Source organism: Erythrobacter sp. JB1-4, from assembly GCF_057365025.1.
Genome location: NZ_CP200292.1, coordinates 885001 through 942671 on the forward strand (window position 1 = coordinate 885001; position 57671 = coordinate 942671).

The window sequence follows — 57671 nt, forward strand, 5'->3', positions numbered from 1 at the left end:
TCGAACTTGATCAAGACCGCGCGCGCCGGTTTTTGCTGCCAGTTATGGTCGAGGGCGCGGGGCCCTTTGACTTTATGATCGACACCGGCAGCCAAGCCACGGTTGTCACACGCCAAATCAACGAAAGCTTGATGCTAACACCATCAGGCACCGCCACCGTTGTCGGCATGGCAAGCAGGCGTTCGGTTGATCTGGTCGAAGTGGAGAGCATGAGCTTTGGCGAGCAAACGGTTTACGACCTGATCTCCCCGGTGCTGGATGCGAACAATGTCGGTGCACAAGGCATTTTGGGGCTCGATACCTTGCAGGATTACCGGGTCCTCATCGACTTTCGCGAAGAGACGATTGCTGTGCAGGATGTCTCCGTCATCGACAACTACCGTGCCGGCTTTGAGATCGTGGTGCGGGCCAATCAGCAATATGGGCAATTGCTCATCACCGATGCATTGGTCGAAGGCGTGCGTGCGACGGTGATTATCGACACCGGGGCGCAGGCGAGCATTGGAAGCCTTGCCTTGCAGAACAAGATCCGACGCAAGCGCGCTGAAGAGGTCATCACGACCGATGTGAACGGCGTCCAGATGACCGGGGAACTGCAGATGGTGCGCTCGCTTCAGATTGAGGGTTTGGCGGTGCGCAATGTCGCTCTCACTTTTGCCGATACACCTGCTTTTGAAGCGCTTGGTCTTGGCGATAAACCGGTGCTGGCGCTGGGCATGCAGCATTTGCGCATCTTTGACCGGGTCGCGATCGATTTTAGCGAAAAGCGCGTGTTGTTTGATGTGCCGCGCGATGTCGCACGCGCTATGCGCAGAGCACGCGGGCGCGGTCCAGGCAGTTTGCTAAGACCATAAACGGGCTGGATAGGGTAAGGCCCGCCAGATACCGGCTCCGGTGGACGGGGCCTTGTAGATAAGCGGCGGGCTCTCCACATGGAGCCCGCAATGCCGCCAGATACCCCCGCCACAAAACAAGGTGATAAGCCCGCCGATGCAGAGAGCTGGGCAACGCTAAGGCGTTTTCTCCCTTACCTTTGGCCAAAGGATAATGCGTCACTGCGCTGGCGGATCGTCATTTCCATGGGGCTGGTGCTGCTGGCCAAGGCGGTGATCCTATCGCTGCCATTCGCCTATAAGGGCGCGGTCAATGCGATGGAGGGGACCGGCGCGCTTGCAGATATGTCAGGCGCAGCGCAGGTCGCGATGGCATTGGTCGCAGCCTATGTGCTGGGCCGCTTTACCTCCCTCCTGTTCGACAATTTGCGCAATGTCGTGTTTGAACGCGTTGGGCAGATGGCAACGCTTAGCCTTGCCGAGGACGTCTTCCACCGCCTCCACCGCCTGTCCTTACGCTTTCATCTCACGCGGCGCACGGGCGAGGTCACCAAGATTATCGAGCGCGGGACCAAGAGTATCGACATGATGCTCTATTTCCTCCTCTTTAATATTGCCCCGACCGCGATTGAGCTCATCGCCGTGGGCGTCATTTTCTATCTCAATTTCGGCTGGGAGTTGGTCGCCGCGACCGCTCTGTGTGTGATCGCGTATATCTTCACCACGCGCGCGATCACCGAATGGCGGACCAAGCTGCGGCGCGAGATGAATGATCTGGATGGGCAGGCCCTGCACCGCGCGGTGGATTCGCTGCTGAACTTTGAGACGGTGAAATACTTCGGAGCAGAGGCCCGCGAGGAAAAACGCTATTCGCAGGCCGCACGCGCCTATGCCGCCGCCGCAATGAAGTCGGAAAACTCGCTCGCGCTTTTGAACGTTGTCCAATCGGGGATCACCAATGCCCTCATGGCTGGCGCGATGATCTATTCCGTTTGGGGCTGGTCCAAGGGCGAACTTACCGTGGGTGATCTCGTCTTCGTCAACACCTACCTCATGCAGCTTTTCCGCCCGCTTGATCTGCTCGGCTGGGTTTACCGGACCATTCGCCAAGGCCTTGTCGATATGGCGCAGATGTTCACCCTGATCGACACCAGCGTAGAGGTGGAGGATAAACCCGGTGCACCTGCACTCAAAGTCACGCAACCCAGCGTCACCTTCGACAATGTCACCTTTGGCTATGAAGACGACCGTACGATCTTAAACGGCCTCAGCTTTGAGGTGCCTGCCGGATCGACCCTTGCCGTGGTGGGCCCATCGGGCGCAGGCAAAAGCACCATCGGGCGATTGCTGTTTCGTTTCTACGATCCGCAAGGTGGGCGTATTCTGATCGATGGACAGGACATTGCCGAAACGCAGCAAGACAGCGTGCGCGCAGCCATCGGCATCGTTCCGCAGGATAGCGTGCTCTTCAACGACACGCTTGCCTACAATATCGCTTATGGCGCGGAAGATACGGATGAAGCCACGGTGGAACAGGCCGCCAAGGACGCAAGCCTTATGCCCTTGATCGAACGATTGGGCGACAGGTTCGAGACCATGGTGGGCGAGCGCGGCCTCAAACTGTCGGGCGGCGAAAAGCAGCGGGTCGCAATTGCCCGCACCCTTGTGAAGAACCCGCCCATTCTCCTGCTTGATGAAGCAACCAGCGCGCTCGACACGCGGACCGAGCAGGAGATACTAGGCACGCTCAAACGACTTGCGAAAGGGCGCACCACCATTGCGATTGCCCACCGGCTTTCAACGATTGCCGATGCCGACCGGATTATTGTCCTCGACCACGGAACGCTTCGCGAAAGCGGGACGCATGCAGAGCTGCTTGCTCAAGACGGGCTTTATGCCGAAATGTGGTCCCAACAAGCCCAGGAAAATCGCGAGAGCGAACCGGTAGCCAATTAGAGCCCTACGGCGATACCTCTTTGCGCAATGTGGGACGCGAAAGGTCCAGCTCGTCCAACCGCACAACCTCGATACCCTCACGCACCTTGCGCAAATCATCGAGGAACAGGCCAGCGTCCCCAACAACCACCAAAGTGGCCCTCTCAGGATCGATCACAGCGCGTGCCGCTGCATTCGCAGCATCACCGTCAACTGCCGCCAAACGCTCAGCCATTTTGCTTGCATCTGACGCGGGCAGTCCATGCAGCAATAGCCCTGAAACAATCGCATTAAAGCCGGAGCTCGTCTCCATCACACGCCCATAGCTGCCCTCGAGAAAGGCGCGGCGGCGTTGGAGCAGCGCCTCATCCAAATCCTCACCATTGAGCTTTTCAATCTCGCCAAGCATGATCTTTGCGACCTCGGCTGCGGTCTCATTTGCGGTCTGTGCCCGCGCAGTCAAAAGCGAGCCGTCGCGCCGGCCTTCAATTCGCGAATATGCACCATATGAGAGCGAGCGCTTTGTGCGGATTTCCTCAAACAATCGCCCGCTTGACCCGCCCCCCAGGACAGCGTTGGCGACCTGGAGCGCATCGAAATTGCTCGCATCACGGGCCGGCGCGCGAATGGCGGTGAAGACAGAAGCTTGGCCAGCGCCCGGCATATCGATCACGATGGTCCGCGGGGTCAAAGGCTCGCCCGCTGCCTCATCGACAATATAGCCCACACCATTGGGGGTCTGCCAATCGCCAAACATCGCCTCAAGCGCTGCGATAGACTTGTCTGTCTCAAGCCCGCCAGAAATGATGATCTGCATCCGGCGCGGATGAAAGAAATGCTGGCGATGGTAAAGCAGGTCACTGCGGTTAATCTGGGCAAGGCTCTCAGGTGTCCCTTCGGGATGATTGCCATAAGGCGCAGTCCCATAAACCGCCGTTCGGGCCGCCCTTCGAGAGACACCGCTTGGATCGGTCATTGTGACACGCAAAGTTTCGGTCCGGCGGGCACGTTCACGAAGGAACTCCTCATCGGGGTAAAGCGCGCCCTTGATAATCCGAGCTGCCAAATCCCCAGCCTGGGAAAGATTGGCCACAGGCGCGGTGAGAGAGAATGTGGTCCCATCGCTGTCTGCGTTTCCTTCAAAACTGGCGCCAAGGCTTTCGAACTGTGCTGCGATGGTCTTTGCATCGGTCTGATAGAAACCCGAGGCCGCAAGGCTGGCGGCAAGCTGGGCAATTCCTTGGTGACCTTCGGGGTCTGTTTTGCTGCCGCCGGGAAAGACCATGGAAACCGTCGCAATCGGGACAGTGCCTGTTTGCGCCGCAATGACGCGAATGCCGTTGGATAGCTTTTCCTCAACCATCAGGGGCGCTGTGACCGATGGGCTTGGCAAAGGTCCCGGAGGCATTTCGCGCTCGCCTTCCGGTTTCACCGCGCGGATTGGCCCTGTGGCAGGCGGCAGGGTCCCAAAGTCGGGCATGGGCACAGGGTTGGCGTAAGAGGCGGCGTCTTCGGGCCCGTTGCGGTATAAAACAGTCACGCGCCGCTCTGGATCCAAGTAACGCTTAGCCACGCGCCGAACATCTTCTGGCGTCACCTGCGTGATCAGCGCAAGACCTGTATCCGCATAGTCGGGGTCCCCGCTCGCCATGAGCGCCTCGCCCAGCTCAAATGCACGGCCCCTGGCGGTCTCGCGGCGGCGCAGCGATGCGCCCACGATCTCTGCCTTCGCCTCTTCAAGTTCCTGCGGCGTCACCAGCTCTGCCCTAAGCTGAGCGATGACACCGTCCAGTGCCTGACCTGCCGCCTCCAGCTTGTCGGGGGCAGCAAGCGCATAGATATTGATATGCCCCGCCTCGCGGAACATAGGGGCAAAGCCAGAGGCCTGCACCGCCAATCCTTTGCGCACAAGAGCGCTTGCCAGCCGGTTGTTTTCACCAGCGCTGATGATGGTCATAAGGACCCTGATGGCAGGCGCATCCTCATGGGTGATGGACTGCCCTTTCCACACTCCGCCTATAACAGGCAAAGGCACGTTGGGCGCCGTCGCATTCACCGTGCGCGGTCCAGCGGGCTCCGGCTCATATTCAAGAATCGCAGTTGGCGTCGCTGTTTTGCGGCGCGGGATATCGGCGAAATACTGATCCACCAAAGCTCGCAACATCGCCGTGTCGAAATTGCCTGCAACGATCAAGGTTGCAGTATCAGGGCCATAGTAAGCCTCATAGAACGCGCGCGCATCTTCAAAGCTTGCGGCGTCCAGCTCTTCGATTGAGCCAATCCCGGCACGCCTGTGGGGGAGGACATCATAAGCGTTTTCAGGCAGGATAAAGCGCTGCAAGCGGCCATAGGGCGGGGCCAGCACGCGTTGGCGAAGTTCTTCTTTGACGACGCCGCGCTCTTTTTCGAACACCTCTTCGTCCACGACAAGGTTCGCCATGCGTTCGCGGTGGGTCCACAGCATGGTCTCAAGATAGGCGGCGGGCACCTGCTCGTAATAATTCGTCCGGTCGATCCAATTGGACGCATTGCGCGTGCCGCCAACATCAGCCGTCAGCCCATAAATCATGTTGTAGGGCATGTTCTCGGTTTTGCGGCTGCTGATGTGCTCAAACAAATGCGAAAAGCCAGAGCGCCCATCAGGGTCATTCTTGGAGCCCACTTCGTACCACAGTGATGTGGTGACGGTGCTTGTGGTGTCATCGGGCACAGCGATCACGCGCAGCCCATTTTCGAGCTGCCACATAGTGTATTCGATTTTGGGCGCGCTAAGTTTGGGCGAGTTGAGCCTAAGCGAGTTGGTCTCACCTGCGGGTGCAGCACCCTGGGAGAGTGCGGTTGAACTGGTGGCAAGTCCCAATGCAATAACACTGGTGAAACAGATTTTGCGGAGCATTGAGGGCCTTTGGTTGCGGTCGTCGTGCCAGACTAAAGCCTGAGTAAGCGGTGAGTGCAACCGTGGTGTTTATTGCGCTTGCGCGCTTAAGCGGCGAAGGATCTCCATCGCCTCCTCGCGCCGCTGCCATGGCACGAACAGATGATCGTGGTGGAAGGCGGCGATGACGTTGCACGCGATCCCAGCATCGGCAAGCGCGGTGGAGACGGCGGCGGTAAGGCCCACGCCGTCTAATGCTGAATGCACCTGGAGCGTAATGCGGGCATAATTCGATTGCCCCTTACCCATGGGCATGACCACCGTTGTGCCTTCGTCTTCGCGAATAGCGGCAAAGGCCAATTCAGAAGGCCGCTCACCCTCGCCAAGAACGGCGAAAGTGTAAGACTGATCATCAAGCTTTGGCGACATGCCCGAGAGCATGTCCCCCAATGCCGAGACAGGTCCCTCGCTCACAGGATGTACTTGGACAAATCGCTGTCACCGGCAAGCTCACCCAGCCGCTCGTGCACGTAAGCTGCATCGATGGTGACCGTCTCGCCTTCGTGCTCTTCTGCCTCAAAGCTGATTTCCTCGAGCAGCTTTTCCATGACCGTTTGCAAGCGCCGCGCACCGATGTTCTCGACGCTTTCGTTCACTTGCGCTGCGATGGTGGCGACCGCCTGAACAGCGTCTTCGGTTATGTCGAGCTCAACCTTTTCCGTGCCCAGAAGCGCAGAATATTGCTCCACAAGGTTGGCGCGGGTCTCTGAGAGAATGCGCACAAAATCCTCGGTGGTAAGCGCGCGCAGGTTCACGCGGATTGGCAGGCGGCCTTGCAGCTCTGGCAGCATGTCCGAAGGCTTGGCCACATGAAAAGCGCCAGATGCGATGAAGAGCACATGGTCGGTTTTCATCGGACCATATTTGGTCGCCACCGTCGTCCCTTCGATCAGCGGCAGCAGGTCGCGCTGCACGCCCTCGCGGCTAACCGAACCGCCGCGCACATCTGAGACAGCGATTTTGTCGATCTCGTCCAGGAACACGATGCCGTTGGTCTCCGCGTTTTGCAGCGCGGTGCGGCTTACGTCTTCATCATCGAGGCGCTTATCGGCTTCCTCATCGACGAGCTTGTCCCAGGCTTCCGGCACGCGCATTTTCTGTTTTTTGGTTTTGCCCTTGCCGAACGCTTTGCCCATCATGTCCGACAGGTCGATCATCTGCATATTGCCGCCCATATTGCCCATGTCGAAGGGCATGCCATTGCCGGTCTCTGCAATGTCGATCTCGACCTCAACATCGTTCATGGCGTTTTGAACGACACGCTGGCGGAAACTTTCGCGGGTCGCCTCGGATGCATTGTCGCCGACCAGAGCGGTGAGCAAGCGCTCCATCGCGGCCTCGCTTGCCGCCTCGCGCACGCTTTCGCGGCGGCGCTCTTTTTCAAGGCGGATCGCTTCTTCAACGAGGTCGCGCGCGATTTGCTCCACGTCGCGTCCGACATAGCCGACTTCGGTGAACTTGGTCGCCTCGACCTTCACAAAGGGAGCCTCAGCCAGCTTCGCCAAACGCCGACTGATCTCGGTCTTGCCGCAGCCGGTTGGGCCGATCATCAGGATGTTCTTGGGCGTTACCTCATTCTTGAGCTCAGGCCCCAGCCGTTGACGCCGCCAGCGATTGCGCAGCGCCACGGCAACCGCACGCTTGGCGTCTTTCTGGCCGATGATGTGTTCGTCCAATGCGGCGACAATCGCCTTTGGGGTGAGATTATCCATGTGAGAAATTCCTAGACCGCCGCGTTACACAGTTTCGAGGGTCAAATTGCCATTGGTGAAGACGCAAATATCGGCGGCAACAGCCATAGCCTTGCGCGCGATTTGTTCTGCGTCTTCTTCGTAGTCGGAAAGCGCACGGGCAGCAGCAAGAGCGTAATTCCCACCAGAGCCAATCGCAGCGATCCCGCCTTCAGGCTCCAACACATCGCCATTTCCGGTAAGCACCAGCAGGCTCTCTTCGTCAGCAACAATCATCAGAGCTTCAAGATTGCGAAGGTATTTATCCGTGCGCCAATCCTTCGCCAACTCCACCGCTGCGCGCAGCAATTGCCCTGAATATTGCTCAAGCTTTTTCTCAAGCCGCTCAAAAAGGGTGAAGGCATCTGCCGTCGCGCCGGCAAAGCCAGCGACGACCTTACCGCCCTCGCCTATGCGACGCACTTTGCGCGCGTTGGGTTTCATCACCGTGTTGCCCATGGAAACCTGACCATCGCCCGCAACAACGATTTTGTCGCCGCGTTTGACGCCAATGATGGTGGTGCCGTGCCACTGTACAAGGCCGTGGCTTGCCGATTTATCGTCCATGCAAGTGGATATGGGGGCGCTCACTAAAGCGTCAAGCTAGAGATGGCCTATCGACCGCGTCACGGTCCCCCGGGACCACCAACGCCAGCGCCGCCGACCTGTCCGATATTGCCGAACAAATCTTCAAGAAAACCGCGCTCACGGCCAAGGGTCGGCGTTCTGTCACCATCAGGTTGGAGGAAGACAACTTCTTCCATCCCTTGCGTATCAACCGAGGCGACATTGCCAGCTTCATCAAATCTCACCGCCAGCACGACATGTTCACGAATACGCGGGCGCACAAATGGACGGCGGCCGGTGACACTGGAGATATAGTACCAGGTCTTTTCGCCATATTGGCTCTCATATGTCGGGCGACCAAGCGTGCCTTCGACCGAGCGGCGATTGTCGATGCCCGGCTGAACCGTTCGCACCAACAGCGGATCGTTCACAAACCCGCGCGATTCGCGGATCGAAGAGCAACCCGCCAAAGCGAGCACCGCCATGCTGATCGCTGCGACTTTGAGCATTCTGGTCTTTGGCAGAGCATGTGCACGCATGAGTTTTCGTCTATTCCCGTCTTCGCATTGTCTTGTCGCACTTAGTTCACCGGGCCACTTGCCGCTTTGAGCAGGCGGCCTATATCGCCTCATAAATGCACTCAGGCCACACGCTTTAAGCACTGTGGCAGGCGCTGGCAATGTGCGTTCATGCAAATGTGCTGGAGTTTGCGGGGTGAATTGCGGCTGAATGTCGATTGTTCGCGTAGCTGGAACCGCCCACCGCTCCCGTTTGTTTAAAAGGGGCGGCTCATCTTTCCCTTGCACCGGGTGTGTTTGTGCAATTGGATAGATTGCGTGATGGGCTTATAGGATAATGTAATTATGTCGTTTCTCTCCCGCCTCCTTGGCACCGGCCCTGATCCACGCGAAGCCGTGCGCCCTTTATGGCACCGCGTCGTCGAACTTGCGCGCGAACCTGAATTCTACAGCGAATATAAGGTTGCCGATACAGTAGCAGGCCGGTTTGATATGATCACCGCTGTCTTATGCGCGGTTATGGTGCGCGTTGAAGCGAGCGAGATGCGGGCCGAAAGCGCTCTTCTTGCTGAACTTTTCGTTGAGGATATGGATGGGCAACTGCGCCAGTTTGGCGTCAATGATGTGGTCATCGGCAAACGCGTTGGGCGGCTGATGAGCGTCCTTGGCGGACGTCTTGGCGCATATCGCCAGGCATTCACAAACAAGGATGAGGCGAAACTGACCGAGGCAATCGCGCGCAACACCACCTTTAGCGAAGGCGCAGATGAGGCGGCCTGCAGCGCCGGGATCGCGCGCGAGCTTTTGGCATTGTCACAGCGGCTAAGTGGGTACAATGACAAGCAGATTTTAAACGCAGCCGGGATCAGATGACCAACAATCCCGCACCCCACCACACCAGCGAGCTTGAGCGCCTCATCAAGGTCAAAGGCCTGCCGGGTGAACCTGTGGTGATTAAGGCCGACGCGGGCGAGCGCGCGGCATTGGCAACTCGCTTTGGTCTTCCAGGAATAGACACTTTGCGCGCGCAAGTGGACGTAGAACAGCGCGGATCAGCCATCCGCGCGGTCGGCACATTGAAAGCTGCGATCCGGCAGTCGTGCGCAATTTCTGGCGAGGATTTTCCCGCCCAAATCGAGGAAGAGCTGGACCTGCGTTTTGTTGAAGCAGGCACGCTCGATCCTGCTCTGCACGAAGATGGCGAGATTGAGGTCGAACTGGACGCAGAAGACTGCGACGAGATCGAATATTCCGGCGATGCGTTTGACCTTGGCGAGGCTGTTGCACAAACTCTTGGCCTTGCAATTGACCCTTACGCCGAGGGTCCAGGAGCGGATGAAGCGCGCAAAAAAGCAGGCATCGCGCGCGAGGGTGAGCAAGAAGGCCCGCTTGCCGATATGCTTAGAGGCCTTTCCAAGGGCTAGAGCCGAAGGGCTAGAGCCGAAGGGCTAGAGCCGAAGGACTAAGCCGTCTCTTCGCGCCATGGGTTGAAGAACAACTCCTCCACCGGCACATCGAAATGGGCTGCCAGCTGATAGGCGATCGGCAATGAGGGATCGTATTTGTCCGCCTCAATCCCGATGATCGTCTGGCGCGAGACACCGATGGCATCAGCCAAATCCGCTTGATTGAGCCCACTGGCTTTCCTGAGGTCGCGAAGGCGGTTCTTCACTCACCGCGCCCCAAGAGACTGCCCCGCCATTTCCATACACCATAAAGCGCGCTGCCAAGCGCAAGCTGGGCAACGAACATATGGATCGCGCCCGCGCCATATGAGGTGTGATGGCTGCTGCTTGCGATAAGCCAGATGAGAAAGGCAAAGCCTCCAAACAAGCTGCCCCAATACCAACTGCTCAACTGACCTTGCTTGTGGACATCATCAAGGCCGCGCCACCACAATATGGTGAGCGACCACACGGCCATCCCAAGACCAATAAACACGCCAAAACTTAGCCAAGTGTTGCCGCCGAAAAGATCGGTGCGCGATGCGTAACCCATGAAAAGCCCAAATGGGATAACAGCTATCAAAGCTGCCAGCATAAACCCCCAATGGCGTTTGTTGTATTTGGAAATGCGCATGGATACCTCTCACAAAATGTAAAAAGGTATATACATTTCGCGATGGAGAAATGTCAAAACATTTTTACTTTTCGGTGGATTTAGCAGGGACCGGCTTTCTTGCTGAGCCACGCTTCACGGCGCGATCCACCTTCTCCCTACTGCGCATTGTCCTGCGAGTGGGCAGCATCCTCTGGAGCTTCGGGCAGCCTGAACATCACCCTTTCAATGCACCCCTTTAGACCTGTATCAAGCGGCTTGAATTTCGCACTGCTCACGACCCTTCTGGCAGCTGCGCCGAATTCGGCCGAAGGTTGTGCATCCAGCACCTCGACCTCTCCAATCTCGCCCCATGGTGCCACGTCATAGCGCAGGATTGCCCACCCCTCGACAGCGCGCCTGCGGAAATTTTCAGGATAGCGAAGACGCGGCTCTTTCTCCCACCTGTCGGGGGTCTCGCACAGCTCAGGCTTGGTGCCAAATTGCTCCTCTTGCGGCGCTGGCGGGGCTTCGACAACATCGCTCGCGGTCCAGAAAAAATGCACGCACCCGGTCCGCGCGCCGCCGGTCCAGCGGGAGGCTACTAAAGCTGCTTTGCCCGCCTCATTCAGGTCAGAATTACCGGTGCTTTCGAGGATGGTTATCTCGTTTGGTCGCCCATCATCACCCGTCGAGTAATTGTAGACGACCCAGCCGGGTGCGCCGGGGGTTTTCGCAATCTCGCGAAAGTCGGGATAGTTCACAGTGAGCGGGCGGCGCGTCGGTTTCTCGCGGCAATTGCCCGGAAAATCCCTGTCCCATGCCGCCTGGGGAATGCGCGGATTGCGGGTGAAACTGCGGTAGAAGCTTAAGTCTGCAAGGGACGCCTGTGTCATCAGCGTTTGGCTTTGCGTAAACGTCACACTGCACTGGGTGGGTTGCGGCATTGCGGGGAAGATGCTCGCCGCGATGGCAGGTCCTAAGTCGTCCATCCGTCCGGGAGGCCGCGTTGTATCCAGGGCTGAGGTAATGGACAGCGCCCGCTGCTGCGAACCCAAGGTAAAGGTATATGTGACGCTCTGCGGCTGATTGCCATATGTGCGCCGCCTGGGGGATCGATCACGCCTAACGGGGCGCAGCGTTGATGCGGGTGGACTCTCCCCATTGTCACACGCGATGTCGCTCGGCTGCCAGATGAGGAGATATTGTGCCCGTTGCGGATTTTCGGCGCTGACTGCCGGGAGAGGGCCGGTTGAAATAGGCCCGTCAACCTGTCCGGAAAGCGCAGCCGAAGCGAGCAACAGCGTTGCCACAAGATCAGTCATAATTTTCCCCGCAATAATCGTTGCTTTGCGCCCAGCGAGGGTAGTCTATCGCGACCTAGAAGGGAATGTCATCGTCCAGATCATCATAGCCGCCGCCACCTGAGCCGCCACCCGAACCGCCGCCAGAGCCACCCCCAGAAGAGCCGCCGCTTCCGCCGCCACCCCGGTTCCAGCCGCCGCCTTGGCTACCGCCTCCACCACCGGAGCCACCGCCATAACCGCCGCCACCTTGGCCGCCGCCGCCATAGCCACCGCCACCGCCGCCGCCGCCGCCGCCGCCGCCTTGCGCGCCGTCGAGCATGGTAAGAGTGCCGCCAAGGCCTTGGATCACAACCTCAGTTGAGTAGCGGTCCTGACCGTTCTGGTCCTGCCATTTGCGGGTTTGCAGCTTTCCTTCGACAAAAACCTTGGAGCCTTTCTTGAGGTAACGCTCCACCACATTGACGAGCCCGTCTGAGAAGATAGCAACCGTGTGCCATTCGGTTTTCTCGCGGCGTTCGCCTGTGTTTTTGTCTTTCCAGTTTTCAGACGTCGCAATGCGCAAATTGGCAACGCGTCCACCGTTCTGGAACGAACGGATTTCGGGGTCTGCCCCCAGATTGCCGATCAGCATTACTTTGTTGAGCGAGCCTGCCATGGCGTGATGTCTCCCCTAAATTGGTCGAGCAGCCGTAAAGCTGCGAATCTATACCAAGCTCATAGGGCACACGCTTTAGGCTGGCGACTCATGCAGCGCGCTTTTGCACTTCCGGTTTCAGAAATTTAACGCGACGGATACCGCAGCCGCCCCAAAAAGCGGGTGAGGCTGGGCAATTCCATGTCCTTATTAAGGAATTGCGCTTTGACTTTCTCAAACTTCATCACACCGTCAATCCGGCGGTCGAGGAACTCGTAAGTCTTCGCTTTACCCTCGCTATCATCATTCACGAAGACGGCGAGAGTTGCAGAATAGATACCCGCCAGGATCGCGCGCTTGGTATAGTGGTTGTAATCGGTCGCGGTATCGCCAGCGAGCCTCCACATAATATCAGCCGAGCGCCAGCCAAGCTTAGCGCTGCGCGGCGCATTGTGAGGCATCGCCATGATCGACATTGCCCGGCGCACCGCCTCATCGATATGCTCGACCGCCTCAAGCCGGAATGCGACCAGCGTGCGGATGCGTTCGCGGATTTTGAGTTCGGCCAGCCGCTCTTGAGGCCATTCTTCTTCCATTGCCGCATCGACATTGGCGATCCAGGCATCGATCATATCCATCGCTTGGCCTGCACCCTTGGGAAAGGCGAGCTTTACCACATCCACATCTGCGCCCGCCATATCGGCAGCGGCCTCTAAAGCGGTTTCGTTCCAACCGTCGAACACAGCAGATGCCGCAATGTCAGGGGCAAGCGCCAAGCGCAGCTCATCCAAAGTCATATCGGCAAAATCGGGAGAGGAAGTCATGTGGAGGGTGTCCTAATGGGAGGTCTTAGAATGAAGGGCCGTATTGCTTGGGCTTTTCCTTGCCTTCGCGCTCTTTATCCGCCTCTTCAAATTCGCGCAGCAGAAGTGTGTTGGAAGTCAGGCGCAACATATGGTCACGCGCAGAACGCCCGGTGTTATCATTCACATCTGGATCAGCGCCGTCTTTCAAAAGCTGCCGGACAAGCGGCACATTGCGTTGGTGCACCGCCGTCATCAAAGCGGTTTCGCCCTGAGCGTCGGCGGCATCAACATCCGCGCCGCCTTTAAGAAGCTCTTCCACACCCTCGATATGGTTCAACCGAACCGAGATTTGCAGCGGGGTGACGCCTTTACGGTCAGCGATATTGGGATTGGTCCCTTTTTGCAGGAGAAAGCGGATCCACAAGGTATCACGGCGAAGCGCCACAATGTGAAGGCCTGTCTCACCGGTCGTAATGTCGCGCGTATTGGCAAGCTGGGTTCCCGGCTCGCTCAACATATCGGTCGCCTCGTTGCCATCACGGTCTTTGACCGCTTTGAGAAACTTATAGCCTTCCGACTGACCTTGCGCCGCGACCGGTTCAAGCCCTGCAAAAGCGAGAGTCGCAGCGCCCGCGCCAACAAACAGCGCGGCAAGTGCCATCGTGGCAATCCGCAATTTCGACCCCAAATTGAAGATACTCACCAATCCCACGCTTTCCACCTTTCGTAATTCCTGCCAGAATTGTGAAATCTGGCCTCGTTCAATCCGCACTCCCGCAATATAGGGAAGTTCCCGAGCGTTTCACGCCTCAATGTTAGATAGGCAATTAGCAGACCATGAACACCCCCGCCAAGCCTTCTGGTTTAACTGGTTCAACACCCCCGCTGTTTGCGTTCGCTTTGGCGTGCAGCCTTGCTTTGGGTGCCTGCGGCCCAGCCGAGATCGACTACGGCGAACCCCCGCTTACCGGGGCCTCAATCGGCGGCGATTTTGAGCTCATCGACAAGAATAGCCAGACCGTGCGCTGGGATGATTTTCAAGGGCAATATCGCATTGTCTATTTCGGTTATGCCTATTGCCCCGATGTGTGTCCAACCGATGTGCAGCGCACGATCCAAGGGCTTAATCAGTTCTCTGAAAAAGAGCCTGAGCTGGGAGCCAAAATACAGCCGATCTTCATATCTATCGACCCAGAGCGTGATACGCCGCAAGTGGTCGGCGAATTTGCCGATGCGTTTTCAGAAGACCTCATCGGGCTCACCGGCACGCCAGAACAAATTGCGGCAGCGGCCAAGGCCTTTGCGGTCTTTTATTCAAAAGAGCCGCCTTCTGAAAACGGCGGTTATTTGATGACCCATTCCGATATTGCTTATCTGTTTGGGCCCAGCGGTGAACCCTTGGCGACTTTGCCTAAGGATTTGGGGGCTGAGGCCGTGGCCGAGGAACTGGCGAAATGGGTGAAGTGAGCGCTCCTCTTTCCTCCAGCCCCTCTTTGCGCGACGCCTTTTGGGAGCTGCCTTTAGCGCAGCTCAACCGCGCGGAATGGGAGGCGCTTTGTGATGGGTGCGGGCGGTGTTGCCTGCATAAGATCGAAGATGCTGACACTGGCGCGATTGAAGACACCAATGTCGCGTGCAAGCTGCTTGATTGCCAAACCGCGCAATGCTCAGATTACCGCAATCGCAAAGCCTTTGTGCCTGATTGCCTGCGCCTCACGCTGGCCATTGTCGAAGACGTGCCATGGCTTCCCAAAACCTGCGCCTATCGCAGACGCGCAGAGGGCCGCGCGCTTCCCAAATGGCATTACCTGTTGACCGGCAACCGCGAAGATGTGGTGCAAGCAGGCATCAGCGTTGCAGGCCGCGTGATCAGCGAAGATGACGCAGGGCCCCTTGAACACCACATTGTCGAGTGGGACAGATAGGCCGTGCTCGATTGGCTTAAACCCTCCCAGATGGAGCCTGAGATCGACCTTGGCGGAACGAGCGTTCCCATCACCCTCAAGCGCCACCCAACCGCCAAGCGGCTGACCATGCGCCTTGCCCCTGATGGGAGCGAGGTGCGCATCACTATGCCGCGCTGGGCGCGCACCGGGGAAGCAATCGCCTTTGCCAATGCGCGAGCCGAGTGGTTGGCACAGCAACACGCCAAAATCCCGCGCCGCACTGCGCCCGGCCCCGGTAGCACTGTCCGGTATCGCGGGCGCAATGTGCAGGTCGAATGGGACAAGGCCGCGCCCCGAAAGCCCAACTTGCAAGGCGACCAATTGATTGTTGGGGGGCCAAAAGAAGGCTTGGAAACCCGCCTCCAACGCTGGCTCGAGGCCCAAGCGCTTGGCCTGTTCGAAAAAGACGTCGCCGATTATACCACTGCTGCCTCGCTTGACGCGGTGCCCGTTGGACTATCGCGCGCGCACAGGCGTTGGGGCAGTTGTTCGGACGGCGGGGCATCGGGCACAAAACGCATCCGGCTCAACTGGCGGCTTATCCAAGCCCCTGATTATGTTCGCCGTTCAGTGGCCGCGCATGAAGTCACGCATCTTGTCCACTTTGATCACAGTCCTGCATTCCACGCGCTTCTTGGGACAATTTATGAGGGCGATATCAAAGTCGCGGATCGCTGGCTCAAAGACAATGGGCGCGGCCTTTACATCCAATTTGGATGAAGTCGACGCTCAGTAAAGCGTGCCCACAGTACTTCGCCGTAGGCTTTCGTTAACCCCATCCACTTACATTACAGTCATGTTTCGAGCGGTCACCTCTTGGTCCTTGCGAATTGGCATCATCTTTGGTGCAGCTGTGCTGGCTTTGGCTGGCATGGCTGCACCATCGATGGTGTCACCGCTTCAAGCCCAAGGCAATTGCCCCAATTGCGACCTGCCTCCTGGATGCCGCGGAAACGGAAATGGCAACAACAACGGCAACGGCAACGGCAACGGCAACGCTGGCGGAAACGGCAACGGAAATGGTTTGGGCCGGCCCAATTGCGAGCGGCTTACTCTCACGATCGAAAGCGATATCGACTTTGGCCGCATCGTCCTTCTGGGCGATGGCGAGGGGCGCGTGGTGCTTGATCTGGCTACCGGCAAAAAGACCCTGATTGGCGATGTCGATGACCTGGGCGGAATGCCGTTTACAGGTAAAGCGATCGTCACAGGTGCACCCTTTCAGCAAATCATGATCAGCCTACCGCGCGAGATAACCATGCGCGATGGCAGGGGCGGCAATGCCCTCATCCGTGATTTTGTCACCGATGTTGACGCCTTCCCCATGCTCGATAGCTATGGGCAATTGGAGTTCCGCTTCTCGGCCACTCTTGTCCTTGCAAGCAAACAGCAATCAGCCGGAAACTTGCGCGCCAGCATCCCGATCAGCGTCGAGTATCCGTAAAGCCGCATCGCAAGCCACTGGCGCATCCGTGCCTCACCGCCTATATTGCGACGTGTCATGAGCCGTCTTGCAAAATCACGCTTTAATCCAGCGCCCGGGATCCTCGATTTCTGGCATGAGTTTCGCAAACCCAACCCTTGGCGCTTGCCCATTTTGCTTGTCTCGATGGCGCCTTTTGGGATGATATTCTGGTGGCTGTCAGGCGAAACCGTCTACAAGGCCCCCGAACGCCCCACGATCACCTATATCACCACATTCGACCCTAACCGGACGGATGAGGAGATCATTGCCTCCAACATCGCCAACCAAGAGATGAAAGAGCTTCGCCAGGCCGACAGAGAGGCGCGCGCTGAACGCAAGCGAGAGCTCTACAAAGCGCTCGGCGCAGCAGCCGGGATGGACGTTGAGGAAATCGACCGACGCGGACGCGAGGCGCGCGAGGCTCAGGCCGCAGAGCGCGAGGCATTCCTGAACCAGTCTAGTGATGGTGCAGAAAGGGCTGGCTCTGAGGGAGCTGATGCGAATGCGGATGCCGATGCCGATGCTGATGCCGGTACAGACAGCCCGACGCCTTAAGCATGGCGGCCCAGATTAGCGACACAGATTGGATGGCAGCCACCGCAAGGCTCGCCGCACGCGCCTATCCCTTGTGCCGCCCCAATCCCGGTGTGGCCGCAATCCTTGTAAAAGATGGCCGGGTCGTCTCGCGCGGGGTCACGCGGCCCAATGGACGCCCTCACGCAGAGGCTTTGGCGCTTGAAAGCCTGGGCAATCAAGGCGCTAAAGGCATGACCATGTATGTCACGCTTGAACCTTGCGCGCACACATCACAGCGCGGGCCTTCCTGCAGCGACCTTTTGGTGGCAGCGCGGCCCGACCGGGTTGTCATCGGACAGCTTGACCCTGACCCGCGCACCAATGGCGCTGGGATTGAACGGATGAGAGCGGCAGGCATTGAGGTCGTGCTGCTGGACGATGATGCCTCGCGCGCGAGCCTCAAAGGGTTTCTCAGCCGCGAAACCATGGGGCGACCTTTCGTAACGCTCAAACTTGCGACCAGCCTTGATGGGCAGATCGCGTTAGCAGACGGGACCAGCCAATGGATCACCGGGGAACAGGCACGCGCGCACGTCCATGCACAGCGGGCAAGACAGGACGCAATCCTTGTGGGCGGGGGCACGTGGCGGGCTGATAAACCCCGGCTTGATGTGCGCTTGCCCGGCCTTGAGGACCGCTCGCCAGAGCGCGTGCTTCTCACCCGCGGCGTTGCCCCTGATGGTGTTCGGGTGATCAACAAACCTGCACAAATCAGCACTCTTGCAGGCACACAGACCCTCTATCTTGAGGGGGAGCCGAGGCGGCGGCAAGCTTTATTCGCGAAGACCTGGTCGATGAACTGCACCTCTACCGCGCGCCGATTGTCATCGGGAATGGCAAAGCTGCGCTTGGAGACATAGGCCTTGCCTCTCTTGCGCAGGCTCATGACCGATGGAGCCTTACGCAAACGCGCCAGCTTGGCAGCGACACATTCACCCTCTATCGGCGTGAGCGGTAATAGGAGTTCCTCAATGTTCACTGGTATCGTCACCGCCATCGGCACCGTTTCTAAGGTAGATCAACGCGGCGATTTACGCCTGCGGATCACTGCGCCCTTTGACCCGGCGCGCATCGATATCGGGGCATCCATTGCGTGCTCGGGCGTATGCCTGACCGTGGTTGCCAAAGGCGGCGAGGCAGGGGATGCCTGGTTCGACGTCGATGTATCAGGCGAAACCGTTAGCCGCACCCACGCTGGCATGTGGGAAGAGGGCGCAAAGCTCAACCTTGAGCCCTCGCTTCGCCTTGGCGATGAACTTGGCGGGCATATTGTGACGGGCCATGTCGATTGCGTGGGCGAAGTGGTTTCAGGCGAGGTGATTGGCGACAGCTGGAAGCTGATCATCCGTAGCCCCCAGGAGATGGCCCCTTACATCGCGGGCAAAGGTTCGATCACAGTCAACGGCGTCTCGCTCACCGTGAATGAGGTTCACGACCAAGCAGACGGGTCATGCGACTTTATGCTCAACATCATCCCGCACACCGCCGAAGTCACCACTTTGGGTGAGCTCAAAGCGGGGAGCCAAGTCAATCTCGAGATCGACGTCCTCGCGCGGTATCTGAAGCGGATGCAGGGGCTTGCTGCGCAGAATTAAGCCCAACACCAGACACGCAAAAGGGGCGGGAAAGCATCAGCCTTCCCGCCCCTTTTTGTGTCGCTTACTCGCTGAATTACTGAGTGACAGTAACCGAGTTGCCCGTACCGCTCTGCGTGACGCCAGAGACGTTGCCGTCGCTGGTCTGTGTGACGGTTGCAGTGTTGCTTGCGCCGCTCTGCGTGATGATGCTGGCGTTTAGATCACCGTCCTGGAAGAGCTCAGCAAACTGGCTGTCGCCTGACTGAGTGAGTTCAGACACCCCGTTGTCGCCATTCTGATTGATGTCACCAAAGTTGCTGACGCCGCCTACGTTTTGAGTGACCGTCGAGGCGTTACCGTTCCCGATCTGATCGATGAAAGCCATATCACCGGTCCCAGATTGGGTCGCATCCGATTGGTTGTTGTCACCAATCTGCACAGTCGCAACATCAAGCGTTTGCGCATTGTCGAAGCCGTTTTGCAAGACCGTCGAGCGGTTGCTTACACCAGTCTGCGTGATGTTTATCGCACCTTCCTCATTCGGGCCATTAACGACGCTGGAGGATTGAACCACCTCAGCGATGTTTGATGTGCCGTTCTGATCAAGGTTAGTCGATGTACGGAACCCATCTTGCAAGATCGTTGCCGTATTGGTCGTGCCGATCTGGTTGAAAACACCGAAGTTTGAAAAACCAGTCTGGTCAATTTCGATATTATTGCCCGTACCATCCTGCGTGACAGCAGCGCCCGGAATAGTGAGGACACCGCGGATGATAGTGCCCCGTCCCGACGCAAAGCCAGGTGCGGTAACATCACCTGATTGGAAAATATCAGACACGTTGTCCGCACCGCTTTGAGTGACTTCCGCGCCCGCTGGCAAGAAGAAGGTTGTCCGCGGAGATGTGGTAACGATCGTCGAGGACTGGTTCGTTCCGGATTGGGTCACGAATGCGACGCCGAGATCCCCTGTTTGCGTCACACTCGATGTGCTGTTGTCGCTGGTTTGAACGACCTCAATCGTGCCATTCGTGCCGCTTTGTGTAGCAATCGAGGTGTTGCCATCGCCCTGTTGATCGATGTCCGCCCCGTTATCCGCACCACTTTGTGTGACGGTTGAGGCGTTCCCAAAGCCGGCGGTCAGCACGGTTGCCGTGTTATCAGCATTGCTTTGCGCGATGATTGAGCTGTTCTCATCGCCCACTTGGGTAACGGTCGCGTTTTGGCTGTCACCATCTTGTGTGATGGTGCTTTCGTTGGTGAAGATGTTGGGTGAGAGCAGGTCAAACCCTTCTTGGCTCACCGTCGCCGTGCTGTTCGTCGCGTTCTGGGTGATGGTTGAATTGTTGAACCCAAGCCCAAGCTGCGACACCGTCGAAGTTGAGCTGGCGCCAAATTGCGTAACGCGCGATTCATTGCCGTCGCCTTCTTGGCCAACGGTTGCAACGACATCCGCGCCAAACTGAGCGACTTCTGAGAAGCTGTCGTTCGAGTTTTGGTCAACGTCTGCATCGCCGTTTGCAGCGGTTTGGATGACGAGCGAAGTATTCCCATCGCCGTCTTGTCCAACATCTGCTGTGCCATTGGTGCCGTTTTGCGTGATGGTCGAGGTGTTGCCAATACCACCGGTCAGGACCGTCGCTGTGTTATCAGAAACGTTCTGAACCAGAGTTGACGCATTGCCATCACCCACTTGGGTAACCGTGGCTGTTTGATCGCTACCCGTTTGCGCAATCAAGCTCGTGTCAGTCGTGCCAGAGCCATCAAGATCAATGCCCTCTTGGTTAGCGATTGCCTCGTTGGTCGTACCCGTTTGATTGATGGTCGAGGTTGCTCCATCGCCCGACTGGACCGTCAGGGCGGTGGTCTCAGTGCCCGATTGGTTAACGAACGCCACGTTGTCATTACTTAGTGAGGATTGCTGAACCGTGATGCCATTGTTGTCACCGGACTGCACCGTCTCAGAGGTGTTTCCGTTACCAGACTGACCGATAAGGGTATTGATCTGGAGCGCCCCGCCACCGTTCTGAGTGACGATTGAGCTGTTGTCGTCGCCAGTCTGATCGACATTTGCAAAAGCAATCGATCCGGTCTGAACGACGTTTGAAAAGTTGTCATCGCCGGTTTGATCAAGGTCGGTCGTCGCAAATGTGGCGTTTTGCGTGATGAAAGAAGTGCTCTCAACGCCGGTTTGCTGCACATCAACTACGTTGTTGGCGTTGTTCTGGGTTACTTCGCTGCGGTTGTTGAGCCCGCCGTTTTGAACCACAGTCGCCTGCTGATCGGTGCCCGTTTGCGCAACGATAGAGGTGTCCTCATCGCCCAGCTGGTCCACATCCGCAGTGTTCAAAGAGCCCGCTTGAGTAACCGTGGATGAGTTCGCATCGCCATCCTGAAGGACATCGGCGTCCACATCAGTGCCGCTTTGCGTGATGCCCGATGAGTTACCAATGCCGCCGGTGACGAGCAAGGCAGTGCTTGTCGCACCCGATTGACCGACGAATGAGATGTTGTTGTCGCCCACTTGGTTGACGGTTGCCTCGTTAGTGGTGCCCGACTGGTCAACAGTGCTGGAGTTAGCCGCAAGACTTGCGTCAAGGTCAAAGCCCTCTTGCGTCACAGTTGCGACGTTGCCCGATCCGGCTTGCGTAACAGCAGAGCTGTCGAACTCACCGTTCTGGGTAGTCGTTGAGACACCATCTTCGCCGGGCTGATTGACGCTTGCAAAGCTGTCAAAGCCGTTTTGCGTGATCGTCGCAGTGTTGTTCTGGTTCGACGTGCTGGCAGTGCCGTCGCCCTGATCTTCGATGCGCGCGGTGTTGCGGTCGCCGATCTGATTGACGGTTGCAGTGTTGAGTTCAGCCGATTGGCGGATGACGGTCGTGTTATCATCGCCCGACTGGTTCACATCAACGATGTTGTCATTGTCGAGAACGCTTCCGCCATCGATGCCTTGTTGCACATCAGAGGAGTTGCCGTCGCCGCTTTGCGTGATGGTCGCGGTTTGGTCGTCAGACACATCGCCTTGAAGCAAGGTTGAGGTGTTGAAATCACCCGACTGCGTCACCGTTGCAAGGCCATCAGAGGCGCGCTGCGTTACGGTTGAGACGTTGTCGCTGCCCGACTGCACGAGGACCGTATCGTTGTCGATGCGGCTTTCCTGAGTGATGTTGCTGGTGTTGCGATCACCGGTTTGGTCGCTGTCAATCGTGCCGTCTTCGTCCGACTGAATGATGTTCGAGATGTTGTCATCGCCGTCCTGGAACACATCGGCAAAGTTGTCTGTGCCCGCTTGGTTGACGGTCGAAGAGTTGCCAATGCCGCCCTGTGTCAGCAGCACTTCCATCTCAATGCCATCCTGGATGACTGACGAAGTTTGATCATCGCCGACCTGAGTGATCTGCGCATCCTGCGTGTCGCCGGCCTGCGTTACGGTGCTGGTGTTGGTGATGCCATCGACTGTGCCGACGTCAAAACCCTCTTGGGTGACGACAACACTTGAGTTGTCGGCGCTTTGATCAACGGTTGAATCATTGCCGCCATCAGGTCCGGTTTGCGTAACGGTCACGCCGCTGCTTGAACCGGTTTGCGTAACCGTGCTCTGGTTCTGCCCAAGAGCAGGCGCTGATACTGACAAGGCAAGAATGCTCACACCGAGCAATGCGGATTTCTTCATCTGGGAACTCCCCTAACACTCCGGCGCCGAAAACAACGCCAATTCCGAAGGGCTGGTTAACACACCAGCAACCATACGCAAGTGTACTTAGACACCTTCGCGAAGTTTGTCGTTTCTGTCCCATAACGAAAAGGGCGGCCTGCATTTTTGCAAGCCGCCCTAATCCAAATATTCGAACTGGTTAGACGCTTAACGGCGCGAAATGCGGCCCGCTGCGCTGTCGTATCCATCAACACTTTTCGAAACCAGCACATTGACCGCAACGCGGCGGTTTTGCGCCTTGCCCTGCGCGGTTGAATTGTCGGCCACAGGGTTCGATTCGGACATGCCCGTAGGTGTCAGCATCCGATACGGGGCCCAGCCACATTGCTGTTGGAGAAAGTTCACCACAGCGCCCGCGCGCTTTTCAGAAAGGCGCTGGTTCAGCTCTTGGCTACCGGTGGAATCGGTGTAGCCCACAACCAGCAAAAGCGCATTGTCGATTTGGTTTGCCTGAGAGGCCGCACCGCACAGTTCAGCGCGCGCATCAGGAGACAGGCTTGAACGCCCGCTATCGAAATAGACATTGGTGGTGGATTTGACGTTGTATTGGTCGATATCGCCGAACCGGCCACGCAATTGCTCAGCGGCCTGCGCGTTCGCCTCAATCTGGGCTTCATTGCGAACAAAGCGGCCATTGGTGCCTTGGGCAATCATCAAAGCGGTTTCGTAATCGCTGCCCGAAAAGCGAATGCGCTCTGCGGCAAGACCACCGGTCCATTCGCGGGTGGAGACCTTTACAGGAAGCCCATCAAGCAGCGCGTCAAGCCCAAGGTCTTTTGACCCAAGACCCAAAAAGCCGCCTTTGGCAACGATCCGGGTCTCCTCCGTCATCGCAAGCGAGACCGCTTGGCCATCAGGGGTTGTCACCTCAACACGGTTGCCGCGGCGCGCAGACACGAAACCTTCGATCTCTGGCCCTTGTGCCAATTCTTCCAGCGCTCCTGGGCGCGGGGCGGTCACTGTGGTGAGAATGTCTGTTTGCCCGCTTGCAGCAGGTGCGCCTTGAAAATCAGGCCGCCCGTCTTGCGCGGAAACCGAAACACCGCTCAACAGCGGAAGCGAAACAGCAGCCGCAAGCAGCAGCGCCTTTGGGGTTTTTGCGTAAAATTTCATCACTTCATGCTCCTTCAAGCACGGCAACCAGCCATAACTCTTGATGCTGCATCGGCGGCAGGTTCAGTCCCTTAGTCCCAGTCCCATACGCCCTCGCGTGCATCATTGCCTTCAACAGTTACGGGCTGACATGCCCTCCCCCATTCAAAAAACGGTTAATCTGCAAATGTTATTCAATCCGTCATGCGCAATGTTCCCATGGCCCAGCGCACACAACAATCGCCACATGCCCCCCTGACCTTGCGACCAGATGAACAGGCGGGCCGTTACATTGGTTTGCACGGTTATCCAGTGGCACGCACGCGGTGAGCGGAATGGGAACATGCTCGAAGCCTTGGTCAATCGGCCATAAAACCGAGCAGCCTTGCGCAAGACAAATAGGGCGCACAAGAAAAGGGCGCGGAAGAAAGGCCCGATTGCCTCTCCCCCGCGCCCTTCGCGCTCCTAACTCATCAAAGCGGGATCAGATCACATCTGCGTGATCTCATTGACCATGCCGCTGCCTTCTTGATCGATAGTAAGGTCAAACCCATCGCCAATCTGATTGATAACCGCCCGGTTGCCCGAACCCGAAGTGGTCATATTCTGATTGATCGTCAGAGTGTTGTTATTGCCGGTCTGAACGCCCTCGGCATAATTGCTATCGCCGCCAAGGCCGGTGCCATTGTTAAACCCCTGGTCGATGAACATCGTGTTGTTGTTGCCGGTTTGCGTTGCAACAGCGACATTGCCGGTGCCGTTTTGACCAATGGCAAGAAGATTGCCCGTCCCAAACTGTGAGGCTGTCGCTGTATTGGTTCCGGCCCCTGCCAAATCACCTTGAGCGATAAAGACGGTGTTGTTCGACCCTTCCTGATCGACCGTCACCTCGTTGTTGTCATTGACCTGGAAGATATCGACATCATTGCCGCCGCCGGTGGTGTCAAAGTTCTGGCGGATTGTGGCGGTGTTGAAATCGCCATCCATGCGGATAAGCGTGTTGTTGCCGACCGCATCTGCGCCTGTTCCATTGGCAAAACCCTGGTCAATCGTCAGATCGTTGCCGCTGCCATCTTGGGTTACCAGTGCGATGTTGGTCATCGAGTTTTGCGTGATTGAGATGAGGTTGTCTGACCCGGTTTGGCGCGATTCAATACTGTTTTCACCAAGGCCGCCGGTGACGCCTTGGCTGGTGAATGTGCTGTTATTGCCGCCGGGTGCGGTTTGGCGGATTTGCACGGCTTGCGCGTTGCCTGCCTGTGTGACGGTGATCGAATTGAGCACATCTTCGACCTGAGTGATGGAAACGGTGTGATCCAGCCCCGTCTGATTGATGGTCACATCCGCCTGAGCAAGAGCGACAGAAGACGTCATGAGCGCAGCCGCCGAGGCAGCAATGAAAGTAAAGCGATGCATTGAAGAGAACCCTTTTCCTGTGGGAGACAAATCTTGCCTTTGTCTCGCCTAAGAGGGTTGCAAAGCGGGTTCATGGGCACTGAGGGATACCCCTGAGAGGGCATGGAAAATTGCCACCAATTGGGCAGGACATTGGGTGCAGGCGTGGGGGATTTGCCCAGATCTTGAGGTTAACGCTTTTGATGGCGCGCAAAATCGCCAAGCCGTCAATCGATACAAAACCGCCCGAATGCCTTTAACAGACACCCGGGCGGCAGGTTTCTCGAAACGCGCTTTTGTTAAGGAGCGCGCTCTATCTTAAGGGGTGCCTTGCGTAACCGTTGCGGTGTTGTCGTCTGCGCCATCAATCTGGCGGACTTCGGCGCGGCTGTTGATGCCAAACTGGCGGTTGAAAGCCCGCTTCAGGTTCCCCCCGATCTGTTCGATCAAACCGACACTGTCCGTGCCCGTTTGATCGGTATCGAAGAAGTGCTTTGCGCCTGCGCAGAGGCTGCAAAGGAAAGCGCTGCCGCCGAGGCAGCAACCATAAGATATGTTTTCATTTCTATTCCCCCTCAAAAGCCAGGGGATCGACAGAACAAAACATAACAATTTTGGACAAGACCATAGAAAACTCCCCAGTTCTCTTAGACTAAAGTGATCAGGGAATTGCACGTCCCTCTCATCGCTTTTCAATAGCGATTCTTTCATCACCAGTTAGCCAACTGGCCTAACTTTCACCTTTTGGCCAATCGCGAACCACTTTCCTACTTGGGCCTAATTGTGCCTTGTTCACTTTCATGCCTTCGACACAGTCCAGAAAGCCTTGCTCTGCTCGCTCGCGCCCGCCTGCATTTACGCCCGTGCAGTTGCGTGGGCGACGCGATGGGTGGAGCTTGGCGCTCCAATGCGCCTTCCTTGCCAAGCTCTATGCAACAGGGTCGGTTGCCGCCGCCGCCAAATCGGTCGGGCGCAGCCGGGCGAGCGCTTACAAGCTGCGCGGGCGGCGGGGCGCGGAGAGTTTTGCGAGGAGCTGGGACAAGGTGCTTAGCGGACCTACAAAGCGGGGAAGCCCGCGCGCAAAGACACGCCGCGTGCCCGATTGGCGAAAGTTGACACATCAAGAGCTGTTTTGGCGCTTTCAGGTCGGGTTCTTGCGGCCCGTAATCTATCGCGGCCGCATGCGCTCGATCGCGCAAAAACCTGATAATTCAGCGCTTTTGCGGCTGTTATCGCGGCTCGATAGTGGGCACGGTGGTCCAGTCCATGCAGGCGCAGACAAGCAGCCACAAAGTTTTGAAAAACCCCCGCTTCGGTGTTCCAGTCCGAAAGCCGTGCACCCACCGCCAATGAGAGGAGGTGCCAGCCCCTAGGCTTAGCCCGTAACCTCAGCAATCGCACCGATGAACTTGTCGATATTGTCCATGGTAAGCCCCGCAATGTTGATACGGCCAGAGCCTGCCATGTAAATGCCGTGCTCTTCGCGAAGCTGCACAACCTGCTCTTTGGAAACGGGCAGAGTGGAGAAAAGACCGTTCTGCGTCGCAAGCGGGGCAAGGTTCACAGAGCCCTGCTGACCCGCTTCGCCCAGATACTCGCGGACCTGCCGCATACGGCTACGCATTTGCTCAAGCTCGTCGAGCCAGCTTTGCGTCAGTTCAGGATCGCGCAGGATCACGCGAACGGCAGCTGCACCATGGTCAGGCGGCATCGACCAGCTCGCGCGCGCCAAAGCGTTGGCGTTGGAGAAGGCCTTAGCGAGAGTTGCCGTTCCCGCCTCGCCCTTCTCGGCGAGGATGTAGAACGCGCCAACCCGGTCGCGGTACATGCCAAAGTTCTTGTCGCAGCTGTAAGCGATGAAAGCTTCAGGCACCTTGGCAAGGACGGAGCGCATGCCAGCCGCGTCCTCTTCCATACCAAAGCCAAGGCCTTGGTAAGCGGTGTCAATAATCGGGAAGGTGCCGGACGCGACAAGCGCGTCGCCAATCGCCTCCCAGTCAGAAGGAGAGTAATCAATGCCCGTCGGATTGTGACAACACCCATGGATAAGAACAGCTTCACCCGGCCCCGCACCATTGATCGCGGCAAGCACGGCCTCGACATTGGCGGTGCCATCAGCATTGGCGTGATCAAAAGCCTGCCACTCAAGCTCAACATCCTTGATGATCTGAGCATGGTTGGGCCAGCTGGGCGTGCCCATATGCAGCTTGGTGATACCCATATGCTTGGCGAGAGCGATGGCCAAGCGAACAGCGCCCGTACCACCCGGCGTCTGCATCCCTTCAAGTCGCCCGCCCATCGTGGCGTCCGAGCCGAAGATGTACGGCATCAGAGCATGGACAAAGCCCATATCGCCCTCTGGCCCAAGGTACGACTTGCTATCCTGATTATCGACCAGCCACTGTTCAGCGCCTTTGATCGCGCCGAAGACGGGCGTGTCACCTTGCCCTGTGCGATACACACCAACGCCAAGGTCGATCTTATCGCCGCGCGTATCGGCTGCGTAGAGTTTGATCAGCGCCAGAAGCGCGTCGGGGGCTTGTTCTTGGAGTCTTTCGAGCATGGGAAAGCCTCATACTCACGACGCGCAAAGCTGCAACCACCTTTACGTATGCACCGGGTCAAAGCGTGCTTAGAACGGCAACCAGCGGTGCTTCTTGGAAAAGCGCATATAGCCTGCGTTTACGCCAAGCCGCAGCCCTGCCCCCATGCGGATGGGGATCAGCACAACGTCGCCGCGCCGCACGTAACTCGCGTGCAAGCCGCCCACGAGATAGGCCTGACCCTCACCCGCAGGATAGCGTTTGAACAGGTCTTCGGTGTCGAACAGGTTGTAGACGAGGACGAAGGTGTTGCCTGCATTGGCGCCTGCATCAAAGCCAAGCGATGGCCCCGTCCAGTACACTTTCCGCTCGCCTTCAACCTTGTGATAGAGCGTGCCAGAACCATAGCGCGCACCAAAGATGAACGCACCGCCCGCTTCGCGCCCAACGATGTATCCATTGGGCTCACCTTGCTTGCGAAGAAGGTCCTCAATCATGCCTGCAAGACCTTTTGCGCCCTTACCAAAGACACCTTCGGCAGCGCCAATCAGATCGTCCTGACCGTATGTGCGAGTATCGCCAGCCGCGTTGGCCAGCGCCTCTCCTTGGTTCGGATTAACCCAATCGGGCCCCAATTCTCCCGTAGCAGGCTCTCCCACCCCGGCCCCATTCAGCGCAGGGTCGCCAATGGCAGGTTGACCAATAGCGCTCTCACCGCACTGGAGCCCAATTGCGCCCTTCCCAGTTCTGCTCGCTCCAATTCTGAGCTCCAGGATCACCGTTCTCATAGCCTGCAAACTCACCGGTAAACCCGGGCTGAGCACGCCCGTTAATCGTCGCGCCCTCTCGGACAGAAGGAGGCATTCCGGTAACCGGATCAAGCGCTGGTGCATTGGCGAAAGCGGGCGCTGTTCGGATGCCTTGCTGTGCAGGGCTCGGGACCGGGTTAGTGGCCGGATTAGAGGTTGGAATGGCGGCGGAAACAGCGCCAACATCTGCCTCGCCCTGATCAAACGCGGGTCGATCAAACGCGGGTCGATCCAGCGCAGATTGACCGGTCTCAACAGCACTGCGAGCAGCGCCAGAAACCTCGCGCGGGGCAACATTGTCAAACGCTGCATCCGGATCAAGGGTTTCAAGCTCTTGTGCAAAGGCAGGCACGGAAACGCTAGCCGATGCCAATCCGATTGCCGCAACAATCGCGCAGGCAGTCCAGTGTTTGGCAGGCTTGGGGCGTTTGTCACCTTGGAAGGCTTTGATGATGGATTTGAGCATTTCAAACACCTCTTGGATCAATCTCGCCCACAAATAGGCGGGGCGTATGGGTCCCGTGCGAGAGCAGAGTCCCAATCTTTGCGGCCATCAATGCTGCGTCGGCCAAGCGAATCGAAAACGCGACGAGCGGTGGCAGACCGAGGGGGTATCTTGCATCTCTTAAGGCCTTGGCCCCAAGCTTTGAGCCTTATTCCTAGTGGTGTTTACGCAGGCTGTTCCGGGCATACAGATGCAATTCATGCATTTTGACCTCTTGCCGCCCATGATTGGTGCGACTATAGCCCGCGACCACAGCCAACGCAGACACATGCGTCGTGCGGAGACGTGGGTGAGTGGCTGAAACCAGTTCCCTGCTAAGGAACCATACCCACTACGGGTATCGAGGGTTCGAATCCCTCCGTCTCCGCCACTTTTCGCTGATTTCATTGAGCTAATTCCTACTGTGTGGCGAAGTTCCCATAATAGCTCCCCGATGGAGCAGGTGCTGTCAGCGGACACCAACGGGCTCATAGAGATTGAACTTGGCAACGTATGTTCACAGGCAATCAGATTAAGAGTAACGTAAAGGCAATCGCCTGAGTTCATCCCCAATCCGAGCTCTTTTGAGTAGTTGACGCCAATTTGGGCTTAGTCGTGAGAGTGAGTCCTGGTATTAGACCGTTATGAAGTCGAAGCAGGTCTTTCGTACAATCGATCTTTTTGCCGGACCTGGCGGCCTTGCCGAGGGTTTTGCAACTGCGTCAGGTCCTGTAAAATTCGAGATCGACCTTTCCGTTGAGATGGATCCTGGGGCCTTTGCCACTCTTCAATTAAGGAGCTTCTACCGCAACCTCGAAAACAACGCTCGGTCAGACTATTATAGTTTCGCCAATGGTGCCATCTCGCTTGAGGAGCTTCTTGACCGACACCCTTCGGTCTGGGCCCGGGTTCAAGCTGAAACGGCCATGCTTGAGCTTGGAAAACCCCAAGACGACCATGCGCTCGACAATCGGTTGAATGAAATTCTCAAGGATACGACAGACAACATTGTCATCATAGGCGGCCCTCCTTGCCAAGCCTATTCGCTAGTTGGCCGTGCACGGAACGCGGGGATCAGTGACTACGACCCAGAGCAGGACAAGCGTCACTTCCTTTTTAGGGAGTACATCCGAATAATTGAAAAGGTCCGCCCCAAGGCATTTGTGATGGAGAATGTGAAAGGGCTCCTTTCCTCTTCTGTTTCGGGAGGTCCAGTCTTCGATCTTATACGGAACGATCTCACCAATGCAGCTGGGGCGGACAGCTACCAGCTTTTTTCGCTCTCGCCGACGCCGGACGATGCAGGCTATTTGCTTCGGGCTGAAGAGCATGGGGTGCCTCAGGCGAGGCACCGTGTGATCATTGTTGGACTGCGCCAAGACGTCGCCGCTGGAATCGACGAGCTCGGAATTAGTTTGGCGAAGGCTACGAAGAAAGTTTGCGTCGAGGATGCCATCGCGGACCTTCCTGATCTGCGCAGTGGCCTGAGCAGAAGCGAGGACAGCTTTACGCTTTGGCAAGAGGCCGCAAAGGACGCATTTCAAACGGCGGCCTTGGCGGCTCCGCAGGGCTTTGGCTTGCGGCAAAGATTGTTGCAACACCGAAAGGCAATATCACGTACTAAAGCGCTCGGTCGCAAAGGTGGCAGCTACAGCCCCAAGCCTATTTCGGCATACGCTAGCGCTTTGCGTGATGATCTGTTGGATCGCCCTCTCAACCATGAGACTAGGGGCCACATGAGCTCCGACCTTGCGCGTTACGCCTTTTGTTCGACGTACGCGGAGATAAGGGATCGCGCCCCGACCGCGCGAGACTTTCCCGAAGCGCTCGCACCTGATCATCGCAGCTGGACTACGGGAAAGTTTGCAGACCGCTTTAGAGTACAGACTTGGGGAAAGCCATCCTCGACCGTCACGAGCCACATTTCGAAGGATGGGCACTACTTTATTCATCCCGATCCCTTGCAGTGCAGGAGCTTGACCGTAAGGGAGGCTGCCAGGCTACAGAGTTTTCCTGACAACTACATGTTCTTAGGCAATCGTACTTCGCAATACGTCCAAGTTGGGAATGCCGTACCCCCGATGCTCGCTAGGCAAATAGCCGGAACTCTCGCGAAGATACTGATACGAGAGCTGAAGCAGGATAGAGCCGCCTAGGTCATCGCTTCAACGGGAGCCCCTTCTTCTGCAAGCCGGTTAATCAAAAGCTTCATGGCATTTCGCTCTGGCCTCGACAGGCCTAGATTACCGGCTGCCAACTTATCGAGTGCCCGGTCAGACTTCTCTGACAGAAGACGCCGTTGGCTTGCATTGGCACGCACCAAATCAGCCTTGGCCACAATTGACAGAAGAACAACGTCAAGGTCAATTTCGTTGTCGATCTTCTTAGTTTCACGGCCGGACTTCTCCTGAACTTTCACATCATCGTCGCTCAAGGTGACGTGGTCTGGAAGTCTCGGCACATCAAAGTCCCTTTTCGACAGCACCTCCCAGCATGCCTGCATCTTGCAGTACTCGCCAGGGTTACGAGCAGTTGGCGGGGGATCCTTTATCGCCGATGCCATTTGAGGGGCCAGCTTCTCGAGAAACTCCTTCAGCTCGTCAGGCACATCCTGAGATGACCAAATCACGTCCCAATTCAAAGAAGCGCGCCCAAGTTGCCGAACATGATGCGTAAACCAAGCAAGAGTGTAGGTGACGGTCTGCGACTTAAATCCGCGGTCAATTTGGTACCAATCCGATTGCGCAATCATCTTGTCGGTCCACCGGAACAACAACGCCATAGAACAAGCATTTCTGAACCAGTTCTCATTGTAGTCAGTCTGCCGTGCCTTCCATCCCTTCGCGGTCTCGTTGGCGAAGTGCATGAAGCACTTTTGCGCTCCCTTCGAAACAATATCTGGACGGACACCAAAGGTAACCGTGTATTTGGCTAGGTCTGTTTTGACTATGACTTTAGCCTTCGGAAACTCGAGCTGGTACTTTCTGCGCTCGGCTTTACTCGCATAAGCCATCCCGTCGCGGTACTGGCCTCTTGCTCGCTCATAGAACCACTTCTCGCCCGCCAGCGCTCCGGCTTGAGGTGGGGCGGCAAGCACACGGGAGTACCGTTCCATCTGCAGATGGAACGGGTGGTTCGAGAAGAAATCTGCTTCCGAGATCCTATTTTGTGTGTTCGCAAATCGAGAGATGAGCGGCACGACGTCTTCAATCGATTCAGGAGGTATGACCGATAGCTTCATCTGGACATGGACGTTCTCAAGTGAGGACTTGGCTACGTCCTTCGCATAAAGGATCGAAGCAGTTGTCTGGCCACCATTCACAATCTGGAGGTTGTGGATCGAAGTGATGCCGAGCTGGCCATCTCCCAGCTGTTTCAATTCCACCCCTGAGGCTGTAGCGGTCAGCCCGTTGTTGTAGGCAAAAAACATCTCAGGTGCTTCGCGGATGGTCGTCAGAATGCCCTTGTTCACTTTAGTTCTTGCCTGAAGGTAAGTCCTTACATTCTGTTCGAGAAGCCGTGCGCCGTAGAGCCCATACACATCAGCCAGAATCCCTCCGGGTAATGCGAGGAGATAGGATTCGTAATCTCCGGAGGTAGTGAAGGCCCGCAGGCATGGAATTGCCTCACCGGCAATTCTCGTGAAATCGACCTCGATGGCTTCCGGTGCTGCCCTCGATTTTTCAATGTCAGCATATCTTGCGAGATCGAGGACGGTGTATACCACCGGAATTCCTGCCACGTCCTCAACTAGCTGCGGTGGCCTACGCGCAGCCAGTCTCGCGTTGGAAAAGAGGATAACACGCAGCCTCCGAATTGACCTTTGGTTCATGTAGATTGGATAACCAGCAGAGAAGCATTGGCTGCTGTCTTCCAGCGAGTTTATGAACTCGGGTGTGAGCGCATTCTCAAAGAAATTAGTGGCCTGCTTGAGAGCCGAGTCCATTCGTGCTGCTTGAAGGGACTGGAGATCACGCCCCTCGCGGAAGTCGCAAACGGCCAGATAGAATGTTCCACGATCAGCGTCGAAGGCATACCCATCAACCCTATAAGGCCGTGAACCTCCCTCTCTTCTGCAGTGTGCATATTCGAGATCAATGGTATCGCCATTTTCGCTAGCTGCTTCGGCAAATATCTCAAAGAATGCCTCTTCTTGGAAACTTCCACTGGCCTCCGCCTCAAGCATGACGTCTTCGCGCAGATCATCAAAGGCATTCGAAAGATCATCCATCGAACAACTCCCCAAATTTGGCTTCGAGGTCCACTACAAATTCCTGACAATCGGACACGCGAATTTTGTATTGAACCTGCTCAACACCAGGCCTGAGGTCAGCCCTTTCTATCCTCGGAAAATTGTCCCGAACCTCGTAAAACGTCCTATCGATTAAGGTCCACGTCTCCTCGTCGTACTCCGGTTTGGGTTCATAGCCCGCCGCCAACAGACCTATATTGAGAAGGTCGGATGCTGTCCCTCCCGCCTCATGCGCCAACTCGGCAAGTTCCGATGCGATGGCATTTAGCGTGCAAGATCCTGCGTCCCCGTTCGAGGCAGGAGCAATCCCCTGATTGCAGAGTAGAATACGGGCCTGAAAAGGGTCAAGCTGATCCTCTGAGGAGACTCTTATCATCCGGTCGGCAGTTGCGATCTGGGTTTTTATCTCGAAGATGGTCGAGCCGAACACAAAGTCCTGTTCATGTCGTTGGTGGCCGGTCCATGCGTGGAGAGCCGCAGTAATGCCAATACGGGGAAGAAGTGCATCTCTCAGGAAAAGAAGTTCACCGACTAACCCGATCCGCTCGTTTCTGGAGAGCAGTTTTTCCTGGCGACGTTTCAACATGTCTTGCCACCGACGAAGTTCGTCCAGCGTACGGATAAATCCATCAGCGGACTTCGATGGCGCCAACGTCTGCGTTGCGAGCATGATGCCGGTACACATGAGAGCAAAGTTTTGTAGGTCGGAGGTATCATCGAGAGTCAGCACAAGGCGCCATTGACCGCTGGGGGGCTCTTCCATCTCAACCATTATGCCCATCAACTTCGGCAGAGGAGGAGTTTCACCGGTAAGTCGATCCGCGTCGAGAAGAAACACGTAGTTTCCGCGAGTATCGCGTCCAACACGGAAATCTAGCGGATGGGCACTGTCGGCTAAAAGCACGTTTCGAGCATCAGTTTCAGTTGGCGCTGAAATAGCCTGCCATGCCTCAAGCATCCTGATCTCCTATGATCGCTTCTGCGTCGTCGTCCTCCTCCCGGGCGTATTGAAGTTCAATTTGGGCGCGGTAGACCGCGTTGACCTGGTAGGTATGCTCCCTTGCGGGTTTATGTGTCTCAGGCATACAGAACGAGAGCGTTACCGCCGGATTTCCAATTTTCAGAGTGTCATCAGATTGCTCTTTATGACCCGGGTCTTCTCGCAGTTTTGGCTCGAACACGTGAACCAGCATCATCGGTCTTTTGCGAACGCTACAAGCTGCTCGCTCCTTCTTATACTCGTCGTTAGCAAATCTCTTTTGTGCAAGTTCTTCCTGAGCCTCATCGAGCCCAATCCAAGCATCCGGCTGATCCGCCACACGGCTTCTGGCTCCATAAACCCTATAGGCTCCGTCCTTGACCATGCCCTTGTCGCGACTTCTCATGCGCACCTCTTGGCCAGCGAAAGGTACGGCGTTGCCAGACTGCTTCATGGGCAACGCGATGTCCCATTCTGACATTTCGTCGGAAATGCGATCCTGCACGTAGTCCTGAAAGAGTGAGGTGTCTGAGATCATGGCAAGATCTACATGTGGGCCGAAGTTGAACCTTCTTATCAACTCAAGGACTTGTCTGCCCCTCGCCCTCCAGGCAACATAAGACGGTGCGATCTCGACCGGCACGCCAAGTGCCTCTAAGAACTCGGTGACAAGCTCTTTGTTTTGCACACCCTTGGTCGGCTCGTTAGGAAGTGCGTGTCCTTCGATATGACGTGCCGAATAGTCCTGCGCCACGGTCAGCTTTTCGGCAGTCCGCATCTTGTTGGCAGCGGTCACACGGATGGCCAGCGGGCTCTGTCGGACCTTCAATCCAAAGTCGGCTGGCGTTCGGTTCGCCGCCTTCATGCGTTTCACTTCGCGACGCAACTCTTCCGTCGCTTCGTCGACGTATTCGTAGTGGTTGAACGACATCTGCGGGAGGTAAAGCCTACAAATATTCTCATACCCAGGCCTGTAGCCAAACCAGCGCCCCATCTGCATTAGAGTGTCGCTCGCCGCCACGTTTCTGAGCAGGTATGAAACTGTCAATCCTTCTAGAGTCAGACCGCGCGAGAGCGCTAATCCACCGATAGCAATGACGTGGAGGCCGTGTTCTCTATTGAGGCTGTAATCGAGGACGCCACCCTTCATGTTGACAGTGCGCACCTCAATGCTCTGAATGCCCTCATTCAGGCAGAGAAGCACCTCGGGCCACCCATATTCAAGAGCAGAATACTCCTTCAAAAAACTGTTCTTAAGTTCATCCATCGTTTCGTCATGTATTGTCGCTGCATCGAGCGACCCATGAACGGAGACCGCGTTTTTGAGTTCGGAAAGGTACTCATGGACATGTCCAAGAATCTGAGCTTGGATGGCATTAAACCGGCTCACGTTGATCATCATTGAGCAGTGTGCTTGTCCCTTATCTCCTAACACGCGCATTGCGCGTGTTAGGCAAAAGACTCGGATGGCATGCTTGAGACTTTCAGGAAGACCTATGACCGGGTCACCGCTCTTATGTTTAAGTGGCAGGAGCGTGTGATAGTCGGCAACTGTCTTCACCATTTCGTCTCGCAGGTCTCCGCCTTCGCGAAAAACGCGGTGAGAGCCCACATAGTTTGAAGGGGGATCAAGCGCCTTGATGAAGTTTCTGGGAAAGAGATCGTCATGCTCCATCTCTGTCGGAGAATCGGGATCTATGAAAATGTTGGCAAAAGGCGTTGCGGTGTATCCGATGTAGGCCGACCTCGGGAAGCGAGCGAGGATCTGTCGAATGATGCCGTTGATAGCTGTCGTGAGTTTTGGGTCCTTGGCCGTATTGATCGAGGCGTTGTCAGCCTCGTCATCGATCAGGAGCAGTGGCAACTCGAATCCGCCTGTTTGCTCTTGGTCGTCAATCCAAGCCTCTAGCCTTTCAAGCACCGACTTGTTCTTCTTGGTGACGAAGATCATCGGTTCTTGGTGCCCGGTTAGTCCAAAGTAGATGCCGTCCATTCCAGCCTTGAAGTCCGATTCTCTCGTCGTTCCCACTGCGGGGATCCTTCGCTCGGTTGCGAACCTCTGGATTGGCAGCGATTGCTGGGCGGCTGCGTTCGCGACCGAGATCTTGCCGATGAAGGTTTCGTCAAGGCGTTCCTGAGTCTGGGTGCGCAGGGAATTTGTGATACCTGCAAAAAGTATAATAACCCGGTATCCTGCATCAGCCGCCTTGCAGATGAGCGCCGAATAGTTTGTTGTCTTGCCCATCTGGACGTTGCCCATGACCATTCCACGAACCGCTTGGTAGGAAGGGTCGAGGGGGTCACCGCAAAGATCGAGGATTTCGTCTGTATCGGCATCTAGTGTCGCGACAACGTTCGATGGCAGCGCCCCAGTTTCGCGGTAGTACTTGCTAAGCCTGTTCCAGTAGTAGAAACGCAAGTCGGCTTTCTTTCTTGAGAGCCATCGTCGATGGCCCTGCGATATAACTGCACCACGCCTCTGGGTAACTCTAAAGCTCGCCTCAAGTTCTCTAACAATGAATTGGATCGACCCCTCATCAAGATTTGCGAAAGGGCCTCTCCGAACTGCTTCCTCGATAGCCCCCTCAGGCAACCCACCTCCGTCGGCAAGCACGTCACCATGGTCACGTTCAATGTTCAGCCGAAAGAAGGCCAGCTCCGCATCATGCATTTTTCCACCATCCCTTTTCTCGAAGGTGCTCTTCGACCAGAGTCGACTGATTACCCCACGGTTCAGTTCTCTTGAGCAGCTCCCACAGTTTTTCGAATGAACCGTCGCAATGGTTGAGAAGAGCCGGGAGGGCCGCGTCCAGCCGATCAAGAAACGCATCTCGGTCGACCAAGCTCTGGTTCAGCATTTCGGGTCTGGCTGTAAAGTCCTCGCCAATACTGATGACGGGGAAGCAGTCCTCAACGAGCGAGAGTGCGAGCCCAAATGACCGAGCCACGCTTGGATCTTGATGCTCGAGCAAATCCGAGATTAGGGGATGTTCACGATTGAGGTAGTATCTTACTTGGCCACTTCGAGCATACTTCGTCCAGACGGATGTCTGTCCGCTCGGCTGTTTGATCCTTCCTCCCCTTGATTGAAAGACCTTGCCAGACTGCCCCTTGAGACCCTTAACAATCTCCTTGAGTCTCGAGCGAAGTCCAGATGGCAACTGGGCCTCTGATTTGTCGACGGTGATTTTCCAAATCGAATCTAGGCTGTTCGGGATGTTCACTGCGATCCTGACGAGCTGCGAAAGCTCGCCATGCCGGACCAGACGGAACCATGTCCCGTGCATTATCAACCGATGCTGCCGGTAGACGTAGAAACCCTGATTTCTAACAAACCCCTCTTCGCCACCAAGTTTCTCATGTTCTGCTGAAGAAATCTTGGAAAAGTGCGGTAGGATGAAGGCTTGTACATTGAAAGACTGTCCTTCGAGCTCAAGATGTTCGACCGGCCTCGCTTGCGTAGCGGCGTGTTGACGAAGAAACGGATCTATCGGATCAAGAAGACTGTTGTTGAATGCTATTCGGAGCTTCTTTCTGACTCCGGCCTCACCCGCTAGATAACGATGGAATGTGAGCGCCAGCTCGTATTTTGCGTGTGCCAAAAGTTCGTTGAATTCTTTGCTTCTGACTTTTCCGAACTCAGAGAGACGATCGCATTTTTCCCAGATTATCTCTGTGCCATCACGCTCGAGAAGTTTGGGGTTGGCGAGGCTCTTAACTTCTGCGACATCAAGAATTCCAATGCGCCAGTCGGTTATTTCGTCGAGGTCCCAGCTTGCTCCGGCATATCTGCCGCTCTTTCTGGTTAGTACTGTCAGTTTCCTACACTGCGAAAGCGATGCAGACTTCATGCCCCATCCGAAGCGCCCGAGATCGTCGGCCGCTCGCTCATCCTCGGGATTTGCGCTGGCAGGTCTCATCGCGACGAACAGTTCATCGTCAGTCATTCCTTCGCCATCATCGAGGATACGTACAGTTGGTTCGCCCTCGTCGATCAGGCATCGGATGTCGATCTCGGTTGCCTTAGCTTTGATGCTATTGTCGAGTAAGTCGGCCAATGCGCTTGGCAGATCGTAATTGCCGAAGCTGCGAGCCGAGTTCATAAGCGCGGCTGCATCCGGTGGATTGCGTCTGTATTGAACCAAAACTGTATCCCTGCTTTCCCCCGTGAAGCATTCGAGGGGCCGTCATTACGACGTTATTGTGATCCGAACAATTAGCGAGGGTACTTTTATTGATGAACAAAAGGCCCTCATCAGAAATTAGAAGGCCGGAGATGATCGCTCGTAGAGCCAGTACGCGTTCCACAGCGAATAGAGCCGAACGTTGCTTCCATTAGCGTGATACTATGAAGATTCTTCGCGAGTTGGGCGTTTTGATCATGCGGAAAGCTTGGGTCGTTTCAGACACAAGAACAAGCAGAATTGGCTGCGATTGCAGTTGGAAATCAGGCTGCTGATGGTCCTTCCCTCATTTGTGAGTGGTGGGTGTGAGATCAAATTCCTGTTGATGCAATATGGTGGATGCTGATTGAAATCTCATAGGTCGTGACTGGAAGTGGGGCGTCAACGCCGAAACCAGTTTCCCATTTCCTTCGCTGCCAGCTCTAAGGCTTTTAGTGCGCGTGCATAGTCTCCCGCGATCCGCGCGCGGTCGTGAATGTGCTGAAGCTGGCGCAAGCGGTATGCTCGGTGCGAAATGGCGATCCCCCCGAGCTCCTTGTCACAGTTCTCGCGGACTGTCTTATGGTACTGCCTCCAGTTCTCTGAACTTGCAAACTGAAAGGACATGGGATCGTATGAGCGCACGTGCCGCGGCGTCAGATTAATGCCGAACTCGTCAGCAATCAGTTCAACCACTTCCGTGTGCGTGCGATAACACGCTAAATGCTGAACAATACGGCGCTTTATGGCAGGGGTGAGACGTCTCATCGGGTAAGTCTAGGGTAAGTCTCTCTTAGGGGTTCTACCCTTCTCCCAGTGGGGACGGTTAAAACGAATGACCAGTAAGACACTCTTTGAAGCACTCAACTGGCGCAGCGCTTGAGACCCCAAAGAGGGCGTCGGATTCAAGGCTTGGGACACGTCCTCTGAAAAGCTAGATGAAGTCGGAGTTGTACTCGGGTCGCGACGACACTTCTTGTCGCTCATCATGAGATCATTTCGCCTGTTACGCCTGTTACGGACTTGTCATCAAAGTAGGTTACAGAAGAAACGGAAGGGAGATAGCGCTGCCAAGCATCATACAAGCTTTCACGGGTGTAACCCTTGGCAGTGCCGGTATCAGTACGGATCGTCTTGGACTTCACATCATACTTGGACAGTCGACGGGCGAGGCCGCGCGGATCCAAAGGTTTGCCTCTCAAGTCTCCCCAAGGTCTTTCGGCCATTGCGCATAGCTTCTCGAGAATCTGGTCGGTGCGCATCTGGTCACAATCGCCAAAGATGGTGTGCAGGTCGGCGAGCAGTTTAATCCCGAGGCTGGGACCGCCTTCCTTAGTATCCGTAACAAGCGTCACAGCCGCAACACGGGCAAGCTGCGGCCACCTCCCTCCAGCCAAGTCCGCGATAGCAAGAAGCGGCTCCCAAACGTCTGCATCTCGGTCGACGACGCCCTCTGGCATTTCGGGCACTGCGAGACGAAGAACGTTTTCTGCCTCGTCAATTAGCGCTGCCAGCTCGTCCCGCAGCTCCCAACCTAGGTGGGCGTGCTGTCGGCGGCGATAGGGTTCAACCCTTTCGCCCGGCGCGCGACGGCGCATCTTGATAAGAATCGAGCGCGTGCGGATTGTGTCCGGCAGATCGTCTAGCCCTGCCAAGGCAACTGCACAGTATGCTGGGATCTCCTCGGTGTGGATTTCCTTTCCTTTGGTAACACAGCGGCCTGCGACCGCGCCCCTCCGGTGTCCAGCATTGAGCAGGCCACGGATTTCTTCGTTGTTCTTGGCCTTGGGCCCAAACACGGTATCAATCTCATCAAATAGGATTGTCGGCCTGCCCTCCTCGTCACCCACCTTTCTAAATAGGTAGGCGGCAGTGACATTCACCGCTTCCACCGGACGCGGCACGAGGTTCTCGGTCATCTCCAGAACGCGCGTTTTACCGCTGCCTGGCTCGGGCGACAGCACGGCGAGACGAGGTGTGGATTCCCAAGCATCCATAGAGTGACAGTGCGCGATCCAGAGTACGTGCGCGATGGAGGCATGAGAACTGGGATAGGCGATGAAGCGAGACAGATATGCATGCACCTCGTCGAGCAGCCCAGCTAGAGCAGTTTTATCGGTCCGCGGTGGATGGACTTCGTCGTGGTAATCAAAGCACTTCACAACGACCTCTCCTCGTTATTGAGTGAGTCCGCTGCCATGGCTGACTTAACAAGCGCGCGGCACAGAATGCTGGCAAGTTCGAGCTGTGCCAAGCTCTCGCCGGGCCGAAAGACAAAACCACCCGCGACTTCGTGCGCATGACATGCGCATTCAGTCGCTAGCCAACTCAACGTGCGTCCACGCAGCACAGCTGCATAGTCGCGAGCCTTCAACAATGTGACGCGTAGAGCGAGTTCTCGGCCAACCGCGTCAGGCACGTATTGTCTCACGTGAGCTTCCAGTGCGGCCTCAGTCGAAGTCACTTGTTTACCAATCATGGCAGAGGCCTCAGATCTCGGAAGCGGCTATGGGTGCCGCTTCGTGCGGACTGATACAATACGATGAAATCAGGAACTTCGATTGCAGGGCATAGGGCCCGAAATGATCGCGAAACAAGCCACAAGAACTAGCTCGCAATCCTCGCGCTTCACCCGCGCGAGTTTCACTTTTGCGTGGCATGACTCATACCTCTCTGCCGATCGTGGGAAGACTTTCGATGAGTTCTTGTGCGGCAGCAAAGTCCCAGAGAGTACGGCCACCTAGTTTCTTTGCTCGCAGTTTGCCCTGAGCCAAAAGCTCATATGCGCGCGTTCTGCCAAATGCACCCGGGTAGCGTGCCTGAAGGGCTTTCAGATCCCCCCATCGTGGTTCGGTATTCATGTTCGATTGCTCCATGCTGGTTCGGGCGGGATGCTCCGAACACCGCTGGAGAAGTAATGATGCTAGCCCGTCGTATTTTTCATAGGGTAGAAAATACAAATCATGCTTGCCGCAATTCAGCCTTTGCGTTCAGTGCTTTGACCTGAGCATCGATTGCTGTGCGAAGCCCTTCCTTGTCACCACCCGCTACATTTGCATCGACTTCCATCGCTATCTTCATCTGATTGTACGAATCGTAGAGGAGGTCATTGTGTCCATCCTGCCTCTGGTAGCTCCTTGCCGATTCCAAGGACTTCCGAGTGACCAGACCAAAATGCAGTCCCGAGAAGCGTCTTGCAGCGCTTTCAAGCTTTGCTTCACTGCCATTGCCATTTTGGTGAGCTTCTAGCCACACATCGGCCAACGCAGCTAACTGTCCCTGCTTCGCAGAGTCTTGAAGGCTGCGGCTGGCTTTAGCCCCCTTTAGCTTTTCGCAGAACAGTGGATCGGGGCGATTCTGTTCGCAAAGGTCAACTATGGCCCAGATTACACGGCTGAGAGGAACGAGAGTAGCATCGCTGAATCCCTGCAGTTTGAGGTATTCGGAGGTTGCCATGATGGCATCGCAAACGGCCTGTCGCTGCAATTGCGGCCCAGCTTCATAAGCTTTCGCAGCATCGACTAGTTGACCATGAAGCTCGTCGGTTACAGTGTCTGTAGCATCAACAATCTTGCGAACATATTGTTCGGACGCTTGTTCTTCTACAATAGAGCACACCTGCTCCTTTGTCGGTCCGGTCACCTTCATCCCGCTTCCCTTCGCGGCTCCCAAGGTTGAAGCGGGGAAGCGCGTGGGAAGCGCGCTTGTCGGCTGGCCGGCCTATCCCCATTCGAAGGATAGGCAAATTTTGCCGGTGCAGGAAGGCTGCAGACTGCCAACTGTAACCGAGTAGGTGGACGGTGAGCTTACGATCCACATTCAAAGGTTCGTCTTCATTGCTCACACTGGATAAGACTGATCTTAGATAGTCAGTGGCAGCGGCAAGTAAGCCAGCCTAGTCGCGCAATTCGATTGGCCGAAACCAGAACTCCAAAACTCCGTGAGCCTCGATTCAATTGCACAAATATTAGGCCCTCTCTTCAAGGGCGATCTGTGCTTAGGATGTGCGGCGGTAGGCCTAGCTATTCACCTTCGCTCAACTCTACATCGGTTGCCGTCTCCGATAGCATTGAAACTTGAATTTCGGAAAGCGTCGCTTGAAGGCTGTTGAACTTCGTTTCAAGTTCTTCGAACTCTTGCCGCGATACAAACCTGTCTCTCACTTCTTTAGCCGTGTAGACAGGCACAAGTGCCTGACTGGCCTTGGCTGCGGCGTCCTTCTTTGAGCTAGCGTTAATCTCCACACGGTTCTCTGCGATGCCCCTCCAAGTGAATCCTGCATGGGCTGGATAGGACTGTCCGGGTGCCACCAAAATTTCAGCGCTGGCTGCCGCCGCCAAGATCGCGCTGGCCACTACGCCAATGCCGATTAGTGAGTTTCGCATGATTGTCGTCTCCGAGTTAAGTGAGGGTTTCGCTCTGCAATGTGAAGGTCACTCATTCCCCCTCAGCATTGCCCTCACGTTGCCCCTCTGCCAGCAACATTTGGTTTAGAGTTTCCGTTGCGCCTTTCAGCTCTTCGACGTCCGCTCGTAGGGCATCAACATCGTTATTGTATTTCTCGAGCGGCACGAACTTTTGGCGCACTTCCTCAGCTGTAAACACTTGGGCACCTTTGTTTTCAGGCCTCCCATTCTTCGAATAGGTTCCGAACTCATTCCGGAATGAATAGGCACAGCCATATTCTCCCGAGCACTGGTTTGGGCCCGAAACATTATAGGGAGCCACCCATGTTTCCGCAGCAAGGGCACTTGCGCCGAACGCAGCGATGCAAGTTACAAGAATTGATAGCTTCCTAATCATGGGCATTCCTTTCACTCTGAGAGAAGTTGTGCTTGGATTTCGGCAAGCGTCGCATTGAGATTGGCGAACTCCTGCTTCAGGGCTTCATGCTCCGATTTACGGACAAACTTCGCGCTCACCTCTTTTGACGTAAAAACGGTCGGAACATTGCTCTTCACAAACTGCGCGCGTCTATTGGGGCGGGTACTTTTTCCAGTTTGGTCATCCGACATCGAAACGAACACCCATCCTCTGTGCTTTCCGTTTTCCCATCGGGGCACCCAACGGCCATCGGGGATTCGAAGCATAAGTGCTTTCTCCTTTCACTAATTGCGTTCTGATCGAAGCAAGCTGATGGCGAGTGCCTCTAGTTCTGCCTCTGAAAGGTCGTCGGCCAGCCCGAAATCAATTAGCCGCGAGCCGATGTGCTCTCTGGCCGTTTTCAGGTCAGATACTGTCTTGGGATAGATAAAGGCCCGCTCGTTGAATGCTAAAACTTCGGGAAGGGGAATCCGAAGCCCCTCGGCCTCTTTGTCGTCTTTTTTGAGTTCGATGAAGATTCTACCTTCCTCGTCTTTGAAGAACTTGTCTTGGGGGCCGAAGACGGTCCGCAGCAAAGCGAAAGCGTTGCCTTTCTTCGACTTCTCAGCGAAGCCGACCGCCAGCTGATAAGCCGTCGATTTGGGGGTCTTTAAAGGAATCTGAGCACCCTTCACGTCGTAGATGCCAAATCGATCATGAAGCAACTTCAGCACCACATTATGCGCAAGATAGGGCCGGTCCCTAAGCAACGAGAGCGTCGCGGACCTAGGCTCTCCTTCTTTTTCAAGAGCATCGACCAAAGCGAGAACGGTAAGGTCACCATACTCAATCATTGAATTCGCCATCGCAGTATCCAACGCTGACATGGCTCGGGTAAGGTGCTCTTCACCCGTCGTTGGAAAGTTTGGGATGACAGGGAAGCGGAGCAGATCAGCATCAGTTGGCATGCTTCCGTCAGCGTTTCGAGGAATCTTATAGAAATCGACCGCGGCCGCCTCTGTCGCCACCCAATAAGCCACGCGAGCCGCCCTGTCAGTGATAAGTGGCCGACTTAGACCACGCTTCGCAACTGCGTTCGGTTTTGGACTTGCAATTGGGTCCTTCGCGCAAAGCAAAAGCCCCAGCCTCCTCCCTTTGAGTTGGCCCGACTGGCCGCATGGGTCTGATTTCTGGGAGATGGCAGCCGCTCTTTTCACCAGTGTATTCACATCATGTGTGGGCGAAGAGTAAGAGGCAAAAGCCGCCCAGGGTTCGATCTGCGAGGAGGTCAGGTACAGTTCAACCAGCTTCCAGAGTTTCCCGCGCTCATCCTGAACCCTGAGGATTACCTTATCCGGCTCGTCAGTATCTGTTCGAATATCCATGAAAGAGCCGAAGAGATTGTTGTTTGAGATCGGCTCAAAGTTGGTGGCTATTGCGCTCCCGCACTCATCCATTTCTTTGTCGTAGTTGTTTCCAAACTGCCACGCTTTAGAAAATGTCGAGAACCGAGCTGCATCATATTCATATCCGGCGCCTTCTGCTTTTTCCCATAGCGTTTTACATGGGGCCCAATTTTTATTGAAGTTTGCTGCGGTTAGTTGGCGAATTTGCTCTATTGCGAGGTCAGTGGTGTCAAGGCGTGAATTCAAGTTCGCAAAGTGATCATCCATCCTCGCCGATAGCTTGGTTATTTGCTGACTCAACTTTCGTTGGTTCTCTAGGACCTTATCAAGCTTTTTGTTGATCTGTGAAAACTGAGCTTTGAGATACTCCATCATTGGGTCAGGTTTCGATTTGCCAAACATCCCACTGATCCCGGCGACTGCCCCCAAATAGTTGCCAGAAGCGGCGGCATTGAACGCATTGAAAGCAGCCCCGCCGAGGGCTACGACTTTCGGCGCGTCACCCGCATCAATTCCCAGATTGTCAGCAATTGTAACTAAGTCGTTCGCCCCCTGAAGAACCTGGCCAGCAGTGGCGATCTGGTCTTGCAAATCAGCTTCAGCTTCAAACCGCTCGACGAGCGCATCTTTGAGCTCTTTCTGCTTGCTGGGGCTGCATTCAGTGTCTGTCTCAGGACAAGCGAAGCGCTCACTCATGAAGCCGGACTTGAGCGCCTCGGCCTTCTCTCTGGCTGGCATTCTTGAGAAAACAAAGTCGTTCACGAACGATGCGTTGCGTTCTTGAACGTCGAGCCTTGCATCGATCCGCTCAACCGCTTTGTCGATCCTTTTGACACTTGCCTCCATGCTCACAAGGACCTTTGCTTGCTGGTCGAGTGAATCGGCAGTCCATTGAGCAAATTTTCTATGAGATTCTGAGAGCTTAGTAAGGCGAGTGTCGAGGGAGTTAATCGCCTCACTATTTTCCCCTATGAGGTCGAGTTGCGCCTTTGAGGTATTGATTATTGTGTCGACGATCAGGTCCTTAGAAAACTCCTTTGCATCCGGATCAGAAACCTTAGATTCAAGGTCTTTGAACGTAGCTCCACCTTCACTGAGTTTCTTCTTTAAAGAGGCGGCGTCTAGTGTTCTGAGTTCCTCGTAACTCAATCCCGCATCGGCGATCACTGTATCCCTGTTGTCAGCCAAATATGCTTTCATGCTAGCTTGGGCTTCGACCCTTTGTCCTGCGAAGATCGCATCGCTACCCGCTTGCACTGTCATTCTAACCATAGCAACTGGAGCAGCCGCGCTACCACCTGTTGCCGCCACGGTGACTGTCGCTGCCAGATCAGCTATGAGATCGACGGTGCCTTGTAGCATGTCAATTTCGCCATTTAGCTGCGCTCGCTTTCGATTGTAGTTATTGATTACTTTGGTGGCTGCAGCAGCGGTTGTGTTTGCCTCTGAAGGATTTGGCACGGTTTGAAACGACTGTGACCCGACAATGCTTTTGGTCGCCGCAATTCCCCATTTGGTGGCAGCGATACCTAAAGATTTCAGTATGATTTTATCGGATTGCTTTGATGGCTGGGCACCGGAGTAACTTGCAGTCGTCAGTAGCAACCCCGCAGCAAGTAGACGCATTCTAATCATCGAATCCCCCCGAATTCTATAGCAGAAGAGAGACTAACTCTTTTCTCAGATTTAGCCAGTCTTACTAAATCTCTTTTAGCTAGTCGCATTCAATAACAGGGATACGGGGGCACCTTGCTAGTCAGTCTGTTGAATCGAAAGTGGCTTAGGAAAGAGAGGATAGACCACGTTACCAAGGTGCGGTTTGGCAAGGTGTTGGAGTGGATTGATCATACTTGGCCTTTCAGCACCGGAAAGCTGCCTTTGGCATGCTCTCCAAGTGACAATTTTGGCTGCGAGGCCAGCTTGCTCAGAAGTTAGTCAGGACCGGCTAGTCGGCAAACGAAGAAGAATTGGCCATAGACAGTCACGCTCGTACGTCTCGGACTCGGTTGGACACCGACTGTCCAGCGCACATCAGTGGCTTGCTCTAGGTGCGTAATTGGAGATCAGCCAAAATTGAGACCGTGCTCTTATGCCTTTTGCGCGAAGCTGTCCGATAATTTTCACGGTTCTTGTGCTACGAACGCCAATCATGAAACCAAGCTCCACCGTTACGAAATCCAAGCTCACGCTTTTGGAAACGGTTTATCCGCCGATTTCCAATCAGGAGGCTATCTGGCTTCAGGATGACCCTGAGGTCGAAACAGTGCTCAGGCAAAGCGACTTCTACATGATCGGCGGTCGCGCGGAAGCGAGGTATCTAAATCTGGTTGTCGACCCTGAGACCTACATCGCCAGTTTTGATTTTGTCATCGGTGACGATTTCCGAGATCCAGTTGAGATTCACATCCGAGAATTGCCAGGTGTCAAATCTTCGGATGCATCATCCTTTTGGCTCGAGGGTGGTGAAAAAAATATCCGGATCTGGGATGGTCCGGTTGATGAACCGGGCTCCAAAGTGCTCAACTGGTTTACGACCGAGAAGCTAATCTGGGATCGCTCTCGTGGGTGCCCTGGCATCGAGCGTTTCGACCGTCACCGGGACGCTGCGATCTACGATCTCCTTTATGTTGGAATCGCAAAGGTTGGGGATAGCTTTAGTCGCTTAATCAGGAACGGCCACAAGGCCCGCATGGATATTCTCGGTACCGAACCCCAGCGCTACCCCGGAGCGCGGGTCACCGACGAAATTTTCCTGTTCCTATTTAGCGCTCAGCCAATGATCATGACGACCTTTGAGCTCGATCATGATTTTAAAGACGAGGATTTCAACGGAGCTTACGACCAAAAGCGCATTGTGGCTGACGCCGAAAAGGCCTTTGTGAGCCTCCTTAAGCCGGAATACAATGTGATAAAGTTCTCAAATTATCCAAAAGGCGCAGACGGGCTCTATGGCTCAGACTACGTTCGATATGGCTACACGATTTGCGAAAGCTTTTCCTTCAATACACCGCATGGCCGGTTCAGAGGAAGCCGTGACTCGTCAACTGGCCTTATTACCAACGACTCCGACGCCATCTTCGTTGAGGGGAATTCAGTAAAGCTGTTCGTCGCGGGCGTCGACTTCCCAGCTGAACGGTGACCAGCTTCGGCCACAGCGGCTCCAACAAGTCATCTCGACTGAAGAGAATTGGAGGCCTCTAATAGGCCGCCGCTAAGGGTGGTATCGATTGGATTTCCATATCTACCTTGGTTCTGCCAACCAGAAAGTAGAATGACCGTATCTCACGCTCAATATCAGGCGTTAGGCCATGCTTTTTGCCTGATTGGAACCACCTTGGTATTAGCCGTGCTGCCGCTCGCGCAGTATTCCGCCCAATCATCCATAAGGCGCCGCGGTTTATCGAACATATCCCCTCGCCGATAGGCGCGCTCCACCGCATTGCCGATCGAGTGAGCGAGCGCCATTTCAGCGACCTCATGGGCATAGCTAGTCTGCTCGGCTGCCCAATCTCGGAAACCTGACCGGAAACCATGCACGGTCGCATCTACCTCCATGCGCCGCAATAGCATCGACATAGCCATGGCAGACAACTTGCCGCCGCGTGCGCTTGGGAACAAGTAATCACTACCCAGAGCTTTTGCACTTTCCAGTAGCTCGATTGTCCGCGGTGACAGTGGAACACGATGTTTCTTCGCTGCCTTCATGCGTCTGGCTGGTACCGTCCAAAGCGCAGCCTCAAGATCGACCTCTCCCCAATTTGCTCCGATGACCTCCCCGGAACGAGCAGCAGTGAGAACAGTAAACTCCAAGGCCATTGCAGCCACTGCTTCACGAGCGTGGAGTGCGCGCACAAAGGCCGGTATCTTGATGTAAGGCATCGCTTTGTGATGGCCGCGCGATAGCTTCGTACGAGCAGGGAGTATTTGACCTAGATGCCCGCGCCAGCGCGCCGGGTTCTCTCCTTCGCGGTAACCATGCGCCTTGGCGCTATCGAGCACCGTTTCAATTCGCCCGCGAATACGGCTGGCAGTTTCGGCCTTTTCTTTCCAGATCGGCTCAAGGATTTTGAGGACATGCGCTGTTTCGACCTCGGCAACCGGCAAGTCCCCGATAACCGGATAGACATATGTCGAGAGCGTGTTTCTCCATTGTTGGCGATGCTTTGGATTGCGCCAGCTTTCCTCGTTCGTAGCGATATAGGCGGTCGCTACATCCTTGAACGTCGTTCCGGCCATCATGGCGGCCTGAGCCGTCGCAAACGCCTTTGCGGCCTTTCTGTCCCTTTCCTCCAGCGGATCTATGCCTGCCTTGACCTTGAGACGCAGCGCTGCCGCTTCATCGCGCGCATCGGCGAGAGACAATCCGCCTTGACCAGCCGCTCCCAAGCCAACGTCACGCGACTTGCCCTTTAGCATGAAGCGATACACCCATGAACGTGCCCCGGTCGGCTTCACAAGCAAATGTAGCCCGCCACCATCAGCATGACGTCCTGGTTTGGCATTCTTGACCGCAAGAGATGTAAGGGCGTTGTGTAGTTTGCGCGGCATTTCGGTTCCCAGTCCGGTCATAAAACCTGCCAGCGCCTTGCCAAAGTGGCGGAAATAGCAGCCGTTCCCATAACCGTTACCTGATAATAGCGTGGCTTTATGGGAACACAATCGAACATGATTGAACGGCTGGAGAGAAAATATCAATTAAATACAAGGCATTTTTGTACCTTCCGAGCTCTATTCGAACAAACCTGAAAGCCAGTTAGGCGGACTCCGTCTCCGCCATTTTCTCATTGGAACCATTGCCCAAGGTAAAGCAGCAAGGCTGTGTGCCCAATTGCGCTCTGCCAAGCGTGCGCGCCTACTGACCTGCCCATTAGACAATTGGCGGCTACGGATGGCTTTTGGTTCTCAGCCAACCAGCTGCTCACAAGTATTACGCTGTGTCGCGAGCGAACAAGGGGGATGTCCGCCATCACCTTCACAACCGGTCTTGGCGCGGTGGCTGCACAAAAGACGGATGCCCTCGCGCCAATAGGCCCGTTCATTGGAGGCAGTCTCGTCGCTTTGGAGCCTCTGATCAGCTGAGGAAATTGGACCGCCCATTTCTCTGCCCTCTTTGTCCCTTTGGACCAACCGCTTCGCCCCTCATTTTCGCGCGCTACATTAAGAAGTCATCGGTATTGCTGCGAAGCCTTGCGGGCGCGGATTAACCGGCCCACCGCTCGAGTTTGCGATAGATTGTAGAGGGACTGACCCCAAGACCGCGAGCGGCTTGAACAATGTTGCCCGAACTGCGCGAAATGGCTTGTTCGATCGCTAGCCGCTCAACTTGGTCAAGGGTCATGCCGGCGAAATCTGCGTTGGAAGCTTGCAGCGTTTCGCCGGCTTCGATGCCTTGGGGCGCTGCATGTAAAAGGCCGGGTCCTGACGGCTCCTCCATTCGATGGGGCAAAGGGGCGCGGGGGGCGGGCTGCAATCCTGTAGACAAGTCCACCTTATCACCCACCCCTGTGATAATCGCTCGGCGAAGGGCATTTTGCAGCTCTCGAACATTGCCAGGCCAATTGTGCTGTTTGAGATAGGCCTCACTGGTAGCGGTAAAACCCGAAATGGCGCGCCCCTCCTCTGCGGCGATCCTCTCAGCAAGTGCGCCCGCAATTAAGGCAATATCCTCGCCGCGCTCACGAAGAGCGGGAAGCGTTATGGGAATGACATTGAGGCGGTAATATAGGTCCTCGCGAAATCGCCCTTGCGCCACTTCGTGTTCCGGGTTGCGGTTGGTGGCGCACACGATGCGGACATTGACGGGTTCAGCCGCAGAGCTGCCGACGCGCTGGATCATACCGGTTTGAAGGAACCGCAGGAGTTTAACCTGAAGCCTTAAATCCATCTCGCAGATTTCATCGAGGAACAGCGTGCCGCCATCAGCCGCTTTGGCCGCACCGATCCGGTTTTCAACGGCCCCTGTGAAGGCACCTTTGACATGGCCGAACAGCTCGGATTCAAGCAAGTTCTCAGGGATGGCTCCGCAATTGATCGCAACAAACGGCCCGCTTTTGCGCTTACTTGCCGAGTGGATAGCCTCAGCGGTGACTTCCTTACCAGTGCCGCTTTCCCCCGTGACGAAAACAGTCGCTTTGGAATCTGCCACGCTTTCGATCGTGCGATAGACGGCCTTCATAACCGGGGACTTGCCAATAAACCCATGGAAGCCGTTGTCTTCGGCTGGTGCCTCGACAGGTCCTGCATCCGACAGCGACGCGCGTCCACTTTGTTCAGCGGCATTGCCAACTGTGCTAAGCAATCGGGTGCCTGATACCGGCTTTACCAGGAAGTCATACGCACCCAGCCGCATTGCGCTGATCGCGCGGTTCAGCGATCCATCAGCCGTCACAACGATCACCTCAGGGTTGCTTTTGCTTCCCGGCAGGGCATCGAACAACGTCAATCCATCGCCATCGGGCAATTGCAGATCGAGCAAAACGACATCGAATTTATCCGCGACGAGCGAGCGGCGCGCCTCGATCAAAGTTTCACAAAGGCTAACCTCGTGCCCCGCATCTTCGAGCTGTGCAGCGTAGCCAAGTGCCAAAGAGGCGCTGTCTTCGACGATGAGAACTTTGACGTTAGGCATTACTGGATCCTGAAATATGCGGTCTTGCCAGATGGGTCGCGGTTGACCCAATCAATCGAGCGCGGGTCGCTGAAGTGCTTCATGCAGCCTTGCACAAGCCCAAAGGCGATATGCGCAAATGGCCGATGAGAGGAATATTCGACGACGAAACCATCGCCGTCTTTGCGCGAAGAAACTTTTGGCGGCTCGGCATCAGGGTACAGCACGCGCACCTCTTCGTGGATATGATCCTCAATATGGGCGAGCATCCCTTCAGCTGTCGGATAACGCTCGATCAGCTCGGTGTAGAGAATGGTGAAGCGGTCAAACAGGAATTTGCCAAAGGCCTCGCACAGGTCATTTGCGTCAGCGCCAGTGATTTTAGAAGCTGAGGTGACGACTTGCACGGCCTGCTCCCACGGGTAACGCGAGACGCGCGAAAACGCGCCGCCATGCGGCAGCTGCGCGCCCTCCAGCACTTGTTCGGTAAAGCTTGGTCCGCCCGTTTCATCAAGGAAGCCGACCAGCTCCGAATAGATAATACCCTTCATTCAAGACAACTCCGGTGATTGGTTCTGTCTTTCATTATGCAAACGGCGTGCCGAATAATTGGCCGTTTGAGAGCCGATCTTGCCCCGAAGAACCTCCCATAATGCGAATTTCTTTGCAAAACGCAAATCAGAGTGCCGCACTTTGCAAATATGGCAATTCGTTCACTTTGCAATCCACGCAATTCTGCGGTTCTGAACAATTGGCACGATCCTTGTGATGAGTGGGGCAAACACCGTTCAGGGAGTATAGAAAATGCCTCGCCCAAACTTTGTTAAAGCGCTTAGCTGCACCGCTATCGTCGCACTGCTGTCAGGCTGTGTTGCTGGCCCTGCTCCTGCTAATCTTGCAAGTGCCACTTACGCGCCCGGCCAAGTCGCCTGGCAGGGAAGCGGCCAGCCGCGCGGAAAATTTGTGGGCGATTGGATCACCGATGCGCCGGTCGCCCGCGGCGCGCCCACATGCAGCTGGCAGGCTCCGCGTGAGCTCGACACATACACCCGTGTTGCGCCATCAAGCTTTCTGGATCGCACCGCTCCGCTTGGCGCAGGCGACCGTCTGGAAATTACGATCCTTGGCGATGAGGATCGGCTGACAGGCACCTATGTTATTGACAGCGATGGGACCTTGGCTTTGCGCGGTCAGAGCCCGGTGCAAGCTGGCGGCCTTTCCATCAGTGATCTGACCGTGCGCTTGCGCAGCCAGCTTGTCGCAGCCAATATCGTGCGCCCACTGCGAAACGCGGTGAGGGTATCTCTCATTGAAAACGCCGGAGCCTCGGTCTCGGTGGGTGGCGCAGTGTTCCAGCCCGGAGCCGTGCGCGCTGGCGAGCGCAATCCGGAAAGCCGCATTGGCCTTAAAGAAGGCGCGGTGAGCGGAGACGACAATGTCAGCCGCACAATCGCAGGCGCTATCCGTGCAGCTGGCGGCGTTCGCCCCGATGCAGACGTTCAGCGCATCTATTTGCTGCGCGATGGCACCTATGCCGAGTTTGATCTTTCCGGCTTCATCCACGGCTGGTCGAGCCGCGATGTTTCCATTGCGAGCGGCGACCGCGTTCTGGTGCCAAGCCGTACATGCTTTGATGCAGACCTTGTGCGTCCAACCCCGCTCACTGCCCCCGGCATCCGGGTCTATATGTCGAACCTCACGCGCAGTGCGATGAACAATGCAGGCGCGGCCATCGGCGATAAGACCACTTCGCTTCCCTATGGCACTCGGCTGCTTCAAGGGCTGGTCGCCGCCAACTGCGTAGGCGGAAGCTATATGCAGTCGGATCGCCGCGCGGTTTTGATCTCGCGCAACCCGATCAACGGTCAAAGCATCGTGGTGGAGCGCGATATTGAGAAGCTGGTGCGAAGCGCCAATCGTGATGCGCTCAACCCTTACCTTATGCCGGGCGATGCGATCGCTTGTTATGATAGCCGGTGGACAAACTTCCGCGAGGCAGTCGGTCTTGTGACTGATGCGGTCAACACTGCGACGCCCGCAATCTTGTTGGATAGCGCACTGTGAAGACCTTCGCCCCCGATCTTGGTCAGGCTGCACCACCAAGGCGCCTTATGCGTCTTTGGGTGCTGGTGCGCGATGGGCTGCCGTCGGTTGGTCGCTACCGCCGCTATTTCGCGGCGTTGGCGGGACCGCTTGCGCTCGTGTGGGTGTTGGCGCTTGGCTATATCGCTCTTGCCCCGGACCGCTTCGACAGTCGCATGACCTTGATCTTGCCAGGTACAGGCGTTGGGGGCAGCATGAACCTTGAATCGATTGGTCAAGCTACGAGCAACACCTCATCGGCGTTCTCCTCCCCCAGCCTTAGCCCAACCGAGAATTACAAACGTCTGCTTATGTCGGACTTGGTGCTGCGTGATGCGGCGGGGATTGCAGACGAGGATGAGGACGGGTTTCCAAGCCCGAGCATCAAGCTCATCGATCAAACCAACCTCATCGAACTGCGGATGAGCGCAGGGTCAGCCAAGCAAGCGCAGGCGCGTATGCAGGCGCTCCAACAAGCGTTCGACACAGCGCTCCAAACGCTGCGCGAAGATGAAGCGCGCACTCGTGAGGATGCCGACGCATCGCGCATTTCCGACCTTGAGCGTAAGGTCGATGAGGCACAGCAGGCGCTGCTTGATTTTCAGGGACGCACAGGGCTGGTCTCGCTGGATCAATTTGCAGGCCGGATCACCGCGCTTGATCAGTTGAAAGCCAATGAGCGCGAGCGCCGGGTTCGCGTGGTCGAAACGAGCGCTTCTGCCTCGCGCCTCTCATCAACGCTGAACATCACTCTGCCCGAAGCGCGCCGCGCGATGCAGTTAAAAGCAGACCCTGAGTTCCAAGAATTGCTCAGCCGCTATGCCAAGGTGAGCGGCGAGCATGCGGAAAGCTCAGGCACTTTGGGCGATGCCCACTCGAGCATTGAAGAACTCGCAGCAGAGCAAGCCTCCTTGGAAAGCGACCTTGCCCGGCGCGGCGCTGCATTGACAGGTATTGACGGCGCGGCGGTCATCAAGCTTGCTGATCTGTCGGTATCCAACACCCGCGAAAACTTGTTCGCAAGCCTGTCTGAGCGTGACAGCGATCGCACGGGGCATGGCGCTGCACTTGCAGAGCTGCGTCGCCAGATTGCCGGGCAGTCTGCTGATACCGAAGAGCAGGTCGAACAGGCAGCAGAGCTTGCTGACTTGATGCGCGATCTGCGGGTTGCCGAAGCGGTGTTCAGCTCTGCGCTTGCGCGGCTCGACACCAACAAGTCTGATCCTTTTGCCTCTTATCCTCTGGTCCAAACGCTCGAAGCGCCATCACTGCCGCGGGGCAAATCCGCGCCGTCGCCTTTGCTCGTTATCGCCGGCGCTATCGGTGCCACCTTCTTCATTCTAATTGGATTTATGCTGCTATGGCTGAGACAGCCAATCATCCGCAAACTTCTGCCGAACGGTTGATCTTAAGGTCCATTGAGTGGACCTGGGCACTGTGGCTGGTCGGTGGTTTGTACATCGTCGGCCCAGTGCTCGGCTGGGTTCTTGCCGGGATGGTGGCGCTTGCGCTTTACCTTGATCAGATCAAGCCAAGCGCAATCCGCGCGCCCGTCTGGGTGTGGCTTATCGCTATGTTTGCGATGCTGATCATCCTGTGGGTTGGGCACGCAAATTTTGAGCTTGGGACCGCAAAAACCATTAAGTCGAGCGTAGGTTGGGCCAAAGGCTGGGCGCTTATCGCGCTGTTTGTGCTAGCCGGTGCGTGCCTGAAAGTGCGCGCGCAGGTGATTTACCGCGCGGTGTGCAAGCTCGGGCTGCAGACGCTGATCGTTTTGCCAATTTTCATTGCCGCACCCTATATCGGTTTGCCGGAGCTCTTGTGGACCTCTCCGCTCAAAGTGCTGGGCGGTGCAGGGTCAGAATACTTCGCCGCGCAGCTTTATACGATTGAGCCGGGTGCAGGCACACCGCGTTGGCAATTCTTTGCGCCGTGGTCGCCAGCTGCGGGAATGATGGGCGTGCTTTATGTGCTCATCGCCGCACAAGAGAAACACCTTGGCTGGAAAGCGGTTGGCATCGCAGGTGGCCTTACGCTCGCCCTATTTTCGCAATCGCGATTGGCTCTCGTGGCGCTCATCGTGATCGTGCCATTCGTTTGGGGCGCTAGCCGTCTTGGCAAAGGGCATCTTTGGCTGATGGCGGCCCCGGCGGTGCTGGCATTGGGGGTCTTTGGGCCGCTGCTGCTTGAAATCATCGATAGCGCCGTGAGCGAGTTTTCCGCTGCCCGCGCAGACTCCAGCCGGGTTCGCGCAGCGCTTGGCCGGATCGCCATCCACCGTTGGGAAACCGAAGCTTATTGGTTCGGCCACGGCATCGTCGAGAATGGCCCGCATTTGGTTGAGTATATGCCAATTGGCAGCCACCATTCTTGGTATGGGCTTTTGTTTGTGAAGGGTCTCTTGGGGGCTGCCGCGCTTGCCATTGCGCTGGGTATCACTTTCATTGCGCTCCTAATCAAAGCCCAAAGCAACCAAAACGCGCGGGTTGGCCTAGGCCTCACCTTAGCGCTCTTGCTCTACTCCTTTGGAGAGAACCTAGAGATCCTTGCCTACCTCTACTGGCCTGCCCTCGTGCTTATTGGGATCGCGCTGCGCCGCTCTGATTAGGGCCACCGCTCTCCGATGAAGGACCACAAGCAAAAGGCCGCCGACCTCATTGGAGATCGGCGGCCTTCTCTTTGGCGCTAAATCGGAAAGCACTAGGCGTTAGTGCGAGCAATCAGTTCTGCCCAGCGCAAGATGATCGCCTCCAACTGCGTCTTGGCAGCGCTGCGACCCATCGCGCCCATGGTCGCAATGTCGCTCTTTGAAAGGCGGTGGATGGCATCGGCGATGGCCTCAGCTGTATCCATCTTGGCAACCATTCCGGCGTTCCCGACTTGCTCTGGCAAGCCGTCAACGTCAGCCACCAGAATCGCACGCCCCGCCATACGCGCCTCTGTTGCCACAAGGCCAAAGGCTTCATAGCGGGAAGGCACAACAACGGCATCGCACCGGGCGAGGAAATCTGCAGGAGAATTGCTAGGCCCCAGAACTTCGACATGAGGTATGCCAGCGGCCTGTGCTTCAAGCTTTGCACGATCAGGCCCATCGCCAAAGATCGTCAATCCTGCGACCTCAGGAGATACTCCGCGCATGGCCTCGATGAGCTGCGAAAAGTTCTTCACCGCCGCATAGCGACCATAGGCGAGCAATCGCACTGGCGCTCGTTTTGAAGCATGCGTGTCTGGAACGCAAAACAGTTCCTTGCGGTCAGTCCACGGATGGATGGTGCAGAGCTTTCTCGGATCAATGCCAACCTCATTGATAAGCCAGTCCCGCTGTGCTTCCGATACACAGACAATCTCGTTCACCAGCAGCGAAGCAATCTTCAGCATAGTGCGAAAGCGCGTCTTTGATCGCACATGAAGCTGCTCAAAAGCGCGGGTGTAGCTGTGCTCTACATGCACGATCCGGCTGTGTGGGTTGCGGGCGCGCAGGCTCGCCAAAAAGGTCAGTCGCTTCCACGACAGTGCCATATGATCTACAATCAATTCGGCTGACAATTGCGGTGCCATCATGCTTTGTGCATCGATGGGGACGACCTTCGAGCGCGCAATACGCGCAAGCGCTGGCTCTTCGAAAAGAGTCAGCGCCCGGGTCACCCCGCCCATCCCGAAATCATCGAGCAGATGTGTGATGCCTATCATGCGGCTTTCCGCAAGATTGGCCGCATCAGGGTCGTGAAGCGTTCCCGCCCCAGAAGTGAACCGACTGCAACAGCGCCCGCAGTGGTAACCGTTTTGCGAGGCTCCTCAATCAGTATGTGTGGCTTCAACCTTAGGGCAATGCCCAAGAGCTCACTAGCAAGTTGGAAGTTACCCAATTGCACCGCGCGTCTTGCGAGGTAGCGCAGTTGGTAAGCACGCGCTCTTGCTTCGTGCTCGTCCACAAATTCAGGCGCATAGCTGCGCAATTTGCGTAGCATCTTAGTCCAGCTGAGATATTGCTTCACCACATTGGCCGATAACGCCCCGGGGATGATGCGATAGTCGGTCAGCAGACCATCAATTCCCGCAAAGACGACTTCGTGCTTTACCGCAAGACGTATCCACATCTCGATGTCTTCGGACTGACGAAAGCTTTCATCAAACCAACAATCACGCCCGGCAAACTCCGGATGCTCAAACTTCGCGCGGTCAAGAGCGGTCTTGCGCAGCACCGGCGCACTGCCGTTGCCGACCGGGTTGCGGCAAAAAATGTCGCGCGGCGTAATCCGGCCGATCTGCGGGCGCATAGCAACGCTGAGAACGGCACCATCACGGTCAATCATCCGTGACCCGGCATAGCTAACCCCAATGTCAGGGTTCGCCATAAGATGGATGTAGTGCAGGGCGAGCTTCTCTTTGTGCCAGACATCGTCACTATCAAGAAGCGCAACGAACGCGCCTTTCGCGTGCCAAATACCGGTGTTGCGCGCCCCTGCAAGGCCGCG

51 protein-coding genes, 1 tRNA gene and 1 pseudogene (2 of these 53 only partly in view) are annotated in these 57671 nt (G+C 56.1%); 19 read left to right on the plus strand and 34 right to left on the minus strand.

Annotation, left to right across the window (positions count from 1 at the left end; translation table 11 throughout):
* A protein-coding gene (locus tag AC0V61_RS04025; protein ID WP_486155985.1) for an aspartyl protease family protein crosses the window boundary here: on the plus strand, positions 1 to 854 show its 3' portion. 148 nt of this gene lie to the left of the window's left edge; the window shows 854 of its 1002 coding nt (coding positions 149-1002); the start codon falls outside the window, past its left edge; its stop codon occupies positions 852 to 854.
* 90 nt (positions 855 to 944) lie between these two features.
* Positions 945 to 2789: an ABCB family ABC transporter ATP-binding protein/permease gene (locus AC0V61_RS04030; protein WP_486155986.1), complete on the plus strand. Its 1845-nt coding sequence runs from the start codon at positions 945 to 947 to the stop codon at positions 2787 to 2789.
* 4 nt (positions 2790 to 2793) lie between these two features.
* On the opposite strand, the gene AC0V61_RS04035 is transcribed toward AC0V61_RS04030, so the two are convergent.
* From AC0V61_RS04035 to AC0V61_RS04055, 5 genes are all read right to left on the minus strand, one after another.
* Complete coding sequence (locus AC0V61_RS04035; RefSeq protein WP_486155987.1) at positions 2794 to 5664, minus strand: M16 family metallopeptidase; 2871 nt, start codon at positions 5662 to 5664, stop codon at positions 2794 to 2796.
* 69 nt (positions 5665 to 5733) lie between these two features.
* Entirely contained in the window at positions 5734 to 6117 is a 384-nt protein-coding gene (locus AC0V61_RS04040; RefSeq protein WP_486155988.1) for an ACT domain-containing protein, read from the minus strand.
* The gene (hslU, locus tag AC0V61_RS04045; RefSeq protein ID WP_486155989.1) at positions 6114 to 7415 is read right to left on the minus strand and encodes an ATP-dependent protease ATPase subunit HslU; all 1302 of its coding nucleotides are present in this window, start codon (positions 7413 to 7415) and stop codon (positions 6114 to 6116) included. Before hslU ends, AC0V61_RS04040 begins: the two co-directional genes overlap by 4 nt.
* Positions 7416 to 7439: 24 nt before the next feature.
* The gene (gene hslV / locus AC0V61_RS04050) at positions 7440 to 8000 is read right to left on the minus strand and encodes an ATP-dependent protease subunit HslV (RefSeq protein WP_486155990.1); all 561 of its coding nucleotides are present in this window, start codon (positions 7998 to 8000) and stop codon (positions 7440 to 7442) included.
* A 59-nt stretch (positions 8001 to 8059) separates the two neighbouring features.
* Entirely contained in the window at positions 8060 to 8539 is a 480-nt protein-coding gene (locus AC0V61_RS04055; protein WP_486155991.1) for an outer membrane protein assembly factor BamE, read from the minus strand.
* A 324-nt stretch (positions 8540 to 8863) separates the two neighbouring features.
* Between AC0V61_RS04055 and AC0V61_RS04060 the strand changes: the two genes are divergently transcribed.
* Both AC0V61_RS04060 and AC0V61_RS04065 read left to right on the plus strand, forming a co-directional pair.
* Positions 8864 to 9391: a ubiquinol-cytochrome C chaperone family protein gene (locus AC0V61_RS04060; RefSeq protein ID WP_486155992.1), complete on the plus strand. Its 528-nt coding sequence runs from the start codon at positions 8864 to 8866 to the stop codon at positions 9389 to 9391.
* Complete coding sequence (locus AC0V61_RS04065) at positions 9388 to 9942, plus strand: YceD family protein (protein ID WP_486155993.1); 555 nt, start codon at positions 9388 to 9390, stop codon at positions 9940 to 9942. The genes AC0V61_RS04060 and AC0V61_RS04065 overlap by 4 nt, the downstream gene beginning before the upstream one ends.
* A 38-nt stretch (positions 9943 to 9980) precedes the next feature.
* On the opposite strand, the gene AC0V61_RS04070 is transcribed toward AC0V61_RS04065, so the two are convergent.
* The 6 genes from AC0V61_RS04070 to AC0V61_RS04095 form a co-directional block, all read right to left on the minus strand.
* Positions 9981 to 10190 (minus strand): helix-turn-helix transcriptional regulator, encoded by a 210-nt coding sequence (locus tag AC0V61_RS04070; protein ID WP_486155994.1) that lies wholly within the window; start codon positions 10188 to 10190, stop codon positions 9981 to 9983.
* Positions 10187 to 10597 carry a hypothetical protein gene (locus AC0V61_RS04075; protein WP_486155995.1) on the minus strand — a complete coding sequence of 137 codons (411 nt, stop codon included), beginning with the start codon at positions 10595 to 10597 and terminating at the stop codon, positions 10187 to 10189. Before AC0V61_RS04075 ends, AC0V61_RS04070 begins: the two co-directional genes overlap by 4 nt.
* 137 nt (positions 10598 to 10734) lie before the next feature.
* The gene (locus AC0V61_RS04080) at positions 10735 to 11880 is read right to left on the minus strand and encodes an energy transducer TonB (protein WP_486155996.1); all 1146 of its coding nucleotides are present in this window, start codon (positions 11878 to 11880) and stop codon (positions 10735 to 10737) included.
* Between the two features lie 55 nt (positions 11881 to 11935).
* Positions 11936 to 12517, minus strand: a complete 582-nt coding sequence (gene ssb, locus AC0V61_RS04085; protein WP_486155997.1) for a single-stranded DNA-binding protein — start codon at positions 12515 to 12517, stop codon at positions 11936 to 11938.
* Positions 12518 to 12642: 125 nt separating this feature from the next.
* Positions 12643 to 13320: a COQ9 family protein gene (locus tag AC0V61_RS04090; protein WP_486155998.1), complete on the minus strand. Its 678-nt coding sequence runs from the start codon at positions 13318 to 13320 to the stop codon at positions 12643 to 12645.
* Between the two features lie 25 nt (positions 13321 to 13345).
* On the minus strand, positions 13346 to 14005 hold the full coding sequence (locus AC0V61_RS04095; protein WP_486155999.1) for an ankyrin repeat domain-containing protein: 660 nt from the start codon (positions 14003 to 14005) through the stop codon (positions 13346 to 13348).
* A gap of 134 nt (positions 14006 to 14139) precedes the next feature.
* Here AC0V61_RS04095 and AC0V61_RS04100 point away from each other — a divergent pair, with 134 nt between their 5' ends.
* The 7 genes and pseudogenes from AC0V61_RS04100 to AC0V61_RS04130 all read left to right on the plus strand — a co-directional run bounded on the left by AC0V61_RS04100 (position 14140) and on the right by AC0V61_RS04130 (position 18884).
* Entirely contained in the window at positions 14140 to 14769 is a 630-nt protein-coding gene (locus AC0V61_RS04100) for an SCO family protein (RefSeq protein ID WP_486156000.1), read from the plus strand.
* Positions 14757 to 15227, plus strand: coding sequence for a YcgN family cysteine cluster protein (locus AC0V61_RS04105; protein ID WP_486156001.1), 471 nt, complete (start codon positions 14757 to 14759; stop codon positions 15225 to 15227). Before AC0V61_RS04100 ends, AC0V61_RS04105 begins: the two co-directional genes overlap by 13 nt.
* A 3-nt stretch (positions 15228 to 15230) precedes the next feature.
* Entirely contained in the window at positions 15231 to 15968 is a 738-nt protein-coding gene (locus AC0V61_RS04110; RefSeq protein ID WP_486156002.1) for a M48 family metallopeptidase, read from the plus strand.
* Between the two features lie 76 nt (positions 15969 to 16044).
* Entirely contained in the window at positions 16045 to 16692 is a 648-nt protein-coding gene (locus tag AC0V61_RS04115; protein WP_486156003.1) for a DUF4402 domain-containing protein, read from the plus strand.
* Between the two features lie 57 nt (positions 16693 to 16749).
* On the plus strand, positions 16750 to 17268 hold the full coding sequence (locus tag AC0V61_RS04120) for a hypothetical protein (RefSeq protein WP_486156004.1): 519 nt from the start codon (positions 16750 to 16752) through the stop codon (positions 17266 to 17268).
* Between the two features lie 32 nt (positions 17269 to 17300).
* Positions 17301 to 18247: pseudogene (ribD, locus tag AC0V61_RS04125) on the plus strand (bifunctional diaminohydroxyphosphoribosylaminopyrimidine deaminase/5-amino-6-(5-phosphoribosylamino)uracil reductase RibD).
* A gap of 13 nt (positions 18248 to 18260) precedes the next feature.
* Entirely contained in the window at positions 18261 to 18884 is a 624-nt protein-coding gene (locus AC0V61_RS04130) for a riboflavin synthase (protein WP_486156005.1), read from the plus strand.
* A gap of 76 nt (positions 18885 to 18960) precedes the next feature.
* On the opposite strand, the gene AC0V61_RS04135 is transcribed toward AC0V61_RS04130, so the two are convergent.
* From AC0V61_RS04135 to AC0V61_RS04145, 3 genes are all read right to left on the minus strand, one after another.
* Positions 18961 to 22539: a beta strand repeat-containing protein gene (locus tag AC0V61_RS04135; protein WP_486156006.1), complete on the minus strand. Its 3579-nt coding sequence runs from the start codon at positions 22537 to 22539 to the stop codon at positions 18961 to 18963.
* A 189-nt stretch (positions 22540 to 22728) separates the two neighbouring features.
* Positions 22729 to 23694 carry an OmpA family protein gene (locus AC0V61_RS04140; protein ID WP_486156007.1) on the minus strand — a complete coding sequence of 322 codons (966 nt, stop codon included), beginning with the start codon at positions 23692 to 23694 and terminating at the stop codon, positions 22729 to 22731.
* A 468-nt stretch (positions 23695 to 24162) separates the two neighbouring features.
* On the minus strand, positions 24163 to 25089 hold the full coding sequence (locus AC0V61_RS04145) for a hypothetical protein (protein WP_486156008.1): 927 nt from the start codon (positions 25087 to 25089) through the stop codon (positions 24163 to 24165).
* 309 nt (positions 25090 to 25398) lie between these two features.
* Here AC0V61_RS04145 and AC0V61_RS04150 point away from each other — a divergent pair, with 309 nt between their 5' ends.
* Positions 25399 to 25677: a hypothetical protein gene (locus AC0V61_RS04150; protein ID WP_486156009.1), complete on the plus strand. Its 279-nt coding sequence runs from the start codon at positions 25399 to 25401 to the stop codon at positions 25675 to 25677.
* A 766-nt stretch (positions 25678 to 26443) separates the two neighbouring features.
* Here the strand turns inward: AC0V61_RS04150 and AC0V61_RS04155 are convergent.
* From AC0V61_RS04155 to AC0V61_RS04165, 3 genes are all read right to left on the minus strand, one after another.
* A complete protein-coding gene (locus AC0V61_RS04155) occupies positions 26444 to 27631 on the minus strand; it encodes an amino acid aminotransferase (protein WP_486156010.1) in 1188 nt (395 codons plus the stop codon).
* 69 nt (positions 27632 to 27700) lie between these two features.
* Positions 27701 to 28399, minus strand: coding sequence for a DUF1134 domain-containing protein (locus AC0V61_RS04160; protein WP_486156011.1), 699 nt, complete (start codon positions 28397 to 28399; stop codon positions 27701 to 27703).
* Entirely contained in the window at positions 28323 to 28886 is a 564-nt protein-coding gene (locus AC0V61_RS04165; RefSeq protein WP_486156012.1) for a hypothetical protein, read from the minus strand. Before AC0V61_RS04165 ends, AC0V61_RS04160 begins: the two co-directional genes overlap by 77 nt.
* Positions 28887 to 29204: 318 nt before the next feature.
* Here AC0V61_RS04165 and AC0V61_RS04170 point away from each other — a divergent pair.
* Together AC0V61_RS04170 and AC0V61_RS04175 are read left to right on the plus strand one after the other, a co-directional pair.
* A tRNA-Ser gene (locus AC0V61_RS04170) sits at positions 29205 to 29295 on the plus strand.
* Positions 29296 to 29548: 253 nt separating this feature from the next.
* Positions 29549 to 31060, plus strand: a complete 1512-nt coding sequence (locus AC0V61_RS04175; RefSeq protein ID WP_486156013.1) for a DNA cytosine methyltransferase — start codon at positions 29549 to 29551, stop codon at positions 31058 to 31060.
* Here AC0V61_RS04175 and AC0V61_RS04180 read toward each other — a convergent pair.
* From AC0V61_RS04180 to AC0V61_RS04235, 12 genes are all read right to left on the minus strand, one after another.
* The gene (locus AC0V61_RS04180) at positions 31057 to 33135 is read right to left on the minus strand and encodes an AIPR family protein (RefSeq protein ID WP_486156014.1); all 2079 of its coding nucleotides are present in this window, start codon (positions 33133 to 33135) and stop codon (positions 31057 to 31059) included. The two genes, AC0V61_RS04175 and AC0V61_RS04180, sit on opposite strands and share 4 nt — an antisense overlap.
* The gene (locus tag AC0V61_RS04185) at positions 33128 to 34114 is read right to left on the minus strand and encodes a PD-(D/E)XK motif protein (RefSeq protein WP_486156015.1); all 987 of its coding nucleotides are present in this window, start codon (positions 34112 to 34114) and stop codon (positions 33128 to 33130) included. The genes AC0V61_RS04180 and AC0V61_RS04185 overlap by 8 nt, the downstream gene beginning before the upstream one ends.
* Positions 34107 to 36806, minus strand: coding sequence for a Z1 domain-containing protein (locus AC0V61_RS04190; RefSeq protein ID WP_486156016.1), 2700 nt, complete (start codon positions 36804 to 36806; stop codon positions 34107 to 34109). Before AC0V61_RS04190 ends, AC0V61_RS04185 begins: the two co-directional genes overlap by 8 nt.
* Entirely contained in the window at positions 36799 to 38238 is a 1440-nt protein-coding gene (locus tag AC0V61_RS04195; RefSeq protein WP_486156017.1) for an ATP-binding protein, read from the minus strand. The genes AC0V61_RS04190 and AC0V61_RS04195 overlap by 8 nt, the downstream gene beginning before the upstream one ends.
* A 462-nt stretch (positions 38239 to 38700) precedes the next feature.
* Positions 38701 to 39066: a DUF2280 domain-containing protein gene (locus AC0V61_RS04200; RefSeq protein ID WP_486156018.1), complete on the minus strand. Its 366-nt coding sequence runs from the start codon at positions 39064 to 39066 to the stop codon at positions 38701 to 38703.
* A 218-nt stretch (positions 39067 to 39284) separates the two neighbouring features.
* Complete coding sequence (locus tag AC0V61_RS04205) at positions 39285 to 40460, minus strand: DUF3631 domain-containing protein (protein ID WP_486156019.1); 1176 nt, start codon at positions 40458 to 40460, stop codon at positions 39285 to 39287.
* 501 nt (positions 40461 to 40961) lie between these two features.
* Positions 40962 to 41159, minus strand: a complete 198-nt coding sequence (locus AC0V61_RS04210) for a hypothetical protein (RefSeq protein ID WP_486156020.1) — start codon at positions 41157 to 41159, stop codon at positions 40962 to 40964.
* Between the two features lie 100 nt (positions 41160 to 41259).
* Complete coding sequence (locus AC0V61_RS04215; protein ID WP_486156021.1) at positions 41260 to 41946, minus strand: hypothetical protein; 687 nt, start codon at positions 41944 to 41946, stop codon at positions 41260 to 41262.
* Positions 41947 to 42320: 374 nt separating this feature from the next.
* The gene (locus AC0V61_RS04220; protein WP_486156022.1) at positions 42321 to 42683 is read right to left on the minus strand and encodes a hypothetical protein; all 363 of its coding nucleotides are present in this window, start codon (positions 42681 to 42683) and stop codon (positions 42321 to 42323) included.
* Between the two features lie 52 nt (positions 42684 to 42735).
* Positions 42736 to 42903: a hypothetical protein gene (locus tag AC0V61_RS04225; RefSeq protein WP_486156023.1), complete on the minus strand. Its 168-nt coding sequence runs from the start codon at positions 42901 to 42903 to the stop codon at positions 42736 to 42738.
* Between the two features lie 209 nt (positions 42904 to 43112).
* The gene (locus AC0V61_RS04230; RefSeq protein ID WP_486156024.1) at positions 43113 to 43313 is read right to left on the minus strand and encodes a hypothetical protein; all 201 of its coding nucleotides are present in this window, start codon (positions 43311 to 43313) and stop codon (positions 43113 to 43115) included.
* A gap of 93 nt (positions 43314 to 43406) precedes the next feature.
* Entirely contained in the window at positions 43407 to 46133 is a 2727-nt protein-coding gene (locus AC0V61_RS04235; RefSeq protein WP_486156025.1) for a hypothetical protein, read from the minus strand.
* 523 nt (positions 46134 to 46656) lie between these two features.
* Here AC0V61_RS04235 and AC0V61_RS04240 point away from each other — a divergent pair.
* Positions 46657 to 47646 (plus strand): hypothetical protein, encoded by a 990-nt coding sequence (locus AC0V61_RS04240; RefSeq protein WP_486156026.1) that lies wholly within the window; start codon positions 46657 to 46659, stop codon positions 47644 to 47646.
* Positions 47647 to 47801: 155 nt separating this feature from the next.
* Here AC0V61_RS04240 and AC0V61_RS04245 read toward each other — a convergent pair whose 3' ends face one another.
* The gene (locus AC0V61_RS04245; protein ID WP_486156027.1) at positions 47802 to 49076 is read right to left on the minus strand and encodes a tyrosine-type recombinase/integrase; all 1275 of its coding nucleotides are present in this window, start codon (positions 49074 to 49076) and stop codon (positions 47802 to 47804) included.
* Between the two features lie 387 nt (positions 49077 to 49463).
* Between AC0V61_RS04245 and AC0V61_RS04250 the strand changes: the two genes are divergently transcribed.
* Positions 49464 to 49586, plus strand: a complete 123-nt coding sequence (locus AC0V61_RS04250) for a hypothetical protein (protein ID WP_486156028.1) — start codon at positions 49464 to 49466, stop codon at positions 49584 to 49586.
* A gap of 121 nt (positions 49587 to 49707) precedes the next feature.
* Here the strand turns inward: AC0V61_RS04250 and AC0V61_RS04255 are convergent, their stop codons facing one another.
* Together AC0V61_RS04255 and AC0V61_RS04260 are read right to left on the minus strand one after the other, a co-directional pair.
* Positions 49708 to 51135: a sigma-54-dependent transcriptional regulator gene (locus AC0V61_RS04255; protein WP_486156029.1), complete on the minus strand. Its 1428-nt coding sequence runs from the start codon at positions 51133 to 51135 to the stop codon at positions 49708 to 49710.
* The gene (locus tag AC0V61_RS04260; RefSeq protein WP_486156030.1) at positions 51135 to 51665 is read right to left on the minus strand and encodes a heme NO-binding domain-containing protein; all 531 of its coding nucleotides are present in this window, start codon (positions 51663 to 51665) and stop codon (positions 51135 to 51137) included. The genes AC0V61_RS04255 and AC0V61_RS04260 overlap by 1 nt, the downstream gene beginning before the upstream one ends.
* Positions 51666 to 51918: 253 nt before the next feature.
* Between AC0V61_RS04260 and AC0V61_RS04265 the strand changes: the two genes are divergently transcribed.
* From AC0V61_RS04265 to AC0V61_RS04275, 3 genes are read left to right on the plus strand one after another with little or no spacing between them, the layout of a single operon-like run.
* On the plus strand, positions 51919 to 53178 hold the full coding sequence (locus tag AC0V61_RS04265; RefSeq protein WP_486156031.1) for a polysaccharide biosynthesis/export family protein: 1260 nt from the start codon (positions 51919 to 51921) through the stop codon (positions 53176 to 53178).
* Positions 53175 to 54602, plus strand: coding sequence for a GumC family protein (locus AC0V61_RS04270; protein WP_486156032.1), 1428 nt, complete (start codon positions 53175 to 53177; stop codon positions 54600 to 54602). Before AC0V61_RS04265 ends, AC0V61_RS04270 begins: the two co-directional genes overlap by 4 nt.
* Positions 54557 to 55804 carry an O-antigen ligase domain-containing protein gene (locus AC0V61_RS04275; RefSeq protein WP_486156033.1) on the plus strand — a complete coding sequence of 416 codons (1248 nt, stop codon included), beginning with the start codon at positions 54557 to 54559 and terminating at the stop codon, positions 55802 to 55804. The genes AC0V61_RS04270 and AC0V61_RS04275 overlap by 46 nt, the downstream gene beginning before the upstream one ends.
* A gap of 92 nt (positions 55805 to 55896) precedes the next feature.
* Here AC0V61_RS04275 and AC0V61_RS04280 read toward each other — a convergent pair whose 3' ends face one another.
* Complete coding sequence (locus AC0V61_RS04280) at positions 55897 to 56886, minus strand: glycosyltransferase family 4 protein (protein WP_486156034.1); 990 nt, start codon at positions 56884 to 56886, stop codon at positions 55897 to 55899.
* A protein-coding gene (locus AC0V61_RS04285) for a glycosyltransferase family 2 protein (protein WP_486156035.1) crosses the window boundary here: on the minus strand, positions 56883 to 57671 show its 3' portion. It continues 198 nt past the right edge of the window; 789 of the gene's 987 nt are visible here — the last part of the coding sequence; the start codon falls outside the window, past its right edge — the gene reads right to left on this strand; it ends in the stop codon at positions 56883 to 56885. Before AC0V61_RS04285 ends, AC0V61_RS04280 begins: the two co-directional genes overlap by 4 nt.

Bases quoted from the DNA above. Each gene is read 5' to 3' on its own strand.
- AC0V61_RS04230 (WP_486156024.1), bottom strand. From the start codon at position 43,313: ATGTCGGATGACCAAACTGGAAAAAGTACCCGCCCCAATAGACGCGCG.
- AC0V61_RS04130 (WP_486156005.1), top strand. From the start codon at position 18,261: ATGTTCACTGGTATCGTCACCGCCATCGGCACCGTTTCTAAGGTAGAT.
- AC0V61_RS04060 (WP_486155992.1), top strand. From the start codon at position 8,864: ATGTCGTTTCTCTCCCGCCTCCTTGGCACCGGCCCTGATCCACGCGAA.
- AC0V61_RS04105 (WP_486156001.1), top strand. From the start codon at position 14,757: ATGGGTGAAGTGAGCGCTCCTCTTTCCTCCAGCCCCTCTTTGCGCGAC.
- AC0V61_RS04275 (WP_486156033.1), top strand. From the start codon at position 54,557: ATGGCTGAGACAGCCAATCATCCGCAAACTTCTGCCGAACGGTTGATC.
- hslV (WP_486155990.1), bottom strand. From the start codon at position 8,000: ATGGACGATAAATCGGCAAGCCACGGCCTTGTACAGTGGCACGGCACC.
- AC0V61_RS04140 (WP_486156007.1), bottom strand. From the start codon at position 23,694: ATGAAATTTTACGCAAAAACCCCAAAGGCGCTGCTGCTTGCGGCTGCT.
- ssb (WP_486155997.1), bottom strand. From the start codon at position 12,517: ATGGCAGGCTCGCTCAACAAAGTAATGCTGATCGGCAATCTGGGGGCA.
- AC0V61_RS04235 (WP_486156025.1), bottom strand. From the start codon at position 46,133: ATGCGTCTACTTGCTGCGGGGTTGCTACTGACGACTGCAAGTTACTCC.
- AC0V61_RS04240 (WP_486156026.1), top strand. From the start codon at position 46,657: ATGAAACCAAGCTCCACCGTTACGAAATCCAAGCTCACGCTTTTGGAA.
- AC0V61_RS04280 (WP_486156034.1), bottom strand. From the start codon at position 56,886: ATGATAGGCATCACACATCTGCTCGATGATTTCGGGATGGGCGGGGTG.
- AC0V61_RS04195 (WP_486156017.1), bottom strand. From the start codon at position 38,238: ATGAACTCGGCTCGCAGCTTCGGCAATTACGATCTGCCAAGCGCATTG.
- AC0V61_RS04265 (WP_486156031.1), top strand. From the start codon at position 51,919: ATGCCTCGCCCAAACTTTGTTAAAGCGCTTAGCTGCACCGCTATCGTC.
- AC0V61_RS04055 (WP_486155991.1), bottom strand. From the start codon at position 8,539: ATGCGTGCACATGCTCTGCCAAAGACCAGAATGCTCAAAGTCGCAGCG.
- AC0V61_RS04120 (WP_486156004.1), top strand. From the start codon at position 16,750: ATGAGCCGTCTTGCAAAATCACGCTTTAATCCAGCGCCCGGGATCCTC.
- AC0V61_RS04135 (WP_486156006.1), bottom strand. From the start codon at position 22,539: ATGAAGAAATCCGCATTGCTCGGTGTGAGCATTCTTGCCTTGTCAGTA.
- AC0V61_RS04260 (WP_486156030.1), bottom strand. From the start codon at position 51,665: ATGAAGGGTATTATCTATTCGGAGCTGGTCGGCTTCCTTGATGAAACG.
- AC0V61_RS04200 (WP_486156018.1), bottom strand. From the start codon at position 39,066: ATGAGACGTCTCACCCCTGCCATAAAGCGCCGTATTGTTCAGCATTTA.
- hslU (WP_486155989.1), bottom strand. From the start codon at position 7,415: ATGGATAATCTCACCCCAAAGGCGATTGTCGCCGCATTGGACGAACAC.
- AC0V61_RS04250 (WP_486156028.1), top strand. From the start codon at position 49,464: ATGTCCGCCATCACCTTCACAACCGGTCTTGGCGCGGTGGCTGCACAA.
- AC0V61_RS04035 (WP_486155987.1), bottom strand. From the start codon at position 5,664: ATGCTCCGCAAAATCTGTTTCACCAGTGTTATTGCATTGGGACTTGCC.
- AC0V61_RS04160 (WP_486156011.1), bottom strand. From the start codon at position 28,399: ATGAGAACGGTGATCCTGGAGCTCAGAATTGGAGCGAGCAGAACTGGG.
- AC0V61_RS04155 (WP_486156010.1), bottom strand. From the start codon at position 27,631: ATGCTCGAAAGACTCCAAGAACAAGCCCCCGACGCGCTTCTGGCGCTG.
- AC0V61_RS04030 (WP_486155986.1), top strand. From the start codon at position 945: ATGCCGCCAGATACCCCCGCCACAAAACAAGGTGATAAGCCCGCCGAT.
- AC0V61_RS04145 (WP_486156008.1), bottom strand. From the start codon at position 25,089: ATGCATCGCTTTACTTTCATTGCTGCCTCGGCGGCTGCGCTCATGACG.
- AC0V61_RS04165 (WP_486156012.1), bottom strand. From the start codon at position 28,886: ATGCTCAAATCCATCATCAAAGCCTTCCAAGGTGACAAACGCCCCAAG.
- AC0V61_RS04180 (WP_486156014.1), bottom strand. From the start codon at position 33,135: ATGGATGATCTTTCGAATGCCTTTGATGATCTGCGCGAAGACGTCATG.
- AC0V61_RS04080 (WP_486155996.1), bottom strand. From the start codon at position 11,880: ATGACTGATCTTGTGGCAACGCTGTTGCTCGCTTCGGCTGCGCTTTCC.
- AC0V61_RS04090 (WP_486155998.1), bottom strand. From the start codon at position 13,320: ATGACTTCCTCTCCCGATTTTGCCGATATGACTTTGGATGAGCTGCGC.
- AC0V61_RS04075 (WP_486155995.1), bottom strand. From the start codon at position 10,597: ATGCGCATTTCCAAATACAACAAACGCCATTGGGGGTTTATGCTGGCA.
- AC0V61_RS04065 (WP_486155993.1), top strand. From the start codon at position 9,388: ATGACCAACAATCCCGCACCCCACCACACCAGCGAGCTTGAGCGCCTC.
- AC0V61_RS04215 (WP_486156021.1), bottom strand. From the start codon at position 41,946: ATGAAGGTGACCGGACCGACAAAGGAGCAGGTGTGCTCTATTGTAGAA.
- AC0V61_RS04210 (WP_486156020.1), bottom strand. From the start codon at position 41,159: ATGAATACCGAACCACGATGGGGGGATCTGAAAGCCCTTCAGGCACGC.
- AC0V61_RS04185 (WP_486156015.1), bottom strand. From the start codon at position 34,114: ATGCTTGAGGCATGGCAGGCTATTTCAGCGCCAACTGAAACTGATGCT.
- AC0V61_RS04175 (WP_486156013.1), top strand. From the start codon at position 29,549: ATGAAGTCGAAGCAGGTCTTTCGTACAATCGATCTTTTTGCCGGACCT.
- AC0V61_RS04115 (WP_486156003.1), top strand. From the start codon at position 16,045: ATGTTTCGAGCGGTCACCTCTTGGTCCTTGCGAATTGGCATCATCTTT.
- AC0V61_RS04100 (WP_486156000.1), top strand. From the start codon at position 14,140: ATGAACACCCCCGCCAAGCCTTCTGGTTTAACTGGTTCAACACCCCCG.
- AC0V61_RS04245 (WP_486156027.1), bottom strand. From the start codon at position 49,076: ATGACCGGACTGGGAACCGAAATGCCGCGCAAACTACACAACGCCCTT.
- AC0V61_RS04255 (WP_486156029.1), bottom strand. From the start codon at position 51,135: ATGCCTAACGTCAAAGTTCTCATCGTCGAAGACAGCGCCTCTTTGGCA.
- AC0V61_RS04220 (WP_486156022.1), bottom strand. From the start codon at position 42,683: ATGCGAAACTCACTAATCGGCATTGGCGTAGTGGCCAGCGCGATCTTG.
- AC0V61_RS04190 (WP_486156016.1), bottom strand. From the start codon at position 36,806: ATGCATGATGCGGAGCTGGCCTTCTTTCGGCTGAACATTGAACGTGAC.